This is a genomic window from Leisingera coralii (assembly GCF_049056525.1).
GTDB lineage: Bacteria > Pseudomonadota > Alphaproteobacteria > Rhodobacterales > Rhodobacteraceae > Leisingera > Leisingera coralii.
Map to the genome: position 1 here is coordinate 1 of NZ_JBHUPT010000002.1, position 55,681 is coordinate 55,681.

Consider the following 55,681-nt stretch of genomic DNA (forward strand, 5'->3'; position numbering starts at 1 on the left):
CTTTGCAAAAAGGCCGGCGACGGGCGGGAGTTCCCCTTCCGCGGCCGGGCGGCAGGGTCCGGTATTCGGCCGGACCCCCGTGTCTTCAGATCATGCGGTCAGGCGAGGCTGCCGTGGCAGTGCTTGAACTTCTTGCCGGAGCCGCAGGGGCATTTGTCATTGCGCGAGGGGTTGCCCCAGGTGGATGGATCATCCTCGACAAAACCCGGTGCAGGCTCCTCCGCGGGGGCAGCGGCAGGAGCGGTCTGCTGGGCCGCCATCTGCTGCATGGCGGCCTGGCGGGCTGCCATTTCCATCAGCATCTGCTGCTGCTCTTCCTCGGTCATCGGGCGCACCCGGCTCAGCTGCTGGGAGACTTCCTCCCGCAAGGAGTCGAGCATGCTTTCAAACAGCTGGAAGCTCTCGTTCTTGTACTCGTTCAGCGGGTCGCGCTGCGCATAGCCGCGGAACCCGACAACCGAGCGCAAATGCTCCAGGGTCAGCAGGTGTTCACGCCACTTCTTGTCGATGGTCTGCAGCAGCACCTGCTTTTCGATGTTGCGCATGTTTTCCGGGCCAAAGGCCTCGGCCTTTTCCGCCATCATCTTGTCCGAGGCGTCGACCAGCCGCTCCCGGATCTGCTCGTCATCGACGCCTTCCTCGGCAGCCCATTCCGCCACCGGAGCTTCGATTCCCAGCATTTCGCGCACCTGCTCCTGCAGGCCCGCGGTGTCCCACTGGTCGGCATAGGTCTTGGGCGGCATGTGGGTGTCGAGCAGGTCGTCGATCACCTCGTGGCGCATGTCGTCGACGATCTCGGACAGGTCCTCGGCCGCCATGATCTCGCGGCGCTGGCTGAAGATCACCTTGCGCTGATCGTTCATCACGTCGTCGAACTTCAGCACGTTCTTGCGCATGTCGAAGTTGCGGCCCTCGACCTTGGCCTGGGCGCGTTCCAGCGACTTGTTCACCCAGGGATGAATGATCGCCTCGCCTTCCTGCATGCCCAGCGACGACAGCAGCTTGTCCAGCCGCTCGGAGCCGAAGATCCGCATCAGGTCGTCTTCGAGGCTGAGGTAGAAGCGGGTGCGGCCCGGGTCGCCCTGACGGCCGGAGCGGCCGCGCAGCTGGTTGTCGATGCGGCGGCTTTCGTGGCGCTCGGAGGCCATCACGAACAGCCCTCCGGCATCCAGAACCTTCTGCTTTTCCTCGGCGTGCTTGGCTTCCTCAGCCGCGCGCAGCTCAGCCGGGTCGGCCTCGGGGTTTGCCGCCAGCGCCTCCAGCACCTTCATCTCGACGTTGCCGCCCAGCTGAATGTCGGTGCCGCGGCCGGCCATGTTGGTGGCGATGGTCACCGCGCCAAAGCGGCCGGCATCGGCAACGATCTGCGCTTCCTGCTCGTGGTGGCGGGCGTTCAGCACGTTGTGTTCGATGCCTTCCTTCTCCAGCATCTGGCTCAGCAGCTCGGATTTCTCGATCGAGGTGGTGCCCAGGAGGACCGGCTGGCCCTTTTCATGCGCCTTCTTGGCTTCCCTGATCATCGCCTCGTATTTCTCGCGGGCGGTGCGGTAGACCTGATCGTCCTCGTCCACCCGTGCGATCGGGCGGTTGGTCGGCACTTCGACCACGCCCAGGCCATAGATCTCCTGGAATTCCTCAGCCTCGGTCATCGCGGTGCCGGTCATGCCCGACAGCTTGTCATAAAGGCGGAAGTAGTTCTGGAAGGTCACCGAAGCCAGGGTGGTGTTCTCCGGCTGGATCTGCACGTCTTCCTTGGCTTCGATGGCCTGGTGCAGCCCTTCGGACAGGCGGCGGCCCGGCATCATCCGGCCGGTGAATTCGTCGATCAGCACCACCTGGCCATCGCGGACGATATAGTCCTTGTCCCGCTGGAACAGCTTGTGCGCGCGCAGAGCCTGGTTCACGTGGTGGACAACGGTGGTGCTTTCCGGATCGTAGAGCGAGGCCTCTTCTTCCAGCAGCCCATGCTCGCGCAGCGTCTGTTCCAGATACTCGTTGCCGTCCTCGGTGAAGGTCACACCGCGGGTTTTCTCGTCGATCTCATAGTGCTCCTCCGCCAGCAGCGGGATCACCTTGTCGATGGTTGCATAAAGCTCGGAACGGTCCTCCGCCGGGCCGGAAATGATCAGCGGTGTGCGGGCCTCGTCGATCAGGATCGAGTCCACCTCGTCGACGATGGCAAAGTTGTGCTGCTTCTGGAACACCTGGTCCAGCGACGGCTTCATGTTGTCGCGCAGGTAGTCAAAGCCCAGCTCGTTGTTGGTGGCATAGGTGACGTCACAGCCATAGGCGGCCATCTTCTCGGCGTCGGGCTGGCCGGACCAGATCACGCCGGTGGTCATGCCGAGCTGGGCAAACACCTTGCCCATCCATTCGCTGTCGCGCTTGGCCAGGTATTCGTTCACGGTGACCACATGCACGCCCTTGCCGGTCAGCGCGTTCAGATAGGCCGGGAAAGTGGCCACGAGGGTCTTGCCCTCGCCGGTCTTCATCTCGGAGATGTTACCCTGATGCAGGAACACGCCGCCCATCAGCTGGGTGTCAAAGGCGCGAAGGCCCAGGGCCCGCTTGGCCGCTTCGCGCACGTTGGCAAAGGCCTCCGGCAGCAGCGCGTCCAGGCTTTCGCCGCCCAGGGCGCGCTTGCGCAGCTCTTCGGTCTTTTCGATCAGCCCGTCGTCGCTGAGCTTCGCGAACTCGTCCTCCAGCGCGTTGATCTGTGCAATCAGCGGCCGCGTCGCCTTGATCTTACGGTCGTTCGGCGTGCCGAAAACCTTTTTGGCGAGTGTTCCGAAACCCAGCATGTTTTCTCCAGCGATCCTATCTCCGGCCTTTGCATCGGGCAGGCTTGCCCGCCGTGTCCGCAACCCATAAACAAGGTGGAAAGACGGTCCTGCCAATGGCCTCAAAGCGATGTAAGCGGCAGGGTTTAGAGTGTCAACGGCACGCCCCCCAGCGGCCAAGGAATAGGAAGGTTTCTATGCGTAAAGGTCTCACTTTTCTGTGCGGTATGGCAGTGGCGGCCTGCGCAGCGCTTCCGCTGGCGGCCGTGGCGGCGCCGCATGCCAACACGGTGGTTGCCTCGGTCAATGGCGAGGAGATCACCATCGGCCACATGATCATGGCGCGCGAAAACCTGCCGGCGCAGTACAAGCAGATCCCCGATGAAGTGCTGTACAATGCGATCCTCGATCAGCTGGTGCAGCAGACCGCGCTGAAACAGCAGCTGCACGGCGAGGTGCCGCGCTATGTGGCGCTGTCGGTCGAAAACGAAGAGCGTGCGATGCTGGCGGCCAATGTGCTCCAGACGGTGATGGACAACGCCAGCGGCGAAGAGGCGCTGCGCGCGGCCTATGATGAGAAATACTCCTCCGGCGATGGCGGCGACGAGTTCCACGCGGCCCACATCCTGGTCGAGAACGAAGCGGACGCGCTGGATATCATCAAGGAGCTGGATGCCGGCGCCGATTTTGCCACCCTCGCCAAGGAGCGGTCCACTGGCCCCTCCGGCCCCAGCGGCGGCGATCTGGGCTGGTTCACCACCGGCCGGATGGTGCCGGAATTCGAAAATGCGGTGCTGGAGCTGCGCTCCGGCGAGGTCTCCGGCCCTGTGCAGACCCAGTTCGGCTGGCACGTGATCCTGCTGCATGAGCGCCGCAAGACCGAGGCCCCCGAATTCGAAGAGGTGCGGGCGCAGATTGCCGACGAGCTGCGCCAGAAGGCGGTCGAAGAGCGCGTGAACGAGCTGACCGCAGCGTCCGAAATCGAACGCCCCGAAATCGAGGATCTGGATCCGGCGATCCTCAAAGACCTCAGCCTGGTAAGGAACTGATCATGGCGAAATCCCTGCCCGTCTCGCCGCTGGCACCCGCCAGCTTTCCCGATCTCCCGGTCATCAATGGGGTGCGCTTTGCCTCTGCCGCTGCCGGGGTGAAATACCAGGGCCGCACCGACGTGATGCTGGCGGTGATGGATCCGGGCACCTCGGTTGCCGGGGTGTTCACCCGCTCCAAGACCCGCTCTGCCCCGGTGCTGGACTGCCAGGCCAAGCTGGGCGGCGCGGCGGATGCCGGTGCGGCCATCCTGGTGAACTCGGGCAATTCCAACGCCTTTACCGGCCATTACGGGCAAACCTCGGTGGCGGAGATCACCACTGCGGTTGCTGCGGCCGCAGGCGTCCCGGCGGAGCGTGTATTCACCGCTTCGACCGGTGTGATCGGCGAACCGCTGCCGCATGACCGTATTGTCGCCAAGATCGGCGAGCTGAACGATGCGCTGGACGAGACCACGCTGGAAGGCGCCGCCAGGGCGATCATGACCACCGACACCTTTGCCAAGGGTGCAAGCGCCACGGTCGGGATCGAAGGAAAGACCATCAAGATCGCCGGCATTGCCAAAGGCTCCGGCATGATCGCACCGGACATGGCGACGATGCTGGTCTATATCTTCACCGATGCGAAGGTGGAGCAGGCTGCCCTGCAGGCGCAGCTGGCGGAGATCTGCAACCGGACCTTCAACTGCATCACCGTGGACAGCGACACTTCGACCTCCGACAGCCTGATGCTGTGTGCGACCGGCGCCTCGGGCGTGGATGCCACCGGAAACCCGGAATTTGCGGCTGGGCTGGAGCGGGTCATGCTGGACCTGTCGCACCAGGTGGTGCGCGACGGTGAGGGTGCCACCAAGTTCGTGGAAATCCAGGTCACCGGTGCAGCTTCGGACGCGGATGCCAAGGTGCATGGCCTGGCGATTGCCAACTCGCCGCTGGTGAAGACCGCCATTGCCGGCGAGGATCCGAACTGGGGCCGTGTGGTGATGGCGATCGGCAAGTCCGGGGCCGCAGCGGACCGCGACCTGCTGTCGATCTCCTTTGGCGATGTGCTGGTGGCGGAAAAGGGCTGGGTCTCGCCGGACTACAAGGAAGAGCTGGGCGCGGCGGAGATGAAGAAGCAGGAGATCACCATCAAGGTGGATCTGGGTCTTGGCAGCGGTAAGGCCACCGTCTGGACCTGCGACCTGACCCACCAGTACATCTCGATCAACGCGGACTACCGGTCATGAAAACTGTTCTGGTATCCGCGGTTGCGCTCATCGACGTCGATGGGCGGGTGCTGCTGGCGCAGCGGCCCGAGGGCAAGTCGATGGCGGGCCTGTGGGAGTTTCCCGGCGGCAAGATCGAGCCGGGGGAAATCCCCGAGGCGGCGCTGATCCGCGAGCTGCACGAGGAGCTGGGGATCGACACCTGGGCCTCCTGCCTGGCGCCGCTGACCTTTGCCAGCCATTCCTACGAGGACTTCCACCTGCTGATGCCGCTGTTTGCCTGCCGCAAGTGGGAGGGCATCCCGCAGGCCAAGGAAGGCCAGACCCTGAAATGGGTGCGGCCGCAGGACCTGCGCGACTATCCCATGCCGCCGGCCGATATTCCGCTGATCCCGATCCTGCGCGACTGGCTGTAACCCGCGCGGCCCCCGGCGCGCCGGGGGAACGCCCATCCCGACAGGATTTCTGGAGCTTTACCGGGCGTTTAACTGCTGCGGCCCGAATGGGTAACGCTTTGTTAATTAATCTGATCAAGCATAAGTATACGGAGCAAGCCACTACCCAGAATTGCAAATAAGCAGGAATAGACCATGCTTAGAACAATCGCAGTGGGCAAGTTTTCCCTGGTTCAAGGCAGTTTCATACGGGCACTCCCGGACGGGAGAATCGCGGTGCGGGTTGGCACGAAAACCTATCAAGGCCAGCCTGTGGCACCGCTCGCCTGAGCCGCCACTCACGCAGTCAGGCGTAAAAGGGCAGCTGCACCAGCTGCCCTTTTCCAGTTGCATCTGCAGCAACCGAGATCCTGCTCGGAAAGAAACTGTCAGGATAGACAGCCTGTCCTTTTGAGCCGGGAAACCGCCCTTTCGGCAGCTGTCATTTTCAGGCTGGCCCGGGCACAGTGACGGTGCAGCAGCGAAGGGCCTGGCCTGATGAGCGGCGTATGGCTCCGCTCCCCAGACGCTTCGTCAGCTGCTGCACGAATTTCCCGGCGCTGGCCTTGCCGTCAGGCGAAAATGAAAAAGGCCCTGGCATCTGCGCCAGGGCCTTTCTTATTGTCGGATCGCGACCTGATCAGTCGAGGGTGCGGGTTACTTCCTCGCGCTCGAAGATCTCGATCACGTCGTTCGGGCGGATATCGTCGTAGTTCTCGAACGCCATACCGCATTCCTGGCCGGACTGGACCTCGGAGACTTCGTCCTTGAAGCGCTTCAGGGTCTTCAGCGTGCCTTCGTGGATCACCACGTTGTCGCGCAGCAGGCGCACGCCGGCCGAGCGGCGGGCAACGCCTTCGGTAACCAGACAGCCGGCTACCTTGCCAACGCCGGTGACCTTGAAGACTTCCTTGATCTGCGCGTAGCCGATGAAGTTTTCGCGGATCTCCGCCGACAGCAGGCCGGAGGCCGCCGCCTTCACGTCATCCACCAGGTCATAAATCACCGAGTAGTAGCGGATCTCCACGCCCTTCTGGTTGGCGGTGTTGCGGGCCGAGGCATTGGCACGGACGTTGAAGCCCATGATCGGCGCACCGGACGCTTCCGCAAGGCCGACATCGGTCTCGGTGATCGCACCGACGCCCGAGTGCAGCACGCGCACGCGCACTTCCTCGTTGCCGATCTTTTCCATCGCCTGAACGATGGCCTCGGCAGAGCCCTGCACGTCGGCCTTGACCAGGATCGGCAGCTCGGAGACGTTTTCGTCTTCCTTGGCCTTGGCCATCAGCTGTTCCAGCGTGGTCGCGGCACCGGCTGCGGCGCGCTTGTCCTTGGCCGCCTGCTCGCGGTACTCGGCGATTTCGCGCGCCTGGGCTTCGGTTTCGGTGACGTTCAGAACGTCGCCCGCTTCCGGGGTGCCATTCAGGCCCAGCACTTCGACCGGAACCGACGGACCGGCTTCCTCAACCCGCTCGCCCTTGTCGTTGATCAGCGCACGGACCTTGCCGTACTGCTCACCCACAACAAAGATGTCGCCTTGGCGCAGGGTGCCGTTCTGAACCAGCACGGTGGCCACGGGGCCGCGGCCCACGTCCAGCTGCGCCTCGATCACGGCGCCCTGTGCGGCGCGGTCGGGGTTCGCTTTCAGTTCCAGGATTTCCGCTTGCAGCGCAATGGCTTCCAGCAGATCGTCCAGGCCCTGGCCGGTGACGGCGGAGACTTCCACATCCTGCACTTCGCCGGACATCTGTTCCACGATCACTTCATGCTGCAGCAGCTCAGCGCGCACCTTGTTCGGGTCAGCGGCCGGTTTGTCGATCTTGTTGATGGCAACAATCATCGGCACGCCTGCAGCCTTGGCGTGGTTGATGGCTTCGACGGTCTGCGGCATGACGGAGTCATCCGCAGCGACAACCAGAACCACGATGTCGGTCACCTGTGCGCCGCGCGAGCGCATCGAGGTGAAGGCCGCGTGACCCGGGGTGTCCAGGAAGCTCAGCACGGTGCCGCCTTCGGTGGTCACCTGGTAGGCGCCGATGTGCTGGGTGATGCCACCGGCTTCGCCTGCCACAACGCGGGCGTCGCGGATTGCGTCCAGCAGCGAGGTCTTGCCGTGGTCGACGTGGCCCATGATGGTGATGACCGGCGGACGCGGCTTCAGGTCCTCTTCCTTGTCCTCGACCTCCTTGATCACGTCCTCGACGTCAGCATCGGAAACGCGGGTCACCTTGTGGCCGAATTCCTCGATGATCAGTTCGGCGGTATCGGCGTCGATCGACTGGTTCTGGGTGACCATCATGCCCATCTGCATGAGCGATTTCACCACATCGGCAACGCGTTCGGCCATGCGGTTGGCCAGCTCGGACACCACGATGGTTTCCGGCAGCTGCACGTCGCGCACAACCTTTTCCCGCTCGACCGAGCCGCCCATGGCCTTCTGACGCGCACGCTCCTGCTTGCGCTTCATCGCTGCCATCGAGCGCTGGCGGTTGCCTTCGCCGCCGGTCGCCTGGCCAAGCGTCAGTTTGCCGGAGCGGCGGTTGTCTTCACGGCCCTTGCCGCGGGACGGGCGCTGTTCGCGCTCGCGCTCAGCCTTGCGCGGAGTCGCAGCCGGAGCCGGCTTGCTCGGCGCCGGACGCTCTGCCTTGGGAGCAGGCGCGGGGGCAGCGGCGGCCCGTTTGGCTGCCTCTTCTTCCTCGACGCGCTTGCGCTCCTCCTCTTCGGCTTTCTGGCGGGCGCGCTCTTCGGCTTCGCGCTGCTCGCGCTCTTTGGCTTCCGCTTCGGCGCGGCGGCGCTCACGCTCTTCGGCGCGGGCCTTTTCCTCGGCTTCACGCTGCGCGGCTTCTTCCGCCTCGCGGGCCTTGGCGGCCTGCAGAGCCTTCAGGCGGCGCTCCATTTCCGCGTCGCTGATGCCGGCGGGCCGGCGGGATCCGGACGCTGCCGGTGCAGCACCGCTGCCGCTTTTGGCCGCACCCGGCTTGGGAACCACAACGCGTTTGCGCTTGGTTTCCACTACGACATTCTTGGTCCGTCCATGGCTGAAACTCTGTTTCACGTTCCCCGGACGGGAACTCCCACGCAGACCCAGTGTCTTTTTGCCGTCACTATCGCTCATAAAGCTACTTATCCTTCCGTGCGGCCGTTGCCGCCCACCATTTCGCGCAAACCTTGCAGTCGTTGCGCCTCATCTACAACACGTTTGCTGAGTCCGCCAGAGGCGAGGGCGGCATGTATCACAGTTTGGCGCCCAAATGCCATTCCCAGCTCGTCCGCCGTGAGGCAGCCGATGAATTTGCCCTTGTAGGGCGTGCTCAGCTTCGACTTTCCGCGGCCCGACCCGTCAGAAGCCTGGATCAGCACCCGGGCCTCTTCCTTGGCCAGCCAGTCCTTGACCTTTTCAAAGCCGGCCACCGCGTCGCCCGACTTGCGCGCCAGGCTGATCAGACCGACGAGGCGGCGGACCACTTGGTCCTCCACCTCCCCGACAAGCCCGCCGGAGACCTGGACCTGCGATTTGAAGCCGCGGGCAAACAGCTTCTTTTTGACCGCGGTTTCCAGCGCCGGGCGGCTGGCCGCGACATAGACGCCGCGGCCCGGCAGCTTCTCCATCACGTCGGGCACGACCTGGCCCTCAGGACCCATCACAAAGCGGATGAGGCCCTGTTTGGGCTGGGTCTCGCCGGTTGCGATGCACTTGCGCTCGCTGCCTTCGGACCGGTCTTTTTGTACGCCGCCGCGTGTCATGCAGGTCTCCTTTGCAAAGCCCGGGGTCAGGCTTCGCCTTCCTCTTCGCCAGCGTCTTCGTCTTCTGCCGCTTCCGCTTCCAGCTCAGCCGGGTCAACCCAGCCCAGCATGATGCGGGCGGTCATGACCATGTCCTGCGCCTCTTCCAGCGACACGCCGAAGGGCTCCAGAATGCCGTCATCCTTGACCCGCTCACCGCCATCGGAGGTCCAGCCGCCGGCCAGCTCCCAGTCGGCGCAGGTGGCGAAATCTTCCAGCGACTTCACGTCGTCCTTGGCCAGCGCCTCGACCATCTGCGGGGTCAGGCCTTCGAACTGGATCAGGCTTTCCTCGGCACCGAGTTCACGGGCTGCATCCAGTGCCGCCTTGGCCTGGGCTTCCAGGAAGTCGCGGGCACGGGCCTGCAGTTCTTCGGCGGTGCCTTCGTCGACACCGTCAATCACCAGCAGTTCATCGAGCTCGACATAGGCAACCTCTTCCAGGTTGGTGAAGCCCTCAGACACCAGAAGCTGGGCAAAGAACTCGTCGAGATCAAGGGTCTCCATGAACAATTTCGTGCGCGCCTCGAATTCCTTCTGGCGGCGGGCCGATTCTTCTTCCTCGGTCATGATGTCGATATCGAGACCGGTCAGCTGCGACGCCAGGCGCACGTTCTGGCCGCGGCGGCCGATGGCGAGCGACAGCTGCTCTTCCGGCACCACAACCTCGATCTTGCCGGCTTCCTCGTCCAGCACCACCTTGGTCACTTCGGCCGGCTGCAGCGCGTTCACCAGGAAGGTCGGCTGATCCTCGTTCCACGGGATGATGTCGATCTTCTCGCCCTGCAGTTCGTTCACCACGGCCTGCACGCGGGAGCCGCGCATACCCACACAGGCGCCGACCGGGTCGATCGAGCCGTCATAGGAGACCACGGCAATCTTGGCACGCGAACCCGGGTCGCGTGCAACCGCCTTGATCTCGATGATGCCGTCATAGATTTCCGGCACTTCCATCTTGAACAGCTCGGCCATGAACTCCGGCGCGGTGCGCGACAGGAAGATCTGCGGGCCGCGCGGCTCACGGCGCACGTCCTTGATGTAGCAGCGCACGCGGTCGTTCGGGCGGTAGCTTTCACGGCCGATCTTCTCGTTGCGGCGCAGGATCGCTTCGCCGGCGCCCACGTCGACGATGACGTTGCCGTATTCCTCGCGCTTGACCAGGCCGTTGATGATGGTGCCGGCGCGGTCCTTGAATTCCTCGTACTGGCGGTCACGCTCAGCTTCGCGGACCTTCTGCAGGATCACCTGCTTGGCCGACTGTGCGGCGATGCGGCCCATTTCGACGGGCGGCACTTCCTCGACGTAGGTCTGGCCCACTTCGGGGTTCGCCATGTACTGGCGCGCCTGCTCGACGGTCATTTCGGCCTGGTAGTTCTCCAACTCGTCATCCGCCACGACGGTGCGCACGCGGGTAAAGGTGGCGCGGCCGGTCTTGCGGTCGATCGACACCCGGATGTCCATCTCGGCGCCATACCGGCTTTTGGCCGCACGGGCGAGGCTCTCTTCCATCGCCTCGATCACCAGGCCCGGGTCGATCATCTTTTCGCGCGCCACGGCCTCGGCGGTTTGCAACAGCTCCAGCTGGTTTGCAGAGGTGATAGCCATTACTTTTTCTCCTCTTCGGACTCTTCGGTCTCGATTTCGTCGAATGCGTCTTCGTTGAGCGTCCCGGCCTCTTTGCGCTGACGCAGCATTTCCTTGATCAGATCATCGGTCAGAACCAGCTTGGCATCGCTCAGCCAGTCGAATTTCAGACCGATGGTCACGGTCTCGCCCTGATCCTCGATGTTGATCAGGACTTCGTCTTCCTCGGTGCCCGCCAGCTCCCCCTTGAAGCGGCGGCGGCCGCCGACCATCTCGGCGGTTTCCAGCTTGGCCTCGTAGCCCTCGAACATCTCGAAGTCTTTCATCCGCGTCAGCGGACGGTCAATGCCGGGGCTCGACACTTCCAGGGCATAAGCATCGATGATCGGGTCCTCGACGTCCAGCACGGCGCTGACGGCGTTCGAAATCTCGGCGCAATCATCCACCTCGATACCGCCGTCGGGCTTGTCGGCCATGATCTGCAGCGTCGTCGACTTACCAGACATCAGCCGGATGCGCACCAGCTCATAGCCCAAGTCCTCGATCACCGGGGTGACGATCTCGGCCAGGCGCCGGTCGATGGCAGCTTTGGCAATCAGGTCGTTGGTCATCAGACCTCCACTTGGAGCGGCAGGCGCGAACCTGCAAACACAAAAAAACGGGCGCGCGGCCCGTCGAAATTCCCGGTGGAGCCTTGAGCCAGAGGTTCAACGCGCCGCTGTTGTCAAAGCCATATAGGGGGGATTGGGTGAAACTGCAAGGCTTGTCTTCGGGGATGGCCGCGCTGCGGTGTCAGGCCATCCACCAGCGTTCGGCGATGCGGCCGTCATCCAGCGGCGCGCGCTGGCCCACCTTGCGCGGGATGCCGACGTTGTGCCGCGCCGCCAGAGCCATGTCGCTGGACGAGGGGTGATACAGGAACTCGCCCCGGCGCAGCAAGCCGCGCGGTTCCGGCAGGGCTGCCACGTCAACATATCCATCGCGCAGAGCCTCAGCCCGGACAGCGGCGTCGGGGATCACGATGATCTCCACCGCATCCGCCCAGCCGGCAGTTCCAGCCTTGTAGTGATCCGCCACCTTGGACGCGCGGAAATGGCGGCCCTCCTGGGCTCGCTCCACCTTGTAGCAGCCGGTGCCGATCGCCTCTGACAGCGGCACCGGCAGATCGCCGCCAAGGGCAATCATCTGGTCCGCGCTGGCCAGCAGATAAGGCAGATGCGGGTTGGGCTGCGCCAGCTCCACCAGCAGCTGATGGCCGCCCAGCGCGGTGATTGCACGCACCTCTGCCCCGGTGATTCCCTGCACCAGGAGCGAGGCGGCGGCATCTTCCGCTGTCAGCGGGCTGCCATCATGAAACGCCACTCCCTCACGCAGGTTGAAGGTCCAGGTCCGGGCGTCCTGGGTGGAGTGCCAGCCCGTCGCCAGTTCGCCGCGCAGCAGCCCGTCGGGGGCAATCTCGGTCAGCGTGTCATAGATCGCGCCGCGGGCGGCCTGCTCCAGCATCCCGCCGTCGCGCGGGACCGCCAGGCGCAGCACGCCGCCTTCCTTGGGGGAGGCATGGACCGATCCGCCGGCAGCAGCCAGCAGGGCAGCGGCAGCACCCGAGGTGAACAGCGCGCGGCGGTCGATGCGCGTCATGGCACAAGCTCTCCTGCAATCCGGTCCATCGCCCGGACCAGCTCAGCGCTGATTCCCGGCTCCGACAGAGCATGGCCGGCATTGCGCACCATCTTCAACTCCGCATTTGGCCACAGCTCATTCAGGCGCCAGGCGGACGTGGGTGGACAAATCATGTCATAGCGGCCCTGCACGATCACGCCGGGGATATGGGAAATCCGCCCCATGTTGGCAAGGATCTGGCCGTCATAATCAAGAAAGCCGCCATTTCGGAAATAATGGTTCTCCAGCCGGGCAAAGGCACGGGCGTAGTCCCCGGGGCTTTCACCGCTGTGGCCGTTGGAGTGCACCGACGCCAGCGCGTTTTCCCACGCCGACCAGGCACGGCCAAAGCGCACTTCCTCGTCCAGGTTTCCGGAAAACAGCCGCTTGTGATAGGCGCCGATCATGTCGCTGCGCTCGCCATCGGGGATCAGCGAGACGAATTTGGCCCAGGTTTCGGGCCAGAACTTGCCGGCGCCACCGCCGTAGAACCAGTCGAGCTCCGCCTTGGTCATCAGGAAGACGCCGCGCAGGATCATCTGCTGCACCCGGTCCGGGTGGGTCTGGGCATAGATCAGCGCCAGGGTCGCCCCCCAGCTGCCGCCGAACAGGATCCACGACTCGATGCCAAGCTGGCGGCGAATCAGCTCTATGTCGGCGACCAGGTGCCAGGTGGTGTTGTCCTCGCAGGAGGCATAGGGGCGCGAGCGGCCGCAGCCGCGCTGGTCGAACAGGACGATCCGGTAAATATCGGGGTCGAAATAACGCCGCATTGCCGGACTGCTGCCGCCGCCGGGGCCGCCATGGCACACGATCACGGGAATCCCGTTTGGATTGCCGCTCTGCTCTGCATATATCCGGTGTCCCTGGCCTGCGTCGAACATGCGCTGGTCAAAGGGCTCGACAGGCGGGTAAAGATAATGCACTGCGCGCTTTTGGTCCGGGTATCTATCCATTACTGACCTTAGTGAAACGTCAGACTACAAAAGAGCACACGGAGACAGGAATGCAAGCGCCTCAATCCACGGTCGACCCAGCGGAAATCGCCAAATTCGAGGCGATGGCGGCGGAGTGGTGGGATCCGCATGGCAAATTCAAGCCGCTGCACATGCTGAACCCGTGCCGGCTCGACTATATCACCAGCCAGATCGCTGCCGAATTTAACCGCGATCTGACGGCACGGAACCCGTTCGAAGGGCTGCGGCTCCTGGATATCGGCTGCGGCGGCGGGCTGCTGAGCGAACCGATGGCCCGGCTGGGCGCGACGGTTGTGGGCGCCGATGCTGCCGAGGGCAACCTGCCGGTGGCGCGCATCCATGCGGAACAATCCGGGCTCGAGATCGACTACCGCCACACCACCGCCGAAGCGCTGGCCGAGGCCGGCGAGCAATTCGACGTGGTGCTCAACATGGAGGTGGTGGAGCATGTCGCCGATCCGCTCAGCTATCTGACCGCGACTCAGCAGCTGCTGAAACCCGGCGGGCTGGAGATCTGCTCGACCATCAACCGCAACCCCAAGAGCTTTGCCATGGCCATCGTCGGTGCCGAGGTGATCATGCGCTGGCTGCCGCGCGGCACTCATGAATGGTCCAAGTTCATCACCCCGGATGAGCTGTTCGAGTTGCTGCGCAAGGCCGGGCTGAAACCGGTGGACCGCAAGGGATTCGTGTTCAATCCGATCACCTGGAACTGGTCGATTTCCGACCGGGACCTGTCGGTCAACTATGTGACTGCGAGCGTGAAACCCGGCTGAGCTGCCCCCCTGCCGCCGCGCCTGACTTGCCGCCTATCCTTAAGGATAGGTGCTAACGCTTATGCACTCTTTAGTTGCCGCGTCCCGATTGCTAATCTCAGATATCGGATTTGGAATATTATCCGGTCCGCCAGGGGTCGTGTCCCCGAACCGAGGGAGTGCTTTCCACTGTTTATGGTGGGTCCGCCCAAAGGTTGCCGATGCCGCCACTCACGGATTGATGGGGACTGATGGGGAAGAGGGGCGCCTGCTTGCAGGCGTCCTTCTTTTTTGGGAAATCGTTTCAGTCAACAGGCTGCCGGGACCGGCCGGCTCAGCCGCTTTCTTCCAGCTTGCCGCGCAGCTCGCGCAGGATCGGCAGGGTGGCCCTGACCCGGTCGCTGCCCAACTCGCCGACCACTTCTGAAATCACCGGAATGATCCCGGCCAGCGCCGCATCGCGGGCTTGTTTGCCGGCCGGGCTGATCGCCACCATCTTGCGCCGCGCATCATCCCAATCGGGGCGGACGTGGATGTAGCCCGCCACTTCCAGTTTGTTCAGCGTGTTGGTCATCGCCCCGCGTGTCACGTGGAACGCCTTGGCCAGCTGAGCGGGCGAGCGTTCCAGCCCGGCACGGGCCAGGTGGTTCAGTACCGAGAAATGCGACAGTTCCATCCCTTTTGGCAGCACTTTGCTGAGGCGTGACCGGGCCAGCTGGTCAGCCATGAGTATCTCGCTGAACAGCGATACCGCCAGGGAATGGGTCTCGTCCATCAGGGTCCGTCAAACTCCCGGTCGTGGGTGAGGGAAGGCACGCGCCTGCGTGCTTCTGCCACTTTTTCGAGGTCGAGATCAACGTAAGTCACGCCAGGCTCCTGGCCCGCATCCGCCAGCACCTCGCCCCAAGGGGCGACAGCCAGGGTATGGCCATAGGTCTTGCGGCTGGGCCCGCGGGAGGCCGGGTGCTTGCCGGTCTGCGCCGGCGCCAGCACGAAACAGCCGGTCTCGATCGCCCGGGCGCGCAACAGCGAATGCCAATGCGCCGCGCCGGTCACATAGGAGAACGCCGCCGGCACGGTCAGGATCTGCGCCCCGCCCTTGGCCAGTGCCCGGTGCAGACGCGGGAAGCGCACGTCGTAGCAGATGGTCATGCCAATGCTGGCAAAGGGCGTCTCCGCCACGACGGCTTTGGTGCCCGGGCGGTAGCCATCGGATTCACGGTAGGTTTCCTCCGGTGTGACCTCCACATCGAACATGTGGATCTTGTCATAACGCGCGGTGATTTCACCCTGCGGGCTGATCAGGAACTGCCGGTTGGCAAAGCGCCCGTCGCCGTCATGGGTCTTGATCCCCAGCGAGCCCAGCAGCAGCCAGACCCCGTGTCTGGCCGCCTCTTCGCGGAGGGCAGACAGGGTCGGGTCGTCCTCCTCGTGGCAAAGAACGCTATTCTGATGCGTCCTGCTGCCGGAGAGGCAATTGGTGACCTCGGGTGTCAGCACGAAACCGGCCCCGCCGCGCACAGCCTCCGCCATCATTGCTTTCACCGTTTCCAGGTTTTCGGCCGGGATATCGGTGGATGTCATCTGAAGCAGAGCTGCGCGCATCTTGTCTCTCCGGGCTCAGGCTGCCAGCAGCGGGTCGAGCTTGCCCGCCTGCTCCAGCGCATAAAGGTCGTCGCAGCCGCCTACATGGGTCTCGCCGATGAAGATCTGCGGCACCGTGCGGCCGCCGTTGGCGCGCTGGATCATCTCCGCCTTGCGCTCCGGCTCTTCCAGCACGTTGACTTCCGAAAAAGCCACGCCCTTCTGGTTCAGCAGCCGCTTGGCCGCATGGCAGTAGCCGCACAGAGGCGAGGTGTAGATTTCAACCGTTTTCATTCAGGACCCCATGTTCTGGTTTCGAAGGTTGTGGAGGAATTGGGGATTCATTGCAACAATTGCCAGAGGCCGGCGGACGGGCTCACGCTTGCGTGACCCTGGCCAGCACCGCCACCCGCACCTCGGCCGCTCCCGCCCGCAGGCAGGCATCGGTGCAGGCGCTGAGGGTGGCGCCAGAGGTCATCACGTCATCCACGATCAGCACGTTGCGGCCCTTGATCCTGCCCAGCCGGCCCGGATGCGCCCCGATGGCAGATCCCAGCAGCTGATAGCGCTGGTCCCGCGTCTTGCCCTCCAGCGCGGGCGTCTGCCGGATGCGGCGCAGCAGGTCCGGGCAATGCTCCAGACCCGCTCGTTCCGCCAGCGCGTCTGCCAGCAGGGCCGACTGGTTGTACTTGCGCTTGAGCAACCGGGTCCAATGCAGCGGCACCGGGCAGATCAGCGGTTCATTCTGCAGAAGCGGTTGCGCGGCCCGCTCCAGCCACCCTGCTGCCGTTTGCGCGATCTCTGTCCGGTCGCCGTGTTTCAGCGCCAGCACCAGCCTGCGCCCCTGCCCCTCATAAAGCAGTGCAGACCTCCCCTGGCTCCAGGGCCGCGGATGGCGCAGGCAGCTGTCGCATTCCAGGCGGAAACCGTCCGCCTCCCCCGGCAGCGGGGCGCCGCAGCCCTCGCAGACCGTGCCGCTGATGAAATGCATCCCGGACCAGCAGGTGCCGCACAGGCCAAAGTCACTGCCGACAAGGCCGCCGCAGCCCAGGCATTGGGCCGGGTAGATCAGTGAAACAGCGGTTTGAATCCTGGCCAGCAGCATCTAAATAGCCTCCATGACACAAGCGCCCGCACAACTCTTCGACCGAAACACGTTGGCAGCCCGCCGCGCCCGCCGGCGCGCGGATGCCCTGTTCCTGCACCAGATGGCGCGGGATGAGGCCGAGGATCGCCTGAGCCTGGTTAACAGAACCTTTACAGCGCCCGCAGTGGTCTGCCCTTTCCCGGAGGTCTGGGACGGGTTCCAGCCTGCAGCGAAGGTCGTGGCAGACACCGATGTTCTGGCGCTCGAAGAAGGCGCGCATGATGTGGTGATCCATGCCATGTGCCTGCATTGGGCCAATGATCCGGTCGGGCAGCTGATCCAATGCCGCCGCGCCCTGAAGGAAGATGGGCTGCTGCTGGTCCTCCTGCTCGGCGGCCAGACCCTGCACGAGCTGCGCGCGGCCATGGCCGAGGCAGAGACCGTGGTGATGGGCGGCCTGTCGCCGCGGGTCGCCCCGATGGGAGAGATCCGGGACCTGGGCGGACTGCTGCAGCGGGCCGGTTTTGCGCTGCCGGTGGCCGACCTGGTGCCGCTGACCGCCGAATACCGGGATCTTACCCATCTGGTCCACGACCTGCGCGGCATGGGAGAGACCAATGCCCTTACCCAGCGCCTGAAACGCCCGGCACCGCGCGGCCTGTTCCAGCTGGCCGATCACATCTACCGCGAGCATTTCGCCACGGCTGACGGCCGGCTGCCCGCGACATTTGAGCTGGTCTGCCTCACCGGCTGGTCGCCATCGGACAGCCAGCAGAAACCCCTGCGCCCAGGCTCTGCCCAGATGCGCCTGGCCGATGCACTGAAAGTGCCGGAAACCAAGCTCGACCCCTGATAAGTTTCCGCTATGGCTGCGCCAATGTGATCCAATTGGCCTTCTGCGCGTAAAGACAGTAGTTTGCCGCCAACCATCGAATTCTCAGCCCCACAGGACCTGCCCATGCTGGACGCCGCCCGGACCGCCAAATGCCCTGCCCACGCACCCGCCGATCACCCCAGGATCCCGGCGGAGAAGGTCGGCATCCTGCTGGCCAACCTTGGCACACCGGACGATTACTCCTACTGGCCGATGCGCCGGTATCTGAACGAGTTCCTGTCGGACAAGCGGGTGATCGACTACCCGTCGTGGAAATGGCAGCCGCTGCTGCAGCTGATCATCCTGACCAAACGCCCGTTCTCCTCCGGCGCGGCCTACAAATCGATCTGGAACCACGACAAGGGCGAAAGCCCGCTGATGACCATCACCAAGGACCAGACGGCCAAGATGGCTGAGGTGATGAAGGCGCGGTACGGCGATCAGGTGATGGTCGATTTCTGCATGCGCTACGGCAACCCCTCGACCAGGTCCAAGGTGCGGGAGATGGTAGCGGCCGGCTGCCAGAAGATCCTGTTTGTGCCGCTTTACCCGCAATATGCCGGCGCGACCTCCGGCACCGCCAACGACCAGTTCTTCCGCGCCCTGATGGAAGAAGCCTGGCAGCCCGCCGCGCGCACAATCGAGCCCTATTTCGACCAGCCTGCCTATATCGACGCCTTGGCGCGGTCAGTGGAAGACGCCTATGCCAAGGCAGAGAAGCGCCCGGATATCCTGGTAGTGTCCTACCACGGAATGCCGCAACGGTATCTGATGCAGGGCGATCCCTATCATTGCCAGTGCCAGAAAACGACGCGCCTGCTGAAGGAGCGGCTGGGCTGGGACGACACCCGGATCACCTCGACCTTCCAGTCGGTGTTCGGGCCCGAGGAATGGCTGAAACCCTACACCGTGGACCACGTCGCGACGCTCGCCAAGGAGGGCAAGAAGAACATCGCGGTGATTGCGCCGGCCTTCTCTGCCGACTGCATCGAGACACTGGAAGAGATCAACGAGGAAATCCGCGAAAGCTTTGAGCACGCGGGTGGCGAGGACTTCCTCTATATCCCCTGCCTTAACGATGATGATGACCATATCGCCGCACTGGCCGGGGTTATCGAGCAGAACCTGAAAGGCTGGCTGGACTAAACCGCCGTCCCGGTCCAAATAGGATCCAATATTGGATCGCCGGGCACGCCGGCAGACCGGGGAGAGTTTGGATGACGCTTGCGCATTGGGCCGCCGCCCTTGAGGAACATTGGGGTATCAAGGCGGAATTGAGCCGCCTCGATGGGGAGTACGACCTGAACTTCCTGGCCCGGGACGCAGATGGCCAAGGCTATATCCTCAAGGCGATGCGCCCCGGCTGCGAAACCTGGCTGGTCGACATGCAGGTGAAGGCGTTTGAGCACATCGCCGCGCGCCAGCCGGAGCTGCCGTGCCCGCGGGTGATTGCCTCTGCTGGCGGTCAGTCTCTGCTGACACTCCCGGATGAGGAGGGACAGGACCGGCTGGTCTGGCTGCTGAACCAGTTGCCCGGGCGCTGCTATGCCAAGGCCGAGCCGAAAAGCGATGCGCTGATCCATGAGGTTGGACAGGTTCTGGGCGGGTCGGCCAAGGCACTGGCCGATTTCCGGCATGATGGGCTGGAGCGCGATTTCAAATGGGACCTGATGCGCGCGGGCTGGATCAGGGACCAACTGTCCTGCATCAGCGACCCTGCGCGCCGTGCGATCCTTGAAGAGACTTGTGCAGATTTCGCCAAGTTAGAGCCTGTTCTGGCAGAGCTGCCCAAGCAGGCCATCCACAATGACGCCAATGACTATAACATCATGGTGGCGGGAGAACTGGGCGAGCCGCGCAGAGTCTCGGGCCTCATCGACCTGGGCGACATGTGCGCCGCACCGCGGGTCTGCGACCTGGCGATTGCCGCGGCCTATATCGTTCTGGACCATCCGGCACCGGAGGCCGCTCTTGCGGCTTTGGTAGCCGGCTACCATGATGCCTATCCGCTGACCCCGGCGGAAGTGGACATGGTCTGGCCGCTGCTGCGCGCGCGGCTGGCCGTCAGCGTGGTGAACTCCATCCTGATGGCGGCAGACAACCCCGATGATCCCTATGTCACCATCTCGCAAGCCCCGGCCTGGCGGTTCCTGGAAGGCAATACGCTGCATGGCGGGCTGCTGACGGCCCGGCTGCGCGCGGCGTGCGGCCTGCCGGTGGTGGACGGCGCCGAACGGGTGATGGCCTGGCTGGAGCAGGAACGCGGCAACTTCGCCCCGCTGATGGGCCAGGACCTGGCGGACGCGCCCTTGGGGTCCCTGTCGGTGGAGCATTCCATCTGGCCCCAGAACCCCTTTAACATGCCGCTGGAGGAAGCCGCCCGGGTCGGCGAGGAGTTCGAGGACAATGGCCGTATCTGGCTCGGCTACTATCACGAGCCACGGCTGATCTACACGGATGCCGCTTTCCGCAAGGGTCCGTGGAAAGCCAGCAACAGGCGAACTGTGCATCTGGCTGTGGACGCCTTTGCCCCGGCGGACACACCGATGTTTGCCCCCCTGGGCGGCGAGGTCTTTGTGGCCGAATACCGGGACGGCCATCTGGATTATGGCGGGGTGATCATCCTGCGGCATGAGACGCCGGAGGGTGATCCGTTCTTTACGCTCTATGGCCATCTGGACCCGGAATTCCTCGACCGGCTGAAGCCCGGCGGCATCGTTGAGAAAGGCGAGGAATTCTGCCGCTTGGGCGATCCCGGCCAGAACGGCGGCTGGGCGCCGCATGTGCATTTCCAGCTGGCGCTGACCACCGAAGGGATCGAGGCCGACTGGCCCGGTGTTGGCGATCCGGACGAGATGTACCTGTGGCGCGCGCTCTGCCCGAACCCGGCGGCGCTGCTGAACCTGCCGGATGCCAAGGTCCGCTTTCACCCGACCAGCAAGGACGACGTGCTTGCGGGCCGCCGCGCCCATTTCGGCGGTAACCTGAGCCTCACCTACAAGGACCCGGTGATGCTGGTGCGCGGCTGGAAACATCACCTGTTCGACGAATGGGGGCGGCCCTATCTGGATGCCTATAACAACGTCCCTCACGTCGGCCACGCCCACCCGCGCATCCAGGCGGTCGCTGCGGATCAGCTGAAGCGGATGAACTCGAACACCCGGTACCTGCATCCGGCGCAAACCGCGTTTGCGGATAAGGTGCTGTCAAAACTGCCCGACCACTTCGAGGTCTGCTTTTTCGTGAATTCCGGCACCGAGGCCAATGAACTGGCCCTCCGCCTGGCCCGCGCCCATACCGGCGCCAAGGGCATGGTGACGCCCGATCACGGCTACCACGGCAACACCACCGGCGCGATTGATATCTCTGCCTACAAGTTCAACAAGCCAGGCGGTGCTGGCCAGGCGGATTGGGTGGAACTGGTGGAAGTCGCCGATGACTACCGCGGCTCATACCGCCGCGGCGACGCGGACCGGGCACAGAAGTTCGCAAACCTCGTCGGCCCGGCAATTGCCCGACTGCAGGAGAAGGGCCACGGCCTCGCCGGCTTCATCGCTGAAACCTTCCCGTCTGTGGGCGGCCAGATCATCCCGCCCAAGGGATATCTGCCTGCGGTCTATGAAAAGATCCGCGCTGCAGGCGGAGTCTGCATCGCCGATGAAGTGCAAACCGGCCTCGGCCGCCTGGGAGACTTTTACTTCGGTTTCGAACACCAGGGCGCGCTGCCGGACATCGTGGTGATGGGCAAGCCAATCGGCAACGGCCACCCGCTGGGTGTGCTGGTCACCACCAAGGCAATTGCCGAGAGTTTTGACAACGGGATCGAATTTTTTTCAACCTTCGGCGGCTCGACGCTCTCCTGCCGGATCGGCAAGGAGGTGCTGGATATCGTCGATGATGAAGGTCTGCAGGAGAACGCCCGGGCGATCGGCGCGCAGCTGATCACGGGTCTGAAAGCGCTGGAGCAGAAATACGCCTGTGTCGGCGATATCCGCGGAATAGGGCTGTTTCTGGGAGTGGAGCTGATCAACCCCGATGGCTCGGAGGCCACGGAAATCTGCTCATACGTCAAGAACCGGATGCGCGATCACCGGATCCTGATCGGCAGCGAAGGCCCCAAGGACAATATCCTGAAAATCCGCCCGCCCCTGACGATAGACACAGAGGATGCGGACATGATCATCAATGTCCTGGACGGCGTCCTGCGGGAGGTGGAGGCGGTTTGACCGCCCTTGCCGCAGCGGCGCGCAGGCAACAAAAAAGGCGGTGGAAAACCACCGCCCTTTCCGTAACTGTGTCGCAAACTTAGTTCGCTGCAACAGCTGCGCCAACCAGGACCAGCAGCAGCAGCGGCAGCAGGATGCCGCTGGAAGAGCCTTGTGCTTCTTCGACGATGACCGGCGGTTCAACAACCGGCTCGGACAGGTTGCCAGCAGTGGCGGTCGAAGCAGCAGCGGTCAGCGCAGCAGCGATAACGAGTTTTTTCATGTTAACCTCCAGAATTTGCACGGAACAAATTTAGAATCCGTGCACCCAAGACATACCTCGTATTTTTTTCTAACCAGCAAAAAAGCGGGATTGCAATTGCTTGTTATAGTTAACAGCCTAGCGCCCGTTCCCGTGGCGTCAAATTAGCAACACCTGTGTGCCAACTTTTGCCAGGCTGAACAATTCGGCGATATGCTCGTTGTAAAGCCCGATGCAGCCGTTGGAGGATTTGCGCCCGATCTTGCGTGTATCATGGGTTCCGTGGATGCGGTAATACTTCCAGCTGAGGTACAGCGCATGGGTGCCCAGCGGGTTGTCCGGGCCCGGCGGGACGAAAGCGGGCCATTCCGGGTTGCGTTTGCGCATGTTCGGCGTCGGCGACCAGCTCGGCCCCTCCACCTTGCGCACCACCTTGGTGCGGCCGCGGCGGGTCAGATCGTCAGATAGCGGCACAGAGGAGGGGAACAGCTTGTAAGTGCTTTCATTTTCGGACCAATAATGCAGCGCCCGGCTGTCAATATCGACGAGGATCGCCCCGTTGCGCAGATTATCGAAGTAAGGCGTCCAGGTTTTGGCCCGGAAAGCGGAGATATTCCGCTGAACCGCCGGCTCCGGCTCTGGCGGCGGCCGCAGCGGGTCGTATGCCTGCTGAGTATTTCCGGTGTCTTCCTGCGCCAGGGCGGAAGAGGAAATCAGGGCAGCGCTGCCGGCGAGAAAGTGCCGTCTGCTGATGTTGTTAAATGGGATTCGGGACATGACTCATTCCAACTTGCGCAATCGGGATCCTGGGTTGCGGCAGTTTATGGCCGGAAAGCCGCAGTCGCAAACCAATCCGGCGCCCAAGTCTGCATATTTCTGCCGCCCCGTTTGCACCCGGGCCACAGGAAGGATAAGTGCAGAGGCAACTGACGGAGCATGAGAGAAATATGAAGCGTGTTTTTCTGCTTTTGGCTGCTGCCCTTCTGACCGCAGCGGCAGCCTGTACGCCCGCAACGGACTCCGGCAACGGCTACCGCATCCGCAATGCGGACAAGGTCCAGATCCGGATGCTCGATTCTGTCAATGCGCTGCGCCAGGCCTCAGGCGCGCAACCGGTTCAGCTGAACGCTGAGCTGACCGCCGCCGCCGCGACGCATTCGCGCGATATGTCGGTTCAGAACCGGCCCTGGCATTTCGGCTCCGACGGCTCCTCGCCGCTCGACCGCGTCATGCGTGCGGGCTACACCGGCACGCTGCTGGGCGAGAATATCTCGGAAACCTACGAGAATGAGCAGCAGACGCTGACCGCCTGGCTGGAACGGCCCGCAACCCGCGCTGTGATTCTGGACCCGAAGGCCGCGAATATGGGCTTTTCCTGGTTCCAGGAGCCGAACGGCAAAATCTGGTGGACGCTGGTGATGGGCAGCTGAACCGGCGCGCCGTGCGTCAGCACGGCGCCACGCCCAAGGCTGCCAAGAAGTGCCGGCCCCGTCGGCGCATCTGCAGGCGCGGGAGCCCGCCGCCTGCTTGAGGATCAGGGCCGCAAGGCGATGGCAGTCCCGTCCTGCACCATGGCATAGATCTCTTCGATCTCATCGTTTGACACCGCGATACAGCCCGCGGTCCAGTCGCTGACCCGCTCCGCGCGCTTGCGCTCCTTGGGGTTGTTGGGCTGCCCGTGGATAAAGATCTCGCCGCCGGGCTGCTTGCCCGCCGCCTGCGCCTTGGCCCGGTCCTGCACATTCGGATAGGAAATGCCAACCGACAGGTGGTAGCGGCTGTTGGGGTTGCGGCGGTCGATCACATAGGTGCCTTCGGGAGTCTTCCCGTCGCCCTCGAACTGCTTGTGCCCCAGCGGCGCAAAGCCCAGGTCGACGTCATATTCCCGCAGGATCTCTTCGTTGTGCAGCAGATACAGCTTGCGCGCACCCTTGTTGATCACAATCGACGTAACCTTGGGTCCTTCATAGAACTGGAACCTGCTCACTGCGCCGCCAGGCCTGCTGCAGCCTGCCAGTGCAAGGCTTGCGGCAGCACCGAAACCGAATGCCCTTCTGTTCATTATTGAGCCTGTATTTCTTATTTGCCTCTAACCAGCCCATACCGCGAAACCGGCATTAAGGAAATTCACATTTTCCTGTCTTGTCCCGAGAGGCCGGAAATCTTCTGCTCGATGGCCTCCAGCCGGCTCAGCACTTCGTCCCGGTAGGCATCGGTGCGCTCGCCTTCTTCTTCGTGGTGGGCATCCTGCATCGAATTCACGATCAGGCCGACCAGCAGGTTTACCACCGCAAAGGTGGTGACCATGATAAAGGGCACGAAGAAGGCCCAGGCGTGGGGATGCACTTCCATCACCGGCCGCACGATGCCCATCGACCAGCTTTCCAGCGTCATGATCTGGAACAGAGAATAGGCGCTGCGGCCCAGATCGCCGAACCATTCCGGAAAGTCCTGGCCGAACAGTTTGGTGGAGATCACCGCGCCGATGTAGAAGATGATTGCCATCAGCAGGAAGACCGAGCCCATGCCGGGCAGCGCGGTGATGAAGCCTTCAACCACGCGGCGCAGCCGCGGCGCCACCGAGATCACCCGCAGAACCCTCAGGATGCGCAGCGCCCGCAGCACCGACAGCCCCTGGGCACCCGGTGCCAGGGCGACACCGACAATCACGAAATCAAACACGCTCCAGCCGCTCAGGAAAAACCGCAGCCGCCGGACATAGAGCTTGGCCAGGATCTCCACCACGAAGATCGACAGGCAGATATTGTCGATCAGATGGATCAGCCCGCCGGCCTTGGCCATGACTGCTGGCGACGTCTCCAGGCCCAGGGTCACCGCGTTGACCAGGATGACGGCGATGATGAACCGGCCGAAAAGGTCACTGTCCAGAATCGCCGCCAGGCGTTGGTTTGGTGTCATCGCTTGGGTATCCGTCATTTCAGTCTTTCAGTGTAAACCGCGCAACCAGTTCGGTATGCGCTGACCAGCGGAACTGGTCAACGGCCTGGACCCAGTCAAGGCAATAGCCCGCCGCAACCAGTGTTTTTGCATCGCGGGCAAAGCTCACCGGGTTGCAGGAGACATAGGCGATCACCGGTGTGCGGGCCTTGGCCAGCTGCGCAACCTGCGCTTCGGCACCGGCCCGGGGCGGGTCGATCACCGCCGCATCAAAGGCGGCGCCAAAGGGGTTCAGATCTTCGGGCAGCAGCGGGTTGCGGAACAGGTCGCGGGCTTCGGTGGTGACCTTCTTCAGCCCCTTGGCCTTGCGCCAGCCGGCATCCAGCGCCGCCACCATGCCGCGCTCGCCTTCCACCGCGTGCACCTCCGCGGTCTGCGCCAAAGGCAGCGCAAAGGTGCCGCAGCCGGCAAACAGATCGACGATCCGCTTGGCGCCCTTGGTGATTTCCAGCACACCGGCCAAGAGGGCTGCCTCGCCCTCCCGCGTGGCCTGCAGAAAGGCGCCGGGCGGCGGGCAGACCAAAGCCGGGCCAAAGGGTTGAACCGGCGGCTGCTCCATCGCGACCGGCTCGTCGTCCCAGGTCAGCCGGGCAATCCGGTGTTTCTCGGCCAGCTGCGCCAGCTCGATCCGCAACGGGCCGTCCAGCGGCTTGCCGTTCTTGACCAGCATGTCGAGGCCGGCTTCCGACGTGGTGACCGTCACCGCCAGCGGCGTCTTGCGGCTGGCTCCGGCCAGGGCCAGCGCTTCCGCCACCGGAATGGCCGCCATCAGGGCGGGTTCCAGAAGCTGGCAATCAGGAATCTCTGTGATCACGTCCGACGCCTGGCCGTGAAACCCGGCCATGGCGCCCTTCTTGGTGCGCCGCACTGCCAGCGTTGCGCGGCGGCGGGACCGGGCCGGCGAGGTGTGGATGGGGCGGAATTCCGTCTCCAGCCCCTGCGCGCTCAGGGCATTGCGCACCACCTCCGTCTTCCACTCCGCCACAAAGCTGTCGCTGGCGTGCTGCAGCTGGCAGCCGCCGCAGGATTTGTAGTGGCGGCAGGGCGGCTGCACCCGGTGTTCCGAAGGCGTCTCGATCCGGATGCCGGTCAAGCGGCTGCCCTCGGCAACGCCGCTGACAATTTCGCCCGGCAGGGTGCGCGGAGCAAACAGGGGGCCATCGGCCACGCCATCGCCCTGATGGCCCAGCCGGCTGATCGTTGCTGTGGTTCTGGCTGCGTCAGTCATGGCGGCTCAATAGCGCGGCACAGGGACCAGCAAAAGCAAAATGCGCCAGTCAGGTTATTCAGCCGCCGCCTGCTCCTCGTCTGTGCAGATGAAACCGCCGGACTGTCGCGCCCAGAACTGGGCGTAGAGGCCACCCCTGGCCAGCAATTCGTCGTGGCTGCCGCTTTCGGCAACGCGGCCTTTCTCCATCACGATGATCCGGTCCATCTCGCTGAGCGTCGACAGCCGGTGAGCGATGGCCAGAACCGTCTTGCCTTCCATCACCCGGTGCAGCGCCGCCTGGATCGCGGCCTCAACCTCGGAGTCCAGTGCCGAGGTGGCTTCGTCCAGCACCAGAATGGGCGCGTCCTTGAGAATCGCGCGCGCCAGAGCAATCCGCTGCCGCTGCCCGCCGGACAGTTTCACCCCGCGCTCGCCCAGAAAGGCATCATATCCGGTGCGGCCCTGCCCGTCCTCCAGCTCGGAGATGAACTCATGCGCCTCAGCCTTCTGTGCCGCCGCGATCAGCTCTTCCTCAGAGGCATCCGGCCGCCCGTAGAGAATGTTCTCCCGCGCCGAGCGGTTGAACATTGCGGTTTCCTGGGTGACCATGCCGATCTGGCTGCGCAGAGAGTTCTGAGTGACAGTGGCAATATCCTGACCGTCGATCAGAATCCGGCCATTCTCCCCGTCATAAAGCCTGAGCAGCAGCGACACGAGCGTGGACTTCCCCGCCCCCGAGGCCCCGACGATACCCAGCTTCTCGCCTGGATGAATGGTCAGGTCGATCCCCTGCACCCCGCCGACATCGCGGCCATAGGCAAACTCCACCTGGTCAAAGACGATCTCGCCTTCGCTGACCTGCAGCGGTTTGGCATCCGGCTTGTCCTCGACCCTGTCACGGACCGACAGGGTCTTCATGCCATTCTCGATCTCACCCACATTGGAATAGATCGCCATCAGCGTGAAGCTCACCCAGCCAGTCATCTGGGCAATCCGGATCGAGACCGCGCCGGCCGCCACGATATCGCCTTCGGTCGCCGTGCCCGACTGCCACAGAAACAGCGTCGCGCCGATCAGCAGCACCGGCAGGACACCCGCGAGGCACATGAGGCAAAAGCGGAAGCTGGCGGAGAGGTAGCCGAAATGCAGTGACTTTTTCCGGAATTCGACCATCGCATCCTGGGCGGTGCGCTCCTCGTGGTCGGCATGGGCAAACAGCTTTACCGTCTTGATGTTGGTGATCGAGTCGACCACCTGTCCGGTCACCATCGCCCGCGCCCCGGCCCGCGTGCCGGAGCGTTTGCGGATGCGCGGCAGGAACCAGCGGATCAGCGCGAAATAGGCTATCAGCCAGACCAGAAACACCCCGGTGATGCGCCAGTCAATAGAGCCTAACAAGGCCAAAGAGCCCGCAAGAGACGCCAGCGCAAAGGCCACCACATTGATCATCTCAGTGGTCACGGAGGTGACGGCGGTTGCCGTCTGCATCTGTTTCTGAGCGATCCGGCCGGCAAAATCATCGTCAAAGAACCGCACCGACTGACCCAATGTCCAGCGGTTCAGCCGCGACAGCACCAGCGGGTTCACATTGGGCTGCACCACGATGGCGTTGGAGGCCGCAGACAGACCGAACAGCACCGGGCGCACAAACAGGAAAAAGCCCAGCGCCAATGCGATCACCGCGACATTGCCGGCTGAAAAGAACTGCTCCGGCCCGCTGGCGATGGCGGTGTCGATGACCATGCCCAGGATAAAGGCTGTGCCCGCCTCCATCCCGCCGGCCAGCGCGGAAAAGGCCGCCGCCAGCAGCAGCATCGGCCAGGCGCCGGCCAGACACCAGCGCAGGAAGGCCCCCAGCCGCTGCGGCGGCGGGCCCTCTGCCGGGCGAAAGGCGTCGATCAGGTTGCCTATGTTCATTCTGCTGCCTCGATATTCAGGAAGCCGCCGGACTGGCGTGCCCAAAGCTGTGCATAAAGCCCCTGCGCCTGCAATAGCGCCTCATGCGAGCCTTCTTCAACTATACGGCCCTGATCCATCACCAGGATACGGTCCATCTGCGCAATGGTGGACAGCCGGTGTGCAATGGCGATCACCGTCTTGCCCTGCATCATCCCGTAAAGCGTTTCCTGAATCGCCGCCTCGACCTCGGAGTCCAGCGCCGAGGTGGCCTCGTCCAGCACCAGGATCGGCGCATCTTTCAGGATCACCCGCGCCAACGTGACCCGCTGGCGCTGACCGCCGGACAGTTTCACCCCGCGCTCCCCCACGTGGGCGTCATAACCCTTGCGCCCCTGCGGGTCCTCCAGATCCAGAATGAACTCATGCGCCTGCGCCTGTTTGGCGGCGGCGATCATTTGTTCCTCTGTGGCATCCGGACGTCCATACAGCAGGTTGTCCCCCACGGAACGGTGCATCAGCGCGCTGTCCTGCTGGACCATGCCGATACGGCTGCGCAAGCTGTCCTGCGTTACCGCCCGGATGTCCTGGCCGTCGATCAGGATCTGGCCGCTTTCGGCGTCGTAGAACCGCAAGAGCAGCTTCACCAGGGTCGATTTTCCCGCGCCAGAGCGTCCGATCAGACCGATCTTCTCCCCCGGCTGGATGGTCAGGCTGATCCGGTCGAGTCCGCCGGCCTCGCGCCCGTAGTGGTGCGAGAGGTTGCGCAGTTCGATCTCCCCCTTGGTCAGCTTCAGCGGTTCCGCATTGGCGGCATCCACCAGGTCGATGGGCTGGGCAATGGTCTCCATCCCCTCGGCCACAACCCCCAGCTGGCGGAAAAAGGAGGTCAGCGCCCACATGATCCAGCCGGTCATCGCGTTGAGCCGCAGGGTCAGCGCCGTGGCTGCCGCCACCAGACCCACCGAGGCCGTGCCCTGCATCCACAGCATCACGGCCCAGCCGACCACGCCAACGATCAGCAGCCCGTTCAGCGTAACCAGCGTGGCATCCATGATGGTGAAGATGCGCATCTCTTTTTGGAACGTCTTGCGGGTGTTCTCGATTGCATCGCGGGCATAGGTCAGCTCCCGGTCGTGATGGGCGAACATCTTGACCGAGTGAATGTTGGAATAACTGTCAACCACCCGCCCCGTCACGGTGGAGCGCGCATCAGACGACGCCTGGCTGGCCGGGCCGACCCGCTTGACTGTCCACATCACCAGAAGCGCGTAGAGGACAAACCAGACCGCCAGAGGCAGCATCAGACGCACATCGGCAACCCACAGCAGCACTGCCGCACCCACCAGGTAGGCCAGCGAGAAGGTGATGGCGTCAAACACCTGAAAGACCACCTCGCCCGCAGCGGGCGGGGTTTGCATGATCCGGTTGGCAATCCGGCCGGCAAAATCGTTCTCGAACCAGCCCACCGACTGGCGCAGCACGTGCTTGTGCGCCCGCCAGCGGATCAGGGTGCCATAGTTCGGCAGGATGGCGTTGTTCAACAGCGCGACGTCCAGCAGCTGGATCACCGGACGCAGCAGCAGGATGAACAGGGCTACCAGGATCAGTTCGGTGCCATGCGCCTCCCAGACCTCGGACGGGGTGCCCGACATCAGGTCGACGATGCGGCCCATGTAGTAAATCAGCCCGACCTCAATCCCGGCGACCACCACCGACATCAGCGCAGTCAGGATAAAGACGGTTTTGAACGGCTTGGAATAGTCGCGCAGAAACGGCCACAGCCGCGTCGGAGGCGTGTTGGATTCCGGGTAGGCGCAATAAGGGTCAATGAGGTTTTCAAAAAAGCGAAACATGCGGGTGCTCCAGGCGTTCGAGCAAATCGGAATACAGATGCAGACAGCGGGCGGCCCAAGGCTCCCACGTCAAACGGGGCAAGGTCTCAGGCGTTAGAGAAACCAGATCCCGTAATACATCAGCATTCCTCCGTCATGTGGTGGCTGCCCTATGGGTACGCAAGATTTGCCGTTTTGTCACCCCCAAAGGTTGTGACGCTGCTGACACTCCTTGTCAGCGGAGAGTGTTCAGCAGCTCTTCGCGGCTGAGGGTGAACCCCGACGCGATCCAGTCCGCTTCCAGTTTCTTTACCGCGGCACCCAGTGCCGGCCCTCGCAGATCCGGCAGCAGATCCCGGGATTTCACCGGGAAAACTGCCTCCGCGCCCAGCGCGATTTCAGTCTCTAAATCAGGGAAAAACGGCTGTTCCAGCAGCGCAGCGCGCAACAGCAGTGCATCCAGCGCTTTCTCCGTGCCGAGCCGGTATCCCAGCTCCCCTGCCCCCGCGGTGCCGGTTGCGGCTTCCCGGATTGCTTTCAGATGTGAGGCCTTCGCCTTGCTCAGCCGCAGGGCCTCCTGCAGGCCCTCGCCGCCCAGCGCGGCAAGACGGCGGATGCCGGACGCCGGACGCCCCGCCTCCAGATGAATTAGCGGTGCCAGGGCGCGGTCATCGGCACCAGGCAGAATTTGAGCCAGAACGCCAACCTGCCTCATTGCCGCAACAGACGGCGCAGGATTTGGGGCCGACAGCAGCTTCAGCAACTCTGCCCCGACGCGCTCCTTGGACAGCGAGGCCAGCCCGTCCAGGTTGGCCGCAATCGCCGCCAGCGCGTCCGGATCAAAGCCCTCTGTGTGATCACCGTACCAGGCGTGAAAGCGGAAATAGCGCAAGCTGCGCAGGTAATCCTCCCGGATGCGGTTTTCCGCGGTGCCGATGAACCGCACCCGGCGCTTGGTCAGATCCGCCAGGCCGCCCAGCGGGTCGACCACTTCCCCGTCCGGGCGCGCATAAATCGCGTTCATGGTGAAATCGCGGCGGTGGGCGTCTTCGGCGATATCGGTTGAAAACGCCACCACGGCCCGGCGGCCATCGGTCGCCACATCCTTGCGGAAGGTGGTGATCTCATGCGGGATGCCGTTCTTGACCAGCGTCACGGTGCCGTGGTCGATCCCGGTCGGCACCGCCTTGATCCCGGCGCGGGCGGCCAGCTCCATCACCTGTTCGGGCCGCGCATCAGTGGCGATATCCATATCGGAGACCGGCTCGCACAGCAGTGAATTGCGCACGCAGCCGCCGACAAAGAGCACCTGCGCCCCCTCCGCGGTGACAGCCTCGCATACCGCCTGAGTTGCCTTGTTCTTCAGCCAGGGCTGGTCAATCCGCATCAGCTTTCCATCCGTGCCGCAAAGCCGCGCAGCATCCGCGCGGTGGCGCCCCAAATGTAATAGGGCCCATAGGGTACGGTATAATAGCGCCGGCGGGTACCGCGCCAGCGGCGCGATTCGATAATGTAGTTTTCGGTGTCCAGAACGTGTCTTAGCGGCACGGAAAAGACTTCGGCCACTTCCCCTGCTTCCGGGCGCGCAGCGAACTCTTCCCGGATCAGCGCAACCACAGGAGTCACGGAGAAGCCGGTCACCGTTTCATGCTCCGGCAGGCAGCCGAGGATCTCAGGCAGGTCCTGCGGCAGGCCGATTTCCTCCCAGGCCTCGCGCAGGGCAGCGGCGCAGGCGTCCTTGTCGCCCGCATCCACCTTGCCGCCGGGAAAGGCGATCTGGCCCGGGTGGTGTTTGAGCGCCGAGGACCGTTTTGTCAGGATCAGCCGGGGCGCGCCAGACGCGATGGAGACCGGCACCAGCACGCCGGCATCCCGCAGCTTGCGCCCCTCCGGGAGTACTGTGCCGGGGTTGAGATCGAAGTCGGAGGAGCCGCCGCCCTGAAGCTTCAGCGCGGCGGTGATGGTTCCGATGAGATCCTGCGCGGCCTCACTCACTGGGCGGGTTTTCCGCATCAAACCCCAGCGACGCGGGGTCCAGATCGTAATGCGCGCCGCAGAACTGGCAGTCCGCGGTCACCCGGCCGTCGTCCGTGGTCATCTTCTCAATGTCCTTGGCGGAGTAGATCGACAGGCTTTGGCGCACGCGGTCTTCCGAGCAGGTGCAACCGAAACGCACCGGCTGGAAGTCGTAGACCCGCGGTTGTTCCTCGTGAAACAATCTGACCAGCAGGTCGGCGGGGGTAACCGACGGGCCGATCAGTTCCAGATCTTCCACCGTGTTCAGCAGCATGGTGACCCGGTTCCAGTTCTCTTCTTCGTCCCCCGTCACCAGATCGGAGGCCTGCAGAACGTCGCCCGTCCCTTCTCCTTGGGCCGCGAAGGGCGACGCCTTTGGCATGCTCTGCAGCATCACGCCGCCTGCGCGCCAATGCTCGGGCACGCCGGGTTCGGCCGATTTTCCAAAGCTCAGCTTGAACATGGTGGGCAGCTGTTCGGACTGGGCGAAATAAGCCTCGGCGCAGGCGCTCAGCGAGCCTTGGGCCAGCGGGGTGATGCCCTGGTAAGGCTGGGTACCGTTGCCCTGGTCGATGAGGATCGCGAAATATCCTTCGCCCACCTGCTCGAACGGATCGCCATCGGTCAGGCGGTCGCGGTCAAAGCTGGCATAGGCGCGGATCTGGCCGATCTCGCCCTCTTTCTGCGGCGCGTAATAGTCGGTGGCGATCATCCGCACCGCGCCCTTGGACTGCACCTGCAGCGACAGTTTCCAGCGCAGAGAGATGGTCTGGCCGATGAGCGCCGTCAGCAGCGCCATCTCGGCGACCAGTGCCTCGACCGCCGGTGGGTAGTCGTGCTGTTTCAGGATTCCATCCAGCACGCCGTCCAGCCGCGCCACGCGGCCGCGCATGTCGGATACATCAAGCTGGAAGGGCAGGACGGTGTCGTCCCACGCGATTTTCGAACCAATGGTCATGGGGTTTCCTTACGCGCCGGGGATTGGCATACCGGGGCTATATAGGAGAAATGACACTGGAGTGAAGGGGCCGGCCCGTGATCAGACGTTTTGGCGACACGCCGCAAAAGGGCCAGCACTACCGGGTGCGGCCGGGAGCCTATGCGCTGCTGCCGCGCGACGGCAAGCTGCTGATCACCTGTCAGTATGACCCCCACCCCGACCTGCAGCTGCCGGGCGGCGGCATCGATCCGGGCGAATCACCGATCCCAGCCCTGCACCGCGAAGTATATGAGGAAACCGGCTGGAAGATCTCCGCCCCGCGCAAGCTGGGCGTATTCCGGCGTTTTGCCTATATGCCTGAATACGATTTGTGGGCCGAGAAGCTGTGCCACATCTACATGGCCCGGCCGCTGCGCCGGATTGGCCCGCCGCTGGAGGACGGGCATGAGGCGCTGTGGATGGACCCGCAGGAGGCTTGTATCCGGCTGGGCAACGCCGGCGACCGTCATTTTGCAGCCCGGCTGGCAGCGCGCCTTTGAGGTCTTCCTGAGCCATCAGCAGAAAATAAAATATCCCAGCCGCGGCCGGGACAGGATCAGCCAGCAGATGGTTCTGGTTCAGGGGCCCTGGTATTCGAACAACGTGGCTGAGACGTCATCCTCCAGCCCGTGTTCCTTGCTCATCACCTGGGTCAGGTGCCAGTAAAGATCGTCCAGGAATTCCTTGCCGCTCTGGCCGGATCCGCATTTCTCCACCAGCTCAAGCAGGCCCTCGGGTTCCAGCATGGAACCATCTTCCAGCCGCGCCTCGGTGAACCCGTCGGAGAACAGCAGCAGGCGGTCGCCGCGCTCCATGGTGAATTCTTCCTGACTGTAGCCGATATCCGGCACCAGCCCCACCGGCACGCCGCCCTTGCCGATGAACTCCATCTCGCCGTTCTTGCGCAGTAGCAGCGGATGCGGGTGGCCGGCCTGCACCATCTTGACGGCACCGCTGCGCAGATCGGCAATGCAGTAGGCCATGGTGAAATATTCTTCGATGCCGGTGTCGGCGATCAGCCTTGCATTCAGCAGGCTGGCCACTTCCTCCGGCTGGCGCAAAGCGTAGAAGCGGTTAAACCGTTTTTCCATCCCGACATTCTGATCGAAGTAATTCGACGACAGATAGCCGCCCAGCCGCGCAGTCATCATCGCGGAGGTGATGCCGTGGCCTGACACGTCAATGGAGTAGAATCCGATTCGGTTCACGCCCGGGGAGAACATGCCCACCAGGTCCCCGCCGATATGCCCGCAGGGCTTCAGCAGAAGGCTGACGGTGGAGGATCCAAAATCCTTCGACAGTTCCGGCACCAGCGATTCCTGAATCTTGCGGGCCTGGATCAGGTCCTTGTCGATCGCGTCATACACCCGCTGCAGTTCACCCAGGGTTTCGGACACGATCCGGTTCTTCTCGGACAGCTCCCGCTGCATCCGCAGGATCCGTTCGCCCGCGGAAATGCGCGCACGCAGCTCATCCGAGCTCACCGGCTTGGTCAGGAAGTCATCGGCGCCGGCGTCAAGCCCTTCGGCAACCTCGTTCTTTTCGCTCTTGGATGTCAGCAGGATGAAATAGGCGTAATCCTCGCTGGAGCGGCCCCGGAAGGCACGGCAGAACTCCAGCCCGTTCATACCCGGCATCATCCAGTCGCTGAGGATCAGATCCGGCGTTTCGGCCTGGCAGATCTCCATAGCCGCCTCGCCGCTCTCGGCCTCGACGACCTCAAACCCCCATTTCTTAAGTGAAGCCACAAGGATGCGTCTTTGCAGGCGGCTGTCATCGACAACCAGCACACGGCGTATTGATCCGGCCACTGTGTGGTCCTCGTTGTCCATCGAACTCTCTGGCAGCACCGAAGGCACCTCACAAATGGCATAAACAGGCAGTCTTGTGATACTATCGGTCCAGAAATTTAACAGGCGGTGAAACCTAAAATTTGAGCTTCCCCCTTTATTTCACTATATTTTTACTGCAAGCAACTTAAGAAATCTCGCATGGCGACTGATCGTAGGGACAAGACACATGATTGACTGGCCGCGCGTGACCGAGCTGCGCGAAGAAGTGGGTGCAGAAGATTTCGAGGAAGTTGTTGAAATCTTTCTCGAAGAAGTCGAAGAGGTTATCGGCAAGCTGCGCGGTGGCGACCGCAGCCAGCTGGAACAGGACCTGCATTTCCTGAAAGGCAGCGCGCTCAACCTCGGGTTTGCTGATTTTTCTGCGCTCTGCCAGGACGGCGAGAGAAAATCCGCACAGGGCGGTGCGGACGGCGTCGACATTCCCGCCATCATCGCCAAGTTTCAGGCTTCCAAGTCCGCCTTCCTGACCGGCATGTCCGAAAAATTCTGATCCCTGCGGCGGGTTTCAGATCACGAACTGCGCCAGCGTTTCGTCCCGGGTGATGTCAGTATAGGTCATCCCAGCCGCATCCAGCCGCGCAAACAGCTGCTCAAAATTCTCCGGCCGTTTGGTTTCGATCCCGATCAGGACAGAGCCAAAGTTGCGGGCCGACTTCTTCATATACTCGAAACGGGCGATGTCGTCCTCAGGTCCCAGGATCCCCAGGAATTCCTTCAAGGCGCCGGGCCGCTGCGGCAGCCGCAGAATGAAGTATTTCTTCACCCCGGAATAGCGCTGCGCCCGCTCCTTGACCTCGGGCAGCCGCTCGAAATCGAAGTTCCCGCCTGAGGTCACACAGACCACGGTCTTGCCGCGGATCCAGGAGCGCACATCCTGCAGCGCCTCGACCGACAGCGCGCCGGCCGGCTCCAGCACGATTCCCTCGACGTTCAGCATCTCGATGATGGTGGCGCAGATCCGGTCCTCGGAGATCGCCAGAACATCCGGCAGCGGCACGTCTTTCAGGATATCAAACGGCAGATCGCCGATCCGCCCCACCGCTGCACCATCGACAAAGGTATCCACCGTATCCAGCGGCACCGGCTTGCCTGCCGCGAGCGCTGCGCGCAGGCAGGCGCCGCCCTCCGGCTCCACGAACAGGCTGTGCACCTCCTCCCCGAACCAAGAGGAGACGCCCGCCGACATGCCCCCGCCGCCAACCGGCAACAGGACGTGATCCGGCAGCTTGCCCAGCTGTTCCTCGATCTCCACAGCGATGGAGGCCTGGCCTTCGATCACATCGGCATCGTCGAAAGGCGACAGGAAATGCCCGCCTTCCTGCGCGCACCACTCCTGCGCGGCGGCCAGGCAGATGTCGAAATAGTCGCCGACCAGGTGGATCTCGATATTGTCGCCGCCGAACATCCGGGTCTTCTGGATCTTCTGCTGCGGCGTGGTGACCGGCATGAAGATCACGCCGCGCTTGCCCATATGGCGGCACATGAAGGCGACACCCTGGGCGTGGTTACCTGCCGAGGCGCAGACGAACAGCTCCTGATCCGGCTGCTTGCGCATCGCGTTCAGCGCGCCGCGGATCTTGTAGGAACGGACCGGGCTCAGGTCCTCGCGCTTGAGGTAGATGTCGGCGCCGAAACGTTCGGAAAGATGCACGTTGCGCTGCAGCGGCGTCGCGGGGAACACATCGCGCATCGCCTGTTCGGCGGCGCGGGCCTGGGTCTTGAAATCGCTCATGTATCCTTCAGTGGCGCAACCCCGCCCCCAAGGCAAGGGGCGGGTGCAAAGCATACATAAGAATACTGGGGATCAGACCGGGCGGCCTTCGACGTAGTGGCCGTAAAGCGTGGTCATGATGCTGACGTTGAGAAGGCTCAGCATGACCGCAAATCCCAACTGCAGTGCGAGCGAGACGGCCGGGATTCCGGAAACTGCCGACAGCGTCAGCTCCACTGCGATTTGGGCAATAAACAAACACACGCCAAGCAGAAAAAAAGCCGGAACCGCGCCCTTGGTCGCTTCCAATGCGTCACTGAGGCCGAACGGCCTGCCAACTGCCGCAGCAGGGAGAATGACCAGAAGCCGCGAGAGAAACAGTGCGATGCCGGTAAAGAGCACAATCAGAACGGCAACCCCGAAATACCCCGCTGCCTCCGCAAACGCGCTTCCGATGAAGGCGACCACGATCAGAGAGATCACCGAAACGATAACCAGCTGAACCGCCCGCAGAAAGTAGATGAGGATATTGGAGGTGTGGAGCCGGGGAATCCAGCCTTCAGGCATCTCTTCCAGAAGCACATAGCGGTGCCAGGCGACAACACCCCAGATGCTGATCAGCATGACGATGATCCAGACCGCAGCCATTTGCAGCAGCAAACCGGCAGGCACACTGCCCAACGCCACATTGACGGCCTGCCCCTGCGGCAGCATCCCTGACTGGATCGCGGCATAGACCACAGCAAACACCACTGCGAACACAAGCAGCGTTGGGACCAGGAATATCTGGATTGCAGCCTGGAAATTCCGGAGCACCATGCTCACGGAATGCGAGAAAATCGACCAGCCCTTCATTGGGGTATTCTCCAAAAGATCTTTCTGTTTTGCCGCGCACGTTAAGCGTGTCCTGCTGATTAGAAAACCCCGGAAATCCTTGCCCTTCCGGGCAAAACCCGCTACGCCCCACACGTTCTGACCTGAGAGGGAATTCCATGTCCGCGCCCAAGAAAGTTGTGCTCGCCTATTCCGGCGGCCTCGACACCTCGATCATCCTGAAATGGCTGCAGACCGAATACGGCTGCGAAGTTGTCACCTTCACCGCCGATCTCGGCCAGGGTGAAGAGCTTGAGCCCGCCCGCAAGAAAGCGGAAATGCTGGGCATCAAGCCGGAAAACATCTTCATCGAGGATGTGCGCGAGGAATTTGTCCGCGACTTCGTGTTCCCGATGTTCCGCGCCAATGCGGTTTACGAAGGCCTCTACCTCCTGGGCACCTCCATCGCCCGCCCGCTGATCTCCAAACGCCTGGTGGAGATTGCTGAGGCCACCGGCGCCGATGCCGTGGCCCACGGTGCTACCGGTAAGGGCAACGACCAGGTCCGCTTCGAACTGGCCGCCTATGCGCTGAACCCCGACATCAAGGTGATCGCCCCCTGGCGGGAATGGGACCTGACGTCCCGCACCAAGCTTCTGGAATTCGCCGAAGCGCACCAGATCCCCGTTGCCAAGGACAAACGCGGCGAGGCGCCCTTCTCGGTCGATGCGAACCTGCTGCATACCTCCTCCGAGGGCAAGGTGCTGGAAGATCCGGCGCAGGAAGCGCCCGATTACGTCTACCAGCGCACCGTGCACCCGGAAGAAGCACCCGACACCCCCGAATACATTGAGATCGGGTTTGAGAAGGGCGACGCGGTCAGCATCAACGGCGAAGCGATGTCGCCCGCGACAATCCTGACCGAATTGAACGAATACGGCCGCAAGCACGGCATCGGCCGCCTCGACCTGGTCGAGGGACGTTTCGTGGGCATGAAGTCCCGCGGCATCTACGAGACCCCGGGCGGCACCATCCTGCTGGAAGCCCACCGCGGCATCGAATCCATCACCATGGACCGCGGCGCGATGCACCTGAAGGACCAGCTGATGCCGCAGTATGCAGAGCTGATCTACAACGGTTTCTGGTACTCGCCGGAGCGCGAAATGCTGCAGGCCGCCATCGACAAGAGCCAGGAGTTTGTCTCCGGCACCGTGCGCGTGAAGCTCTACAAGGGCCTGGCCTCCACCGTTGGCCGCTGGTCGGACAACTCGCTGTATTCCGAAGCGCATGTGACCTTTGAAGAGGACGCCGGCGCCTACGACCAGAAGGACGCCGCAGGCTTCATCCAGCTGAACGCGCTGCGCCTCAAGCTGCTGGCCGCCCGCGAGCGCCGGATCAAGAAGTGAGTGACCGCGACGGCATGGACGGCGATTTCGAGGACGATTTCGCGGAAGAGCTGGACATGTTCGTCGAGGCTCAGGACACCGTCTGGGCGGCTGTCCTGAGCGAACTCTCTGCAGGACGGAAGACGAGCCACTGGATGTGGTTCGTCTTTCCCCAGCTGGCCGAACTCGGCCGCTCCCACATGGCGCAGCTTTACGGGATCGAGGACCTGGCCGAGGCCACCGCCTATCTGAGCCACGAGAAACTGCGCGCCCGCCTGGTCGAAGTCAGCCAGCTGATGCTGTCCCATAAGGACAAAACACCTGAGCAGATCCTCGGCGGCATCGATGCCAAGAAACTGCGCTCCTCGATGACGCTGTTTGCTGCTGTGCCCGGCGCCCCGGCAGAGTTCCAGCAGGTGCTTGATGCCTTCTATAATGGCCAGCCCTGCCCGCTCACTCAGGACGCGCTTGCCGGCGGGTAATCCGCCTGCTTCCCCCTTGGTCAGTATTGCCCGGACCGCCCTGCCCGCCTAACGCTCGCGTCAGGCAAGGGAGGACAACATGGCACTTGAAGATATTGCAGCAGGCATCCGCACCGGGCTCGCCGGCAAAACATTCGATGGCTCGCTGAAATTCGATTGCGGCGGCGACGGTGTCATCGTGCTTGCTGATGGCAATGCCACCACACTGGATCAGGACACTGATTGCACGCTGTGCCTGACCGCAGCCAACCTGCAAAAGCTGCTCGCCGGCAAACTGAACCCGATGACGGCGGTGATGATGGGCAAGATCAAGGTTTCCGGCGACATGGGCGTCGCCATGAAACTAAGCAAGCTGATCAGCTGAGCCTTTTCCTCTTGCCCCCAGTATCCTGGGGGTGAGCGCCACAGGCGCGAGGGGGCAAAGCCCCCTCCACGCATCAGATCTTCACGGCTTTCATCTGCTCGTAATAGGGCATTGCCGCCTGCAGCACGGGCTGCAGCTCTTCCGGCACCTCCGGCAGCGGCCCCTCGGCGCCGGCAAATCCGGTCGAATTCCAGACCGCGCCATACCAATGCTCGGCCCAGACGCCGTCATCCTTGTGCCCGCCTTTGGGCCAGCTCAGCATCTTCGGGGAATACGGAATGCCGATCGCCTCGCACAGCTGCTCCAGCTTGGCCGCCGGGTCCGCACGGATATCGTGGCTGTCCACCACCACCGGCGTCTGCCCCCAGCCGCGCACAAGTTCAAACAGCTCTGCCTGCTGGCGGAAGCCGATATCCTCCAGCGTCGGGTTTTCCCGTTTTGCCGCATAAGAGGCGATCACCCGCGCCGGATGGCGGATCAGAAAGACATTGGCCGCCTCGCGCATCCAGTCCCGCGGCACGCCCGGGATCATGTGCTGGGTCATGTGCTTCTGGTAATAGTAAGGCTTGGCCCCTGGTACCGGCCCCAGCAACGCTTGCGCCACCGTTTCAGGATCCTGCGGCTGGCTGTCCAGGATCTCATTCCGCATCGGATGGTCGAGACCGGTCATCGCCAGGTAGGCGGCATAGAACGGTTCATCCACCACCGCGCAATCGCCGCGGTTGCCAAAGGCATACATCATCGCGGTCGACAGGTTCCGCGGTCCTGACCACATAGCAATCCGCATCACGCACACTCCTTTTCAATCAGTTGCTTGTAAAGGCCCCGGAGGCGCTCGGTCACGGGACCCATCTGCCCGCTGCCGATCTGCCGCCCGTCGATCTCCCCCACCGGGGTCTGCGCGCCGAAGGTGCCGGTGAGAAAGGCTTCATCCGCGCCGTAAGTGTCCACCAGCGAGTAATTGCGCTCATAGACCGGGATACCGTTTTCGCGGCACAGGTCTATCACCTTCTGCCGGGTGATGCCGTTCATGCAATAATCCCCGGTAGAGGTCCAAACCTCGCCCTTGCGCACGATGAAGAAGTTGCAGGCGTTGGTGGTATTCACAAAGCCATTCACGTCCAGCATCAGCGCCTCATCCGCCCCCGCCTTTTCCGCCGCGATGCACGCAATGATGCAGTTCAGCTTGGAATGGGAATTCAGCTTGGGGTCCTGTGTCATCGGCAACCCGCGGACATGCGGCACCGTCGCCAGCTTGATCGGGCGCGGCAGGTTCGGGCGCGAGTGCTCCATGATGATGGTCATGGTCGGCCCCTGCCGTGAGAGGGAGGGATGCTGGAACGGCCGCGTCTTCACCCCCCGCGTGATCATCAGCCGGGCATGGGCATCCGTTGTCATGCCATTGGCCTTTTGTGTCTCTAACAAAGCATTTTTGACACCTTCCCAGTCGAGGCCGATGTCCAGATCGATAGCCTTGGCGGCCTCGAAAAGCCGGTCCAGATGTTCATCCATGAAGGCCCAGCTGCCGTTGTACAGCCGCAGCCCCTCCCAGACGCCATCGCCCAGCATGAAGCCGCTGTCATAAACGCTCACCTTGGCCTCGGCCTTGGGAACGATTTCGCCGTTCAGATAGATCAGGATCTCCTCGTTGCGCTGATCTTCTTCGGCCTGGTGAGTGCTCATCTTTTTGGTCATGGAATCCTCCTGCTGGCGGCACGTTAGTAAGATTGGATCCAATTTCCAAGCGGTAACTTGCTGTCACCTGTTTGTGAGAACCCCGCCTGCCGGGTTGAGAGGCGCGGCAACAGCCGGCAGGGTGGCATCAAAACAGGATGGAGGCAGAGATGCGTGTTCTGGAAAAACTGAAACCCTTGGCTCTGGCGGGCCTGATTGCCATCGGCACCGCAGCGCAAACCAATCCGCTGCAGGCCCAGTCCACTGAAGTCCTCACCGTGGCCGGCGGCTGTTTCTGGTGTGTGGAGAGCGACTTCGAAAGCGTGCCGGGGGTGATCGAAGCGGTTTCAGGGTACACAGGCGGCAAGCTGGCAAATCCGACCTACAAGGACGTGACCCGCGGCGGCAGCGGCCATTACGAGGCAGTGCAGATCATCTTTGACCCGGCAAAAGTGTCCCGGGAGCGGCTGCTGGAGATGTTCTTCCGCTCGGTTGATCCCACTGACGCAGGCGGCCAGTTCTGCGACCGCGGTGAGAGCTACCGGACAGCTGTATTTGTCTCTGACAAGGCGGAAACGGCTTTGGCCGACAGGGTAAAAGCCGAGGCGCAGAAGGCACTGGGGCAAAAGATCGTGACGCCTGTTCTGCCGGCGAAGACCTTTTACAAGGCCGAGGATTATCACCAGGATTATTACAAGGGGAACAGCCTGGTGTTCACCCGGTTTGGACCCAAGCGGCAAGCGGCAGCCTACAAGCGTTACCGCCAGGCCTGCGGCCGGGACGCAAGGGTCGCGCAGTTGTGGGGCGATGCGGCGCCTTTTGCCAAGGGGCATTAAGGCAGACCCTGCCTTCTTGGCCTGACAGCCATTTCCGGAAGAGGAATTGCACCAGGAAAGAAGCAGGCCGCCCGGATCAGAAACGGGCGGCTTGAACCTCTGCCAGCTCCGGGATCACATCCGCAGTGCCGTGGCGGGTGACCATCAGCGCCGCGGCACGGCTGGCCTGATCCATCGCCTCTGCCATCGGCAGCCCCCGGTCCAGACCCGACAGGACATAGCCGGTGAAGGTGTCGCCGGCCCCGGTCGTGTCGACCGCAGTGACCGGCAGCGCAGGCACGTCCAGAACGGCGCCTGTTTCGCCGTCGATATGGCGTGCGCCCTTGGAACCAAGGGTGATGATCACATCCTTGACGCCGGTTTCGCCGGGTGTCTTGCCGGTGGCCTGCTGCAACTGCTCGGCCTCCACCTCATTGAGGATCAGGAAATCCAGATACGGCAGCACGGCCTGCACCGCGTCCGCATCAAACGGGGCCGCGGCATAACATACCCGCAAACCCAGCTTCCGGCCCAACTGTGCCGCCTCTGCCTGCAGGTTGGTTTCGTTCTGCATCACCAGAATCTCGCCGGCACTTGCCTGGGTCAGCGCCTGCTCCAGCTGTTCGCCTTTGAGCACGCGGTTGGCGCCCGGGAACAGGATGATCTGGTTTTCACCCCCAGGCTCCACCGCGATGATGGCATGGCCTGTTGGCGTCTCCACGTGGGCAATATGGTCCGTCCCCGCGCCATAGTCCTTCAGCCGGCCGGCCGCCCAGGCCCCGTCTGGCCCCACTGCACCTATGTGGTGCACCTCGCTGCCGGCGCGGGTGGCGGCAACGGACATGTTGGCGCCCTTGCCGCCCAAGAACCGGTCAAGACGCAAGGCGGCCAGGGTTTCCCCCGCCGCCGGCAGATGCGGCATGGTATAGACCATGTCCGCGTTGATTGAACCGAGGTTCCAGATCGCCATATCAGATCACCCGATGTTGCAGGCCGCCAGCACCGCCATGTTCAGAATGTCATTGGTGGTGGAGGTGGTCGAGCAGATCTGGATCGGCTTGTCGATGCCAGACAGGATCGGGCCGATCACCGTGGCGCCGCCCATTTCCTGCATCAGCTTGACCGAGATCGAGGCCGAGTGGCGGGCCGGCACGATCAGGATATTGGCCGGTCCGGTCAGGCGCTGGAACGGGTAATACCGCTGCGCGCGCTCATTCAGAGCCACGTCCACGGTCATCTCGCCTTCGTATTCGAAGTCGACGCCGCGCTTGTCCAGCACCGTGGGGGCGACATGCATCTTCTCGGCCCGTTCAGACACCGGGTATCCGAAGGTGGAGAAGCTGACAAAGGCCACCCGCGGCTCAAGCCCCATGTGACGGGCAACCACGGCGGCGCGTTCGGCGATATTCGCCAGGTGGTTTTCGTCCGGCCATTCATGCACCAGCGTGTCGCCGATCAGCACGATCCGGCCCTTGTGCAGCAGCGCGGTCACGCCAGCAACGCCATGGTCGGCATCGGCGTCAAACACGTGGTTGATCCGGTCCAGCACATGCGCGGACTTGCGGGTTGCGCCGGTCACCAGCCCGTCGCCATGCCCATGCGCCAGCATCAGGCTGGAGAACACGTGCCGGTCGCGGCCCACCAGGCGGTGAATGTCCTTGCGATCGAAACCCTTGCGCTGCAGGCGGTTGTACAGGAAGTCCTTGTACAATTCGAAATGCGGCGTGTTGGCGGCGTTCACCACCTCCAGCTCACGCACGGCATCGCCAAGACCTGCCTTTTCCAGCTTGATCCGGACATCATCCTGCCGGCCCACAACCAGCGCCTTGCCGAAGCCGGAGCGCTGATACATCACCGCAGCGCGCAGCGCGCGGGGGTCGTCGCCTTCGGCAAAGATCATCCGCGACTGGGCGGAACGGGCCCGCGCGTTCAACCCGCGCAGGATCGAGGCCGTCGGGTCCATGCGGGATTTCAGGCCAACCTCATAGGCGTCCATGTCCACGATCGGGCGGCGGGCGGCGCCGGTGTCCATACCGGCCTTGGCCACTGCCGGCGGGATCCGGTGGATCAGGCGCGGGTCGAAGGGAGTCGGGATGATGTAGTCGCGCCCGAAGGACAGCGATTTGCCATAGGCCAGCGCCACCTCATCCGGCACATCCTCACGCGCCAGGGCGGCCAGCGCGTGGGCGCAGGCGATCTTCATCTCGTCGTTAATGGCCCGGGCGTGGATGTCCAGCGCGCCGCGGAACAGGTAGGGGAACCCCAGGACGTTGTTGACCTGGTTCGGATAGTCCGAGCGGCCAGTGGCGACAATGGCGTCCACGCGCACTTCATGCGCCTCTTCCGGAGTAATCTCCGGGTCCGGGTTGGCCATCGCAAAGATCACCGGGTTGTCGGCCATCGAGGCGACCATCTCCTGGGTCACGGCGCCTTTCACCGAAACACCCAGGAATACGTCCGCCCCGCGCATCGCCTCTTCGAGGGTGCGCAGATCGGTCTGGATCGCATGGGCCGATTTCCACTGGTTCATACCCTCGGTGCGGCCCTGGTAGATCACCCCCTTGGTGTCGCAGGCGATGCAGTTTTCATGCCGCGCACCCATGGCTTTCAGCAGCTCGATACAGGCGATACCGGCGGCACCTGCACCGTTGAGGACGATCTTCACATCCTCGATCTTCTTGCCCGACAGATGCAGCGCGTTGATCAGGCCCGCCGCGCAAATCACCGCGGTGCCGTGCTGATCATCGTGGAAGACGGGAATATCCATCTCCTCCTTCAGGCGCTGCTCGATGATGAAGCATTCCGGCGCCTTGATGTCTTCCAGGTTGATGCCGCCAAAGGTGGGCCCCATCAGCTTGACCGCCTCGATGAACTTGTCCGGATCTTCGGTGTCCAGCTCGATGTCGATCGAGTTTACATCGGCAAAGCGTTTGAAGAGGACCGATTTGCCTTCCATCACAGGCTTGGACCCCAGCGCGCCCAGATTGCCAAGGCCCAGCACCGCGGTGCCGTTGGAGATCACCGCCACCAGGTTGCCCTTGTTGGTATAGTCATAAGCGGTTTCCGGGTTTTCCGCGATCGCCTCGCAGGGCACCGCAACACCCGGGGAGTACGCCAGCGACAGATCCCGCTGCGTGGTCATCGGGACAGTGGCATTGATCTCCCATTTGCCCGGAGACGGCTCCAGGTGAAACGCCAGGGCTTCCTCGTCGGTGATCTTGTTCTTGGGCATTTAATCTCGTGTCCTCTCCTCGTCGGGACCGTCTTAGCCCAGCCCACCGCGCCCCTCAATCCGGGGTTTCAAGAATCTGTATAGCCAGAATTGAGATAAATGCGGCTAAAAGGCGATAAATACCGTCAGGTTTTCGCCTTAAAGCAAACCTCCGGATGCTGTATTTTCTTAATAGGCATTAACCCGCACCTGCCTGTCAGGTGGCGCTGCGGCTCGTCTCTTATAGCCAGGTAAGCACACGTCAGAAGGACGGCAGTCCGCCCGTACCCCGGGCTTTCGGATCAAGAAAAGGAACATTGCGGAATGATAAGCTTCCACAATAATTCCGGTGCTCTTGTTGCCTTGCAGACGTTGGGTGATGTCAATACCCAGCTCAACACCGTCCAAGACAGCATATCCACCGGCCAGGACGTCAATACCGCCCAGGACAATGCCGCCCTCTGGGCGATTTCCGAGCTGATGAATTCGGATATCTCAGGGTTGCGGTCGGTCTCCGACGCCCTGTCAATGGGGGAAGCCACCGTGGCAGTGGCCTCCGCCGGGGCGGAGCAAATCACCGAAACCCTGACCGAGATGCGGTCGCTGGCGGTGATGGCCAGCAGCGGCATGGGCGATTTCAGCAAGTATGAGGCCGCCATGAAAAAGAAAACCGAGAAGATCAATTCGATCATCTCCGCCTCCGGCTTCAACGGGGTGAACCTGCTGAAAACGGATGTCGACGGCGCCGGCGGCACCTCCCTGACCGTTGCGTCCGGGCTCTCCGGAACCGGCGGCTTGTCGACGCTCAGCGTCGACGGCGTGGACTTCGAAGGCAGCCCGCAGTTTGACCTCGCCAACCGCACCGCAGTCACCGACAGCGCCAGTGCACTGACGGCCTTAGGGGAGATCGAAGGCTTTCTCGCCTACGCAATCGACGGTTCGGCAGCCCTAGGTGCCAGCGCCAATCAGATGGCTGCCCAAGGCGACTATGTCAGCAAGCAGTCCGATGCCCTCACCCGGGGTTTCAGCTCGATGATCGATACCAGCATGGAAGAAGCGGCAACCAAACTCCTGGCGCTGCAGGCACAGCAGCAGCTGAGCACCTTGTCGCTGTCCATCGTCAACACGATGCCCGACACGCTGCGCAATCTCTATTGACAGCAGGCCGCCGCCGGTGCCCCCCGGCGGCAGCCATATCCGGGTTTTCCTCGGACCGCCCCCATTGTAGATGTCTGGCAAAGACGACCCCGGGGGACTTTTCATGACCGTAACGCCCATGATGGCGCAGTATCTGGAGATCAAGGCAGCGCATCCGGACGCGCTGCTCTTTTACCGGATGGGCGATTTCTACGAGATGTTCTTTGAGGATGCCGTGAACGCGGCAGAGGCCCTGGATATCGCGCTGACAAAACGCGGCAAGCACAATGGCGAAGACATCCCGATGTGCGGTGTGCCGGTTCATGCTGCCGAAGGCTACCTGCTGACGCTGATCCGCAAGGGCTTCCGCGTTGCGGTGGGGGAGCAGCTGGAAAGCCCGGCCGAAGCCAAGAAGCGCGGATCCAAGTCGGTGGTGAAGCGCGATGTGGTGCGGCTGGTGACCCCTGGCACCCTGACCGAGGATTCCCTGCTGGAGGCGCGCCGCCACAATTTCCTGGTCTCCTATTCCGAACTGCGGAATCAGGCCGCGCTGGCCTGGGCCGACATTTCCACCGGCGCGTTTCACGTGATGCCGGTTGCGCGGGTCCGCCTGTCGCCGGAACTGGCCCGCCTGGCGCCGTCGGAACTGATCGTTGCCGACGGCCCCGCCTATGACGCCGCCCGCCCGCTGGCCGATGAATACAAGATCCCGCTCACCCCGCTGGGCAAGGCCAGCTTTGACAGCACCGCAGCGGAAAAACGCATTTGCAGCCTGTTCAACGTCAGTGCACTGGACGGCTTCGGCACCTTCACCCGCGCCGAAGTCTCGGCGATGGGGGCGCTGATCGACTATCTGGAGATTACCCAGAAGGGTAAACTGCCGCTGCTGCAGCCGCCCCAGCAGGAAGCCCAGGACCGGGTGGTGCAGATCGACGCCGCCACCCGCCGCAATCTGGAGCTCACCCGCTCGCTGTCCGGCGGCCGCGCCGGCTCGCTGCTGTCCGTCGTCGACCGGACCGTTACCCCCGGCGGCGCCCGGCTGCTGGAACAACGCCTCTCCAGCCCGTCGCGTAATCTGGACACGATCCATCAGCGCCTGGCGGCCTTGGACTTCGCGGTTGAGCACACGCGGACCGCAGGGGACCTGCGCGCCGCATTGCGCAAGACACCGGACCTGGACCGGGCGCTCTCCCGTCTGGCCCTGGAGCGGGGTGGCCCGCGCGACCTGGCCGCCATCCGCAACGGTCTGTCGCAGGCGGAGGTGATTGCGGACCTCTGCACCGGGATGGAGCTTCCTGCACTGATGGCCGGAGCGATCTCGGATCTCCAAGGGTTCGATGATCTGCTCTCCCTTCTCGACGCAGCCCTTGTCGCCGAACCGCCGCTGCTGGCCCGTGATGGCGGATTCATCGCGGCCGGATATGACCCGGAACTGGACGAAGCCCGCACCCTGCGCGACGAGGGCCGCTCGGTCATCGCTTCCATGCAGCAGAAATACGCGGAGCACACCGGTGTTTCCTCGCTGAAAATCAAGCACAACAACGTGCTGGGCTACTTCATCGAAACCACTGCGACCCACGCGGATAAGATGATGTCGCCGCCGCTGAACGAGACCTATATCCACCGCCAGACGACCGCCAACCAGGTGCGTTTCACCACGGTGGAGCTGAGCGAGATCGAAACCCGCATCCTGAACGCCGGCAACTTGGCGCTGGAGATCGAAAAGCGGCTCTACGCAAGGCTTTCCGGCGCCATTCTGGATGCCGCGGCCCGCCTCAACACTGCCGCCCGCGGTCTGGCGGAGATGGACCTGCTGACGGCGCTCGCCGATCTGGCGCGCGGTGAAAACTGGACCCGCCCCAAGGTCGACAACAGCCGCGCGTTTCACGTGGAAGGCGGCCGCCACCCGGTGGTGGAGCAAGCCCTGCGCCAGCAGGGCGGGGAAACCTTTGTGGCCAACGACTGCGATCTTACCGCCCAGGATGGCGCGGCGGTCTGGCTGCTGACCGGTCCCAACATGGCCGGTAAATCGACCTTCCTGCGCCAGAATGCGCTGATTGCCCTGCTCGCCCAGATGGGCAGCTACGTGCCCGCGGAAAGCGCCCATATCGGCACCGTCAGCCAGCTGTTCAGCCGTGTCGGCGCGTCCGACGACCTGGCCCGCGGGCGCTCTACCTTCATGGTGGAAATGGTCGAGACCGCCGCCATCCTCAACCAGGCCGACGACCGCGCTCTGGTCATTCTCGATGAAATCGGCCGCGGCACTGCCACCTATGACGGCCTCTCCATAGCCTGGGCCACACTGGAACACTTGCACGAAGTGAACCGTTCCCGGGCGCTGTTCGCCACCCACTATCACGAGCTGACCCAGCTCGCCGCCAAACTGGAGGGAGTCGACAACGCCACCGTCGCGGTGAAGGAATGGGAGGGTGAGGTGATCTTCCTGCACGAGGTGCGCAAGGGCGCCGCTGACCGTTCTTATGGCGTTCAAGTGGCCCAGCTCGCCGGCCTGCCTGCATCTGTTGTCGCCCGCGCCCGCGACGTCCTCGACATGCTGGAGCAAGGCAGCCGCGAAGGCGGGTCCAAGATCCAGATCGACGACCTGCCCCTCTTTGCTGCCGCGCCGCCGCCGCAGCCCAAGGCGCCTTCCGGCCCCTCAGCTGCCGAGGAGCTTCTGGCCAGCATCCATCCGGACGACCTCTCCCCGCGGGAAGCGCTGGAGATGCTCTACAAGCTCAAGGAAGCTGCGAACTAAAGCAAAGGGCGGATCCAAACGGACCCGCCCTTTCATCTTTCAAAAAGTACTCCCGCCGGAGGCACAGGCCCGCCAGGGCCTGCTCATCAGCCGGCCGGGGTCGAGGACACGCCCACCTGCGCCGCCCGCAGCAAACGGTCGTGCAGCATGAATCCTTCTGCGGACACCTGGATGATGTCGCCCGCCTTGGTGCCCGGCACCGGTGCCTCGAACATTGCTTCATGCACCTGCGGGTCGAACTTGTCGCCAACCTCAGGCGACACAATCCGTATGCCGTGCTTTTCGAACACGCCCAGCAGCGAGCGCATGGTCAGTTCAACACCCTCGATCAGCGCCGCAGAAACCTCGCGCTGCTCGTCGGTTGCAGCTTCGATCGCCCGTTTCATGTTGTCATAGACCGGCAGCATATCGCGGGCCAGTTTCGAGCCGCCATACTGCTCTGCCTCGCGACGTGCCTTGTCGCCGCGCTTGCGGGCGTTTTCCGCATCCGCCAGCGCCCGCATGAAGCGGTCCTTCAGCTCATCCCGTTCTGCCCGGAGCGCATCGAGTTCCAGCGAGGCGTCATCAAACTCCTCGGTCTGCGCTGCCAGCTCCTCAGCCTCGGCGGCGGCGATGTCATCCAGAAAGTCTTCGTCCTTGAGCTCTGCCATTTTTCACCTCTAACTCCGGTCCGACAACAGCTTGCCGACCAGTTGTGCCGTATAGTCCACAATCGGCACGATCCGTCCGTAGTTCAGGCGCGTCGGGCCGATCACCCCCACCGCGCCGATTATCTTCCGATCCGCGTTCATATAGGGAGACACCACCAAAGAGGAACCCGAAAGTGAGAAAAGTTTGTTCTCCGAGCCGATAAAAATGCGCACGCCCTCGCCGTCCTCGGTCAGTTCCAGGAATTCGGCGATATCACGCTTGCGCTCCAGATCGTCAAACAAGGTCCGGATCCGTTCAAGCTCCTCCGCCGCACCTGGCTCCGCCAGCAGATTCGCCCGGCCGCGTACGATCAGCCGGGCCTGCTCGCTGCCGTCATCCTCCCAGACGGCCAGGCCGCTTTCAATCATGGCGTGTGCAAGACTGTCGATTTCCTGACGCCGCGCCGTGATCTCCTTTTGAATTTGCCGCTGCACTTCGCTCAGGGTCTTGCCCTCGATCAGCGCGTTCAGAAAATTCGCGGCCTCCCGCATCGAGCTCGGGGTCTGTCCCGGCGGCGGCGTGAACAGCCGGTTTTCCACATGCCCGTCGGAGAACACCAGCACCACCAGCGCCCGGTCATGCGCCAGCGAGACAAATTCGATATGCCGGATCTCAGCCTCATGCTTGGGCGTCAGCACCAGCGAGGCACCCTGTGTCACCCCCGAGAGCGCAGCTCCGACACGGTCGAGCATCCCGCCCACATCGCCGGCATTGCGGCCGAGCGTCGCGTCGATCTTCTCGCGGTCCTTGACGTTGAGATCGCCCACTTCCAGCAGACCGTCGACAAACATCCGCAACCCCAGCTGCGTCGGCACCCGGCCGGCGCTGACATGCGGACTGTCCAATAGCCCGAGGAACTCCAGATCCTGCATCACGTTGCGGACCGTCGCAGCGCTCACCTTTTCGCTCAGCGACCGTGTCAGCGTGCGGCTGCCCACCGGATCGCCGCTTTCCAGATAGCTTTCGACCACAGCCCGGAACACCTCCCGGGAGCGGTCGTTCAAGTCCTCCAGAATGTTGTTCGGATTGCTCATCGTTCGTCCAGCATTTCTTACGGTTTAAACATAGGAACCCGCTACCCGGATGTCATTAAAGAGCAGAGTGTCAAAAGGTCAATCGGGCTTGCATAGCCCCGCGTCCGGGGGATATCCCCAAGCCAGCTAACAAAGGATGTGCCATGCGACCCTCAGGACGAGAACTGAACGAAATGCGCCCCGTCTCGATCGAGACCGGCTTCACCAAACACGCCGAGGGCTCCTGCCTGATCAAGGTTGGCGACACCCACGTCCTGTGCACCGCCACCATCGAAGACCGCGTGCCGCCCTTCATCAAGGGCACCGGCCTGGGCTGGGTCACCGCCGAATACGGCATGCTGCCGCGCGCCACCAACACCCGGATGCGCCGCGAAGCCTCCTCGGGCAAGCAGGGCGGCCGCACCGTTGAAATCCAGCGCCTGATCGGCCGCGCCCTGCGGGCCGGCGTCGACCGCGTCGCCCTGGGCGAACGCCAGATCACCGTCGACTGTGACGTGCTGCAAGCCGATGGCGGCACCCGCTGTGCCTCGATCACCGGCGGCTGGGTCGCGCTGCGCCTTGCGGTCAACAAGCTGATGAAGGCCGGCGACGTGCAGATCGACCCGCTGCTGGATCCGGTTTCTGCTGTCTCCTGCGGCATTTACGCCGGCCAGCCGGTGCTGGACCTGGATTACCCCGAGGATTCCGAGGCAGGCGTCGATGGCAACTTCATCATGACCGGCTCCGGCAAGCTGATCGAAGTGCAGATGTCGGCTGAAGGCTCCGTCTTCTCCCGCGATCAGATGAACCAGCTGATGGACCTCGCTGCCAAAGGCACCGTCGAGCTCGCAGAGATGCAAAAGGCCGCGTCCAAATGACCCGGAAACTGGAAGGCGGCAAGCTGCTTGTCGCCACCCACAACAAGGGCAAGCTGAACGAGATTGCCGAAATCCTCGCGCCCTACGGCGTGACGGTGATCGGCGCCGGCGAGATGGACCTGCCGGAGCCGGAAGAGACTGAGGATACCTTTGTCGGCAATGCCCGGATCAAGGCGCATGCCGCCGCCAAGGCAACCGGTCTCCCTGCCCTGTCCGATGACTCAGGCATCACCATCGACGCGCTGAACGGTGCCCCCGGTGTCTATACCGCTGATTGGGCCGAAACCCCGAACGGCCGCGACTTCAAGATGGCGATGACCCGCGCCAATGACGAGCTGACAGCAGCCGGCCCCGATGCGCCCCGCACCGCCCAGTTCCGCTGCACCCTGGTCATCGCCTGGCCCGACGGCCATGACGAGGTGTTCGAAGGCGTGATGCCGGGCCAGCTGGTCTGGCCGATCCGCGGCGAGCACGGCTTTGGCTATGACCCGATGTTCCAGCCGGACGGATACGAAATCACCTGCGCCGAAATGGCTCCGGCGGAGAAGAACAAGATCAGCCACCGCGGCAAGGCGCTGGTCCAATTTGTCGAGGGCTGTTTCGGTGGATGACTGGCGCAATGGGGGCTTTGGCCTTTACGTGCACTGGCCGTTTTGCCAGGCCAAGTGCCCCTATTGCGACTTCAACAGTCATGTCTCCGCAAAAATAGACCAGAAATTGTGGGTTAGAGCCTACCTGGCTGAACTCGACAGACTCTCGGAACAGCTCTCCGGCCGGGTGCTCAACACGATCTTCTTCGGCGGCGGCACCCCGTCCCTTATGCAGCCGGAAACCGTTGCCGCCGTTATCGAACGGGCACGTGAAATCTGGCCCTTTGCCAATGACATGGAGATTTCCCTGGAGGCGAACCCGGGCTCCGTCGAGGCCGGCCGGTTTGCCGGCTACCGGGACGCAGGCGTCAACAGGGTCTCCATGGGCATTCAGGCTCTGAACGACGAGGACCTGCGCCGGCTCGGCCGCATCCATAGTGTCGCTGAAGCCAAGGCCGCCTTCGACATCGCCCGCAATTGCTTTGACCGGGTCAGTTTTGACCTGATCTACGCCCGCCAGGGCCAAACCCTTGAGGCCTGGAAAGCGGAGCTGAACGAGGCGCTGTCGATGGCCATCGACCACCTCTCGCTCTATCAGCTCACCATCGAAGACGGCACTGCCTTTGGCGACCGCTACGCCCGGGGCAAACTGCGCGGCCTGCCGGAAGATGACACCGCAGCCGATATGTACCTGGCCACTCAGGAGATTACTGCAGCGCATGGCATGGCCGGCTACGAAATCTCCAACCACGCGCAGCCCGGGGCAGAGTCCCGCCATAACCTGATCTACTGGCGTTATGGCGACTATGCCGGTATCGGCCCTGGCGCCCACGGCCGCCTGACCTTGAACGGCACCCGCTATGCCACCGAAACCCACCTCGCCCCTGGCGCCTGGCTGGAAGCCGTGAACAAGGGCAACGGAGAATCCCTGCGGGAGTCCCTATCGCAGGAAGATGCTGCGGCAGAATACCTGATGATGGGGATGCGCCTGACAGAAGGTCTGGATATGGTACGCTATACCCAGCTTTCCGGCCGGGTCCTCCCGGAAAGCAAGCTTGCAGATCTTGCAGACCTGGGCATGGTGACTATCTCTGATCAAAGACTTCGTGCGACCGACCAGGGACGCGCCGTTCTGAATGCGGTGCTCCGCGACCTGTTGATGGATTGAGGCAATGCGTTTTCTTTATGCCGGCTTGGGACTTTGCTGCGTCGCCTTGGCGGCTATCGGGATTGTGCTTCCTCTGCTGCCAACCGTGCCTTTCCTCCTGCTCGCCGCATTCTTCTTTGCCAATTCTTCCGAGCGGCTGCACAACTGGATCGTCGCCCATAATGTGTTTGGCCCGATGATCATGGACTGGCGCGAACACGGCGCCATCAGGATGGGTGCAAAAAAGGCGGCAACCGTTTCGATTGCCGCCGTCTTTGGTATTTCCCTTCTGCTTGGCGCGCCCGGTCACGTTTTGGGCATTCAGGCAGTGGTGCTAACAGCTGTACTGGCCTTTATCTGGACCCGGCCTAACGGCTGAGCAGATTGCAAAGTTCATCCAGCTGATCCAGGTTCTCATAGCTGATCGTCACCGAACCGGCCTCACCGCCCGGCTTGTGATCAATTGAGACCTTCATCTTCAGCATCGCCGACAGATCCCCTTCCAGGGCGCGGGTGTCCGCATCTTTCTCAGCAGCAGCCTTTGCCTTCCTGGCCGGCGCCGTCCGGATACCCGCGGCGTCTTTTTTGACCAGAGCTTCGGTTGCGCGAACCGACAGCCCGCCCTTCACAATCTTCCGGGCCAGGTCAGAGGCATTATCCGAGGTAATCAGCGCCCGGGCATGGCCAGCCGACAGTTTCCGCTCCTGCACCAGGATCTGAACATCCTCCGGCAGATGCAACAGCCGCACCAGGTTGGCGATGTGGCTGCGGCTTTTGCCAAGCGCCTCCGCCATCTTCTCCTGGGTGTGGCCGAACTTCTCCATCAGCTGCTTGTAGCTCTGCGCTTCTTCCATCGCATTCAGGTCCGAACGCTGGATGTTTTCGATGATGGCAACTTCCATCATCTCAAGGTCGGAATATTCGCGGATCAGGACCGGAACTTCATGCAGCTGCGCCGCTTGCGAGGCACGCCAACGGCGTTCGCCGGCCACGATCTCGTAAATGCCGCCTGCCTTCGGCCGCACGATCAGCGGCTGCAGGACACCCTTTTCCTTGATCGACGCGGTCAGGTCATCCAGATCCTCCTGCAGGAACTGGCGGCGAGGCTGGTTCGGGTTAGCAACGATCTTTTCGATCGGCACCAATACTTCTGCATTCCGGGGAGCCTCTGCCTGGGTGCTCACCGGTGCAGGGTTCACATCTGCCATCAACGCCGACAATCCCCGGCCCAGCCCGCGCGGTTTCGTCTTTTTGTCTGCCATGGTTGCCTCCGGTTCTTGTTCTGCATTTAGGCCGCTATCTTGTGATGTTTATTGAGGAGTTCTTCCGCCAGTGCGCGGTAGGCCTGCGCGCCCAGCGAATTGGTGTCATAGTTCAGCACCGGCAGTGCATAAGACGGTGCTTCGCTCACCCGCACATTGCGCGGAATCTTTGTCTGAAACACCAGATCGCCTAGGTTATCGCGGGCATCCTGCTCCACTTGCTGTGACAGGTTGTTGCGCCGGTCGAACATAGTCAGAACGATTCCCTCGATCCGAAGGTTGGGATTCGCCGACTGGCGCACCTCCCGAATCGTCAGCATCAGCTGGGTCACGCCTTCCAGCGCAAAGAATTCACTTTGCAGAGGAATCAGCACTGAATGTGCCGCCACCATTGCATTGACCGTCAGCAGGTTCAGCGACGGCGGGCAATCGATCAGCACATAGTCCCAATCATATTCGTCCATCGCGGTCTGGCGCAGCGCATCATGCAGCAGGAAACTGCGCTTTTCATTGGTGAACAGTTCGATATCCGCGGAGCTCAGATCCACCGTCGCCGGGATGATGCACAGATCTTCTATCTCGGTCTGGCGGATCACATCCCCCAGGGAGGCATCCTCGACCAGAAGGTCATAGGTCGTCAGGTCCCGGTCCGAGGGCTCGATCCCCAGCCCTGTCGAGGCATTGCCCTGCGGATCCAGGTCAACAACCAGAACCCGCAGCCCGCATTCCACCAGCGCGGCTGCAAGGTTGATGGCTGTTGTTGTCTT

General features: G+C 62.9%; 52 protein-coding genes (1 of these 52 cut by a window edge). 20 read left to right on the plus strand and 32 right to left on the minus strand.

The genetic code is table 11. From position 1 onward, the window contains the following. Nucleotides 1-98: 98 nt before the first annotated feature. Complete coding sequence (gene secA / locus ACFMBG_RS00475) at nt 99-2,801, minus strand: preprotein translocase subunit SecA (protein ID WP_421052775.1); 2,703 nt, start codon at nt 2,799-2,801, stop codon at nt 99-101. A gap of 176 nt (nt 2,802-2,977) precedes the next feature. Between secA and ACFMBG_RS00480 the strand changes: the two genes are divergently transcribed. From ACFMBG_RS00480 to mutT, 3 genes are read left to right on the plus strand one after another with little or no spacing between them, the layout of a single operon-like run. Then, nucleotides 2,978-3,829, plus strand: a complete 852-nt coding sequence (locus ACFMBG_RS00480; protein WP_421052776.1) for a peptidylprolyl isomerase — start codon at nt 2,978-2,980, stop codon at nt 3,827-3,829. A 2-nt stretch (nt 3,830-3,831) separates the two neighbouring features. Then, nucleotides 3,832-5,058, plus strand: coding sequence for a bifunctional glutamate N-acetyltransferase/amino-acid acetyltransferase ArgJ (gene argJ / locus ACFMBG_RS00485; RefSeq protein ID WP_421052777.1), 1,227 nt, complete (start codon nt 3,832-3,834; stop codon nt 5,056-5,058). Then, entirely contained in the window at nt 5,055-5,453 is a 399-nt protein-coding gene (gene mutT / locus ACFMBG_RS00490) for an 8-oxo-dGTP diphosphatase MutT (RefSeq protein ID WP_421052778.1), read from the plus strand. The genes argJ and mutT overlap by 4 nt, the downstream gene beginning before the upstream one ends. Before the next feature lie 658 nt (nt 5,454-6,111). Here mutT and infB read toward each other — a convergent pair. The 6 genes from infB to pip form a co-directional block, all read right to left on the minus strand. Next, entirely contained in the window at nt 6,112-8,586 is a 2,475-nt protein-coding gene (infB, locus tag ACFMBG_RS00495) for a translation initiation factor IF-2 (RefSeq protein WP_421052779.1), read from the minus strand. Nucleotides 8,587-8,594: 8 nt separating this feature from the next. Continuing rightward, nucleotides 8,595-9,215 (minus strand): RNA-binding protein, encoded by a 621-nt coding sequence (locus tag ACFMBG_RS00500; protein ID WP_421052780.1) that lies wholly within the window; start codon nt 9,213-9,215, stop codon nt 8,595-8,597. A 26-nt stretch (nt 9,216-9,241) separates the two neighbouring features. Beyond that, nucleotides 9,242-10,858: a transcription termination factor NusA gene (nusA, locus tag ACFMBG_RS00505; protein ID WP_421052781.1), complete on the minus strand. Its 1,617-nt coding sequence runs from the start codon at nt 10,856-10,858 to the stop codon at nt 9,242-9,244. Further along, entirely contained in the window at nt 10,858-11,448 is a 591-nt protein-coding gene (gene rimP, locus ACFMBG_RS00510) for a ribosome maturation factor RimP (RefSeq protein ID WP_421052782.1), read from the minus strand. The genes nusA and rimP overlap by 1 nt, the downstream gene beginning before the upstream one ends. Before the next feature lie 181 nt (nt 11,449-11,629). After that, nucleotides 11,630-12,475, minus strand: a complete 846-nt coding sequence (locus ACFMBG_RS00515; RefSeq protein ID WP_421052783.1) for an ABC transporter substrate-binding protein — start codon at nt 12,473-12,475, stop codon at nt 11,630-11,632. After that, the gene (pip, locus tag ACFMBG_RS00520) at nt 12,472-13,452 is read right to left on the minus strand and encodes a prolyl aminopeptidase (protein WP_421052784.1); all 981 of its coding nucleotides are present in this window, start codon (nt 13,450-13,452) and stop codon (nt 12,472-12,474) included. Before pip ends, ACFMBG_RS00515 begins: the two co-directional genes overlap by 4 nt. Nucleotides 13,453-13,502: 50 nt before the next feature. Here pip and ubiG point away from each other — a divergent pair, with 50 nt between their 5' ends. Beyond that, the gene (gene ubiG / locus ACFMBG_RS00525; RefSeq protein WP_421052785.1) at nt 13,503-14,249 is read left to right on the plus strand and encodes a bifunctional 2-polyprenyl-6-hydroxyphenol methylase/3-demethylubiquinol 3-O-methyltransferase UbiG; all 747 of its coding nucleotides are present in this window, start codon (nt 13,503-13,505) and stop codon (nt 14,247-14,249) included. Nucleotides 14,250-14,562: 313 nt separating this feature from the next. Here the strand turns inward: ubiG and ACFMBG_RS00530 are convergent, their stop codons facing one another. From ACFMBG_RS00530 to ACFMBG_RS00545, 4 genes are all read right to left on the minus strand, one after another. Beyond that, entirely contained in the window at nt 14,563-15,003 is a 441-nt protein-coding gene (locus ACFMBG_RS00530; protein ID WP_019295272.1) for a MarR family winged helix-turn-helix transcriptional regulator, read from the minus strand. After that, on the minus strand, nt 15,003-15,833 hold the full coding sequence (locus ACFMBG_RS00535) for a carbon-nitrogen hydrolase family protein (RefSeq protein ID WP_421052786.1): 831 nt from the start codon (nt 15,831-15,833) through the stop codon (nt 15,003-15,005). Before ACFMBG_RS00535 ends, ACFMBG_RS00530 begins: the two co-directional genes overlap by 1 nt. Before the next feature lie 15 nt (nt 15,834-15,848). Beyond that, on the minus strand, nt 15,849-16,106 hold the full coding sequence (gene grxC / locus ACFMBG_RS00540) for a glutaredoxin 3 (protein WP_421052787.1): 258 nt from the start codon (nt 16,104-16,106) through the stop codon (nt 15,849-15,851). Between the two features lie 82 nt (nt 16,107-16,188). Continuing rightward, entirely contained in the window at nt 16,189-16,917 is a 729-nt protein-coding gene (locus tag ACFMBG_RS00545) for a double zinc ribbon domain-containing protein (RefSeq protein WP_421052788.1), read from the minus strand. Nucleotides 16,918-16,930: 13 nt separating this feature from the next. Between ACFMBG_RS00545 and ACFMBG_RS00550 the strand changes: the two genes are divergently transcribed. The 3 genes from ACFMBG_RS00550 (at nt 16,931) to ACFMBG_RS00560 (ending at nt 21,999) form a co-directional block, all read left to right on the plus strand. Further along, nucleotides 16,931-17,752 (plus strand): methyltransferase domain-containing protein, encoded by an 822-nt coding sequence (locus ACFMBG_RS00550; RefSeq protein ID WP_421052789.1) that lies wholly within the window; start codon nt 16,931-16,933, stop codon nt 17,750-17,752. Between the two features lie 105 nt (nt 17,753-17,857). Beyond that, entirely contained in the window at nt 17,858-18,919 is a 1,062-nt protein-coding gene (gene hemH / locus ACFMBG_RS00555; RefSeq protein WP_421052790.1) for a ferrochelatase, read from the plus strand. 71 nt (nt 18,920-18,990) lie between these two features. After that, nucleotides 18,991-21,999 carry an aminotransferase class III-fold pyridoxal phosphate-dependent enzyme gene (locus tag ACFMBG_RS00560; protein WP_421052791.1) on the plus strand — a complete coding sequence of 1,003 codons (3,009 nt, stop codon included), beginning with the start codon at nt 18,991-18,993 and terminating at the stop codon, nt 21,997-21,999. 79 nt (nt 22,000-22,078) lie between these two features. Here ACFMBG_RS00560 and ACFMBG_RS00565 read toward each other — a convergent pair whose 3' ends face one another. Then, on the minus strand, nt 22,079-22,261 hold the full coding sequence (locus ACFMBG_RS00565; RefSeq protein ID WP_008557026.1) for a hypothetical protein: 183 nt from the start codon (nt 22,259-22,261) through the stop codon (nt 22,079-22,081). A 138-nt stretch (nt 22,262-22,399) separates the two neighbouring features. Beyond that, nucleotides 22,400-23,017, minus strand: a complete 618-nt coding sequence (locus ACFMBG_RS00570) for a L,D-transpeptidase (protein ID WP_421052792.1) — start codon at nt 23,015-23,017, stop codon at nt 22,400-22,402. 170 nt (nt 23,018-23,187) lie between these two features. Here ACFMBG_RS00570 and dalA point away from each other — a divergent pair, with 170 nt between their 5' ends. After that, nucleotides 23,188-23,670, plus strand: coding sequence for a divisome-associated lipoprotein DalA (dalA, locus tag ACFMBG_RS00575; RefSeq protein ID WP_421052793.1), 483 nt, complete (start codon nt 23,188-23,190; stop codon nt 23,668-23,670). 104 nt (nt 23,671-23,774) lie between these two features. Here the strand turns inward: dalA and ACFMBG_RS00580 are convergent, their stop codons facing one another. The 8 genes from ACFMBG_RS00580 to hslO form a co-directional block, all read right to left on the minus strand. Further along, on the minus strand, nt 23,775-24,302 hold the full coding sequence (locus ACFMBG_RS00580) for a L,D-transpeptidase family protein (protein WP_421052794.1): 528 nt from the start codon (nt 24,300-24,302) through the stop codon (nt 23,775-23,777). Nucleotides 24,303-24,367: 65 nt separating this feature from the next. Continuing rightward, nucleotides 24,368-25,159 (minus strand): ion transporter, encoded by a 792-nt coding sequence (locus tag ACFMBG_RS00585; protein WP_421052795.1) that lies wholly within the window; start codon nt 25,157-25,159, stop codon nt 24,368-24,370. A 19-nt stretch (nt 25,160-25,178) separates the two neighbouring features. Beyond that, nucleotides 25,179-26,426: a class I SAM-dependent RNA methyltransferase gene (locus ACFMBG_RS00590; protein WP_421052796.1), complete on the minus strand. Its 1,248-nt coding sequence runs from the start codon at nt 26,424-26,426 to the stop codon at nt 25,179-25,181. Nucleotides 26,427-26,480: 54 nt separating this feature from the next. Then, nucleotides 26,481-28,325, minus strand: a complete 1,845-nt coding sequence (locus ACFMBG_RS00595; protein ID WP_421052797.1) for an ABC transporter ATP-binding protein — start codon at nt 28,323-28,325, stop codon at nt 26,481-26,483. After that, on the minus strand, nt 28,322-30,160 hold the full coding sequence (locus ACFMBG_RS00600) for an ABC transporter ATP-binding protein (protein WP_421052798.1): 1,839 nt from the start codon (nt 30,158-30,160) through the stop codon (nt 28,322-28,324). Before ACFMBG_RS00600 ends, ACFMBG_RS00595 begins: the two co-directional genes overlap by 4 nt. Before the next feature lie 214 nt (nt 30,161-30,374). Then, a complete protein-coding gene (locus tag ACFMBG_RS00605; RefSeq protein ID WP_421052799.1) occupies nt 30,375-31,526 on the minus strand; it encodes a CCA tRNA nucleotidyltransferase in 1,152 nt (383 codons plus the stop codon). After that, complete coding sequence (locus ACFMBG_RS00610; protein WP_421052800.1) at nt 31,526-32,152, minus strand: CoA pyrophosphatase; 627 nt, start codon at nt 32,150-32,152, stop codon at nt 31,526-31,528. The genes ACFMBG_RS00605 and ACFMBG_RS00610 overlap by 1 nt, the downstream gene beginning before the upstream one ends. Beyond that, entirely contained in the window at nt 32,127-33,113 is a 987-nt protein-coding gene (hslO, locus tag ACFMBG_RS00615; protein ID WP_421052801.1) for an Hsp33 family molecular chaperone HslO, read from the minus strand. The genes ACFMBG_RS00610 and hslO overlap by 26 nt, the downstream gene beginning before the upstream one ends. A gap of 77 nt (nt 33,114-33,190) precedes the next feature. Here hslO and ACFMBG_RS00620 point away from each other — a divergent pair, with 77 nt between their 5' ends. Next, nucleotides 33,191-33,634 carry an NUDIX hydrolase gene (locus ACFMBG_RS00620; RefSeq protein ID WP_421052802.1) on the plus strand — a complete coding sequence of 148 codons (444 nt, stop codon included), beginning with the start codon at nt 33,191-33,193 and terminating at the stop codon, nt 33,632-33,634. A 78-nt stretch (nt 33,635-33,712) separates the two neighbouring features. Here the strand turns inward: ACFMBG_RS00620 and ACFMBG_RS00625 are convergent, their stop codons facing one another. Then, entirely contained in the window at nt 33,713-34,966 is a 1,254-nt protein-coding gene (locus ACFMBG_RS00625; RefSeq protein WP_421053070.1) for a PP2C family protein-serine/threonine phosphatase, read from the minus strand. 187 nt (nt 34,967-35,153) lie between these two features. On the opposite strand from ACFMBG_RS00625, the gene ACFMBG_RS00630 reads away from it, so the two are divergent. Beyond that, complete coding sequence (locus ACFMBG_RS00630; protein ID WP_421052803.1) at nt 35,154-35,477, plus strand: Hpt domain-containing protein; 324 nt, start codon at nt 35,154-35,156, stop codon at nt 35,475-35,477. Nucleotides 35,478-35,492: 15 nt separating this feature from the next. Here ACFMBG_RS00630 and ilvA read toward each other — a convergent pair whose 3' ends face one another. Then, nucleotides 35,493-36,719, minus strand: coding sequence for a threonine ammonia-lyase IlvA (ilvA, locus tag ACFMBG_RS00635; RefSeq protein WP_421052804.1), 1,227 nt, complete (start codon nt 36,717-36,719; stop codon nt 35,493-35,495). Between the two features lie 72 nt (nt 36,720-36,791). After that, complete coding sequence (locus ACFMBG_RS00640; protein ID WP_421052805.1) at nt 36,792-37,553, minus strand: hypothetical protein; 762 nt, start codon at nt 37,551-37,553, stop codon at nt 36,792-36,794. A gap of 137 nt (nt 37,554-37,690) precedes the next feature. Between ACFMBG_RS00640 and ACFMBG_RS00645 the strand changes: the two genes are divergently transcribed. From ACFMBG_RS00645 to ACFMBG_RS00655, 3 genes are all read left to right on the plus strand, one after another. Beyond that, nucleotides 37,691-38,917: an argininosuccinate synthase gene (locus tag ACFMBG_RS00645; protein ID WP_008553676.1), complete on the plus strand. Its 1,227-nt coding sequence runs from the start codon at nt 37,691-37,693 to the stop codon at nt 38,915-38,917. A gap of 14 nt (nt 38,918-38,931) precedes the next feature. After that, nucleotides 38,932-39,378, plus strand: coding sequence for a DUF1810 domain-containing protein (locus ACFMBG_RS00650; RefSeq protein WP_421053071.1), 447 nt, complete (start codon nt 38,932-38,934; stop codon nt 39,376-39,378). Between the two features lie 79 nt (nt 39,379-39,457). Beyond that, nucleotides 39,458-39,742, plus strand: coding sequence for an SCP2 sterol-binding domain-containing protein (locus ACFMBG_RS00655; RefSeq protein WP_421052806.1), 285 nt, complete (start codon nt 39,458-39,460; stop codon nt 39,740-39,742). Nucleotides 39,743-39,815: 73 nt separating this feature from the next. On the opposite strand, the gene ACFMBG_RS00660 is transcribed toward ACFMBG_RS00655, so the two are convergent. Both ACFMBG_RS00660 and ACFMBG_RS00665 read right to left on the minus strand, forming a co-directional pair. After that, nucleotides 39,816-40,529, minus strand: coding sequence for a sulfotransferase-like domain-containing protein (locus ACFMBG_RS00660; protein ID WP_421052807.1), 714 nt, complete (start codon nt 40,527-40,529; stop codon nt 39,816-39,818). Further along, entirely contained in the window at nt 40,529-41,437 is a 909-nt protein-coding gene (locus tag ACFMBG_RS00665; protein ID WP_421052808.1) for a D-amino acid aminotransferase, read from the minus strand. The genes ACFMBG_RS00660 and ACFMBG_RS00665 overlap by 1 nt, the downstream gene beginning before the upstream one ends. Nucleotides 41,438-41,586: 149 nt before the next feature. On the opposite strand from ACFMBG_RS00665, the gene msrA reads away from it, so the two are divergent. After that, nucleotides 41,587-42,252, plus strand: coding sequence for a peptide-methionine (S)-S-oxide reductase MsrA (gene msrA / locus ACFMBG_RS00670; RefSeq protein ID WP_421052809.1), 666 nt, complete (start codon nt 41,587-41,589; stop codon nt 42,250-42,252). Between the two features lie 76 nt (nt 42,253-42,328). On the opposite strand, the gene ACFMBG_RS00675 is transcribed toward msrA, so the two are convergent. Both ACFMBG_RS00675 and ACFMBG_RS00680 read right to left on the minus strand, forming a co-directional pair. After that, nucleotides 42,329-43,201 carry a ribokinase gene (locus tag ACFMBG_RS00675; protein WP_421052810.1) on the minus strand — a complete coding sequence of 291 codons (873 nt, stop codon included), beginning with the start codon at nt 43,199-43,201 and terminating at the stop codon, nt 42,329-42,331. A gap of 6 nt (nt 43,202-43,207) precedes the next feature. Next, nucleotides 43,208-45,463, minus strand: a complete 2,256-nt coding sequence (locus tag ACFMBG_RS00680; RefSeq protein ID WP_421052811.1) for an NADP-dependent malic enzyme — start codon at nt 45,461-45,463, stop codon at nt 43,208-43,210. Between the two features lie 303 nt (nt 45,464-45,766). Between ACFMBG_RS00680 and ACFMBG_RS00685 the strand changes: the two genes are divergently transcribed. Next, entirely contained in the window at nt 45,767-46,600 is an 834-nt protein-coding gene (locus ACFMBG_RS00685) for a flagellin (RefSeq protein WP_421052812.1), read from the plus strand. A gap of 103 nt (nt 46,601-46,703) precedes the next feature. Further along, nucleotides 46,704-49,334, plus strand: coding sequence for a DNA mismatch repair protein MutS (mutS, locus tag ACFMBG_RS00690; RefSeq protein WP_421052813.1), 2,631 nt, complete (start codon nt 46,704-46,706; stop codon nt 49,332-49,334). A gap of 86 nt (nt 49,335-49,420) precedes the next feature. On the opposite strand, the gene ACFMBG_RS00695 is transcribed toward mutS, so the two are convergent. Next, nucleotides 49,421-49,984 (minus strand): nucleotide exchange factor GrpE, encoded by a 564-nt coding sequence (locus ACFMBG_RS00695; protein ID WP_421052814.1) that lies wholly within the window; start codon nt 49,982-49,984, stop codon nt 49,421-49,423. Between the two features lie 9 nt (nt 49,985-49,993). After that, nucleotides 49,994-51,058, minus strand: a complete 1,065-nt coding sequence (hrcA, locus tag ACFMBG_RS00700) for a heat-inducible transcriptional repressor HrcA (protein WP_421052815.1) — start codon at nt 51,056-51,058, stop codon at nt 49,994-49,996. Between the two features lie 143 nt (nt 51,059-51,201). Between hrcA and rph the strand changes: the two genes are divergently transcribed. The 4 genes from rph to ACFMBG_RS00720 are packed head-to-tail and all read left to right on the plus strand — an operon-like array spanning nt 51,202 to nt 54,031. Beyond that, nucleotides 51,202-51,915: a ribonuclease PH gene (rph, locus tag ACFMBG_RS00705; RefSeq protein ID WP_421052816.1), complete on the plus strand. Its 714-nt coding sequence runs from the start codon at nt 51,202-51,204 to the stop codon at nt 51,913-51,915. Next, nucleotides 51,912-52,526, plus strand: a complete 615-nt coding sequence (gene rdgB / locus ACFMBG_RS00710; protein WP_421052817.1) for an RdgB/HAM1 family non-canonical purine NTP pyrophosphatase — start codon at nt 51,912-51,914, stop codon at nt 52,524-52,526. Before rph ends, rdgB begins: the two co-directional genes overlap by 4 nt. After that, on the plus strand, nt 52,519-53,673 hold the full coding sequence (gene hemW, locus ACFMBG_RS00715; RefSeq protein WP_421052818.1) for a radical SAM family heme chaperone HemW: 1,155 nt from the start codon (nt 52,519-52,521) through the stop codon (nt 53,671-53,673). The genes rdgB and hemW overlap by 8 nt, the downstream gene beginning before the upstream one ends. 4 nt (nt 53,674-53,677) lie before the next feature. Further along, nucleotides 53,678-54,031: a YbaN family protein gene (locus ACFMBG_RS00720; RefSeq protein ID WP_421052819.1), complete on the plus strand. Its 354-nt coding sequence runs from the start codon at nt 53,678-53,680 to the stop codon at nt 54,029-54,031. On the opposite strand, the gene ACFMBG_RS00725 is transcribed toward ACFMBG_RS00720, so the two are convergent. After that, nucleotides 54,021-54,914: a ParB/RepB/Spo0J family partition protein gene (locus tag ACFMBG_RS00725; protein WP_421052820.1), complete on the minus strand. Its 894-nt coding sequence runs from the start codon at nt 54,912-54,914 to the stop codon at nt 54,021-54,023. The genes ACFMBG_RS00720 and ACFMBG_RS00725 overlap by 11 nt on opposite strands. 26 nt (nt 54,915-54,940) lie before the next feature. Next, nucleotides 54,941-55,681: the 3' portion of a ParA family protein gene (locus tag ACFMBG_RS00730; protein ID WP_421052821.1), read on the minus strand. 69 nt of this gene lie beyond the right edge of the window; only the last 741 of its 810 coding nucleotides appear in the window; the start codon falls outside the window, past its right edge — the gene reads right to left on this strand; its stop codon occupies nt 54,941-54,943.

What these genes read in the sequence shown, in the direction of transcription:
- secA (WP_421052775.1), bottom strand. Translation starts at nt 2,801, where the DNA reads ATGCTGGGTTTCGGAACACTCGCCAAAAAGGTTTTCGGCACGCCGAAC.
- ACFMBG_RS00480 (WP_421052776.1), top strand. Translation starts at nt 2,978, where the DNA reads ATGCGTAAAGGTCTCACTTTTCTGTGCGGTATGGCAGTGGCGGCCTGC.
- argJ (WP_421052777.1), top strand. Translation starts at nt 3,832, where the DNA reads ATGGCGAAATCCCTGCCCGTCTCGCCGCTGGCACCCGCCAGCTTTCCC.
- mutT (WP_421052778.1), top strand. Translation starts at nt 5,055, where the DNA reads ATGAAAACTGTTCTGGTATCCGCGGTTGCGCTCATCGACGTCGATGGG.
- infB (WP_421052779.1), bottom strand. Translation starts at nt 8,586, where the DNA reads ATGAGCGATAGTGACGGCAAAAAGACACTGGGTCTGCGTGGGAGTTCC.
- ACFMBG_RS00500 (WP_421052780.1), bottom strand. Translation starts at nt 9,215, where the DNA reads ATGACACGCGGCGGCGTACAAAAAGACCGGTCCGAAGGCAGCGAGCGC.
- nusA (WP_421052781.1), bottom strand. Translation starts at nt 10,858, where the DNA reads ATGGCTATCACCTCTGCAAACCAGCTGGAGCTGTTGCAAACCGCCGAG.
- rimP (WP_421052782.1), bottom strand. Translation starts at nt 11,448, where the DNA reads ATGACCAACGACCTGATTGCCAAAGCTGCCATCGACCGGCGCCTGGCC.
- ACFMBG_RS00515 (WP_421052783.1), bottom strand. Translation starts at nt 12,475, where the DNA reads ATGACGCGCATCGACCGCCGCGCGCTGTTCACCTCGGGTGCTGCCGCT.
- pip (WP_421052784.1), bottom strand. Translation starts at nt 13,452, where the DNA reads ATGGATAGATACCCGGACCAAAAGCGCGCAGTGCATTATCTTTACCCG.
- ubiG (WP_421052785.1), top strand. Translation starts at nt 13,503, where the DNA reads ATGCAAGCGCCTCAATCCACGGTCGACCCAGCGGAAATCGCCAAATTC.
- ACFMBG_RS00530 (WP_019295272.1), bottom strand. Translation starts at nt 15,003, where the DNA reads ATGGACGAGACCCATTCCCTGGCGGTATCGCTGTTCAGCGAGATACTC.
- ACFMBG_RS00535 (WP_421052786.1), bottom strand. Translation starts at nt 15,833, where the DNA reads ATGCGCGCAGCTCTGCTTCAGATGACATCCACCGATATCCCGGCCGAA.
- grxC (WP_421052787.1), bottom strand. Translation starts at nt 16,106, where the DNA reads ATGAAAACGGTTGAAATCTACACCTCGCCTCTGTGCGGCTACTGCCAT.
- ACFMBG_RS00545 (WP_421052788.1), bottom strand. Translation starts at nt 16,917, where the DNA reads ATGCTGCTGGCCAGGATTCAAACCGCTGTTTCACTGATCTACCCGGCC.
- ACFMBG_RS00550 (WP_421052789.1), top strand. Translation starts at nt 16,931, where the DNA reads ATGACACAAGCGCCCGCACAACTCTTCGACCGAAACACGTTGGCAGCC.
- hemH (WP_421052790.1), top strand. Translation starts at nt 17,858, where the DNA reads ATGCTGGACGCCGCCCGGACCGCCAAATGCCCTGCCCACGCACCCGCC.
- ACFMBG_RS00560 (WP_421052791.1), top strand. Translation starts at nt 18,991, where the DNA reads ATGACGCTTGCGCATTGGGCCGCCGCCCTTGAGGAACATTGGGGTATC.
- ACFMBG_RS00565 (WP_008557026.1), bottom strand. Translation starts at nt 22,261, where the DNA reads ATGAAAAAACTCGTTATCGCTGCTGCGCTGACCGCTGCTGCTTCGACC.
- ACFMBG_RS00570 (WP_421052792.1), bottom strand. Translation starts at nt 23,017, where the DNA reads ATGTCCCGAATCCCATTTAACAACATCAGCAGACGGCACTTTCTCGCC.
- dalA (WP_421052793.1), top strand. Translation starts at nt 23,188, where the DNA reads ATGAAGCGTGTTTTTCTGCTTTTGGCTGCTGCCCTTCTGACCGCAGCG.
- ACFMBG_RS00580 (WP_421052794.1), bottom strand. Translation starts at nt 24,302, where the DNA reads ATGAACAGAAGGGCATTCGGTTTCGGTGCTGCCGCAAGCCTTGCACTG.
- ACFMBG_RS00585 (WP_421052795.1), bottom strand. Translation starts at nt 25,159, where the DNA reads ATGACACCAAACCAACGCCTGGCGGCGATTCTGGACAGTGACCTTTTC.
- ACFMBG_RS00590 (WP_421052796.1), bottom strand. Translation starts at nt 26,426, where the DNA reads ATGACTGACGCAGCCAGAACCACAGCAACGATCAGCCGGCTGGGCCAT.
- ACFMBG_RS00595 (WP_421052797.1), bottom strand. Translation starts at nt 28,325, where the DNA reads ATGAACATAGGCAACCTGATCGACGCCTTTCGCCCGGCAGAGGGCCCG.
- ACFMBG_RS00600 (WP_421052798.1), bottom strand. Translation starts at nt 30,160, where the DNA reads ATGTTTCGCTTTTTTGAAAACCTCATTGACCCTTATTGCGCCTACCCG.
- ACFMBG_RS00605 (WP_421052799.1), bottom strand. Translation starts at nt 31,526, where the DNA reads ATGCGGATTGACCAGCCCTGGCTGAAGAACAAGGCAACTCAGGCGGTA.
- ACFMBG_RS00610 (WP_421052800.1), bottom strand. Translation starts at nt 32,152, where the DNA reads ATGCGGAAAACCCGCCCAGTGAGTGAGGCCGCGCAGGATCTCATCGGA.
- hslO (WP_421052801.1), bottom strand. Translation starts at nt 33,113, where the DNA reads ATGACCATTGGTTCGAAAATCGCGTGGGACGACACCGTCCTGCCCTTC.
- ACFMBG_RS00625 (WP_421053070.1), bottom strand. Translation starts at nt 34,966, where the DNA reads ATGGACAACGAGGACCACACAGTGGCCGGATCAATACGCCGTGTGCTG.
- ACFMBG_RS00630 (WP_421052803.1), top strand. Translation starts at nt 35,154, where the DNA reads ATGATTGACTGGCCGCGCGTGACCGAGCTGCGCGAAGAAGTGGGTGCA.
- ilvA (WP_421052804.1), bottom strand. Translation starts at nt 36,719, where the DNA reads ATGAGCGATTTCAAGACCCAGGCCCGCGCCGCCGAACAGGCGATGCGC.
- ACFMBG_RS00640 (WP_421052805.1), bottom strand. Translation starts at nt 37,553, where the DNA reads ATGAAGGGCTGGTCGATTTTCTCGCATTCCGTGAGCATGGTGCTCCGG.
- ACFMBG_RS00645 (WP_008553676.1), top strand. Translation starts at nt 37,691, where the DNA reads ATGTCCGCGCCCAAGAAAGTTGTGCTCGCCTATTCCGGCGGCCTCGAC.
- ACFMBG_RS00650 (WP_421053071.1), top strand. Translation starts at nt 38,932, where the DNA reads ATGGACGGCGATTTCGAGGACGATTTCGCGGAAGAGCTGGACATGTTC.
- ACFMBG_RS00655 (WP_421052806.1), top strand. Translation starts at nt 39,458, where the DNA reads ATGGCACTTGAAGATATTGCAGCAGGCATCCGCACCGGGCTCGCCGGC.
- ACFMBG_RS00660 (WP_421052807.1), bottom strand. Translation starts at nt 40,529, where the DNA reads ATGCGGATTGCTATGTGGTCAGGACCGCGGAACCTGTCGACCGCGATG.
- ACFMBG_RS00665 (WP_421052808.1), bottom strand. Translation starts at nt 41,437, where the DNA reads ATGACCAAAAAGATGAGCACTCACCAGGCCGAAGAAGATCAGCGCAAC.
- msrA (WP_421052809.1), top strand. Translation starts at nt 41,587, where the DNA reads ATGCGTGTTCTGGAAAAACTGAAACCCTTGGCTCTGGCGGGCCTGATT.
- ACFMBG_RS00675 (WP_421052810.1), bottom strand. Translation starts at nt 43,201, where the DNA reads ATGGCGATCTGGAACCTCGGTTCAATCAACGCGGACATGGTCTATACC.
- ACFMBG_RS00680 (WP_421052811.1), bottom strand. Translation starts at nt 45,463, where the DNA reads ATGCCCAAGAACAAGATCACCGACGAGGAAGCCCTGGCGTTTCACCTG.
- ACFMBG_RS00685 (WP_421052812.1), top strand. Translation starts at nt 45,767, where the DNA reads ATGATAAGCTTCCACAATAATTCCGGTGCTCTTGTTGCCTTGCAGACG.
- mutS (WP_421052813.1), top strand. Translation starts at nt 46,704, where the DNA reads ATGACCGTAACGCCCATGATGGCGCAGTATCTGGAGATCAAGGCAGCG.
- ACFMBG_RS00695 (WP_421052814.1), bottom strand. Translation starts at nt 49,984, where the DNA reads ATGGCAGAGCTCAAGGACGAAGACTTTCTGGATGACATCGCCGCCGCC.
- hrcA (WP_421052815.1), bottom strand. Translation starts at nt 51,058, where the DNA reads ATGAGCAATCCGAACAACATTCTGGAGGACTTGAACGACCGCTCCCGG.
- rph (WP_421052816.1), top strand. Translation starts at nt 51,202, where the DNA reads ATGCGACCCTCAGGACGAGAACTGAACGAAATGCGCCCCGTCTCGATC.
- rdgB (WP_421052817.1), top strand. Translation starts at nt 51,912, where the DNA reads ATGACCCGGAAACTGGAAGGCGGCAAGCTGCTTGTCGCCACCCACAAC.
- ACFMBG_RS00720 (WP_421052819.1), top strand. Translation starts at nt 53,678, where the DNA reads ATGCGTTTTCTTTATGCCGGCTTGGGACTTTGCTGCGTCGCCTTGGCG.
- ACFMBG_RS00725 (WP_421052820.1), bottom strand. Translation starts at nt 54,914, where the DNA reads ATGGCAGACAAAAAGACGAAACCGCGCGGGCTGGGCCGGGGATTGTCG.